Origin of the sequence: uncultured Winogradskyella sp. (genome assembly GCF_947495255.1) — a bacterium.
In the GTDB taxonomy this organism is placed as follows: Bacteria; Bacteroidota; Bacteroidia; order Flavobacteriales; family Flavobacteriaceae; genus Winogradskyella.
This window is the reverse complement of sequence record NZ_CANLYI010000012.1, coordinates 1-57,671: the sequence shown is the minus strand read 5'-3', so window position 1 is coordinate 57,671 and position 57,671 is coordinate 1. Positions and strand designations below refer to the sequence as shown.

The 57,671-nt window shown below is 32.5% G+C and carries 42 protein-coding genes, 5 tRNA genes and 1 pseudogene (1 of these 48 running past the window's edge); 41 read left to right on the top strand and 7 right to left on the bottom strand.

Going from position 1 to position 57,671, the window contains the following annotated elements:
• Window positions 1-502 carry the beginning of a hypothetical protein gene (locus tag Q0807_RS17590; protein ID WP_299112305.1) on the bottom strand. The gene continues 791 nt to the left of window position 1, outside the view, so the window shows 502 of its 1,293 coding nt (coding positions 1-502); its start codon is at window positions 500-502; its stop codon lies off the left edge, out of view.
• 118 nt (window positions 503-620) lie between these two features.
• On the opposite strand from Q0807_RS17590, the gene Q0807_RS17585 reads away from it, so the two are divergent.
• Window positions 621-1,457, top strand: a complete 837-nt coding sequence (locus Q0807_RS17585; protein WP_299112302.1) for a 2OG-Fe(II) oxygenase — start codon at window positions 621-623, stop codon at window positions 1,455-1,457.
• Here the strand turns inward: Q0807_RS17585 and Q0807_RS17580 are convergent.
• A complete protein-coding gene (locus tag Q0807_RS17580; protein ID WP_299112299.1) occupies window positions 1,454-2,137 on the bottom strand; it encodes a cell division ATP-binding protein FtsE in 684 nt (227 codons plus the stop codon). The genes Q0807_RS17585 and Q0807_RS17580 overlap by 4 nt on opposite strands.
• A gap of 64 nt (window positions 2,138-2,201) precedes the next feature.
• On the opposite strand from Q0807_RS17580, the gene Q0807_RS17575 reads away from it, so the two are divergent.
• The 5 genes from Q0807_RS17575 to Q0807_RS17555 all read left to right on the top strand — a co-directional run bounded on the left by Q0807_RS17575 (window position 2,202) and on the right by Q0807_RS17555 (window position 11,289).
• Window positions 2,202-3,833, top strand: coding sequence for a hypothetical protein (locus Q0807_RS17575; protein WP_299112297.1), 1,632 nt, complete (start codon window positions 2,202-2,204; stop codon window positions 3,831-3,833).
• A 138-nt stretch (window positions 3,834-3,971) separates the two neighbouring features.
• A complete protein-coding gene (locus tag Q0807_RS17570) occupies window positions 3,972-6,992 on the top strand; it encodes a tetratricopeptide repeat protein (RefSeq protein ID WP_299112294.1) in 3,021 nt (1,006 codons plus the stop codon).
• A gap of 61 nt (window positions 6,993-7,053) precedes the next feature.
• Window positions 7,054-8,775: a TonB-dependent receptor gene (locus Q0807_RS17565; RefSeq protein WP_299112292.1), complete on the top strand. Its 1,722-nt coding sequence runs from the start codon at window positions 7,054-7,056 to the stop codon at window positions 8,773-8,775.
• A 112-nt stretch (window positions 8,776-8,887) separates the two neighbouring features.
• Window positions 8,888-10,504, top strand: a complete 1,617-nt coding sequence (locus Q0807_RS17560) for an amidohydrolase (RefSeq protein WP_299112290.1) — start codon at window positions 8,888-8,890, stop codon at window positions 10,502-10,504.
• Between the two features lie 65 nt (window positions 10,505-10,569).
• A complete protein-coding gene (locus tag Q0807_RS17555; RefSeq protein ID WP_299112288.1) occupies window positions 10,570-11,289 on the top strand; it encodes a hypothetical protein in 720 nt (239 codons plus the stop codon).
• On the opposite strand, the gene Q0807_RS17550 is transcribed toward Q0807_RS17555, so the two are convergent.
• A complete protein-coding gene (locus tag Q0807_RS17550; protein ID WP_299112286.1) occupies window positions 11,266-11,970 on the bottom strand; it encodes a methyltransferase domain-containing protein in 705 nt (234 codons plus the stop codon). The genes Q0807_RS17555 and Q0807_RS17550 overlap by 24 nt on opposite strands.
• 70 nt (window positions 11,971-12,040) lie before the next feature.
• Here Q0807_RS17550 and Q0807_RS17545 point away from each other — a divergent pair, with 70 nt between their 5' ends.
• From Q0807_RS17545 to Q0807_RS17530, 4 genes and pseudogenes are all read left to right on the top strand, one after another.
• The gene (locus tag Q0807_RS17545) at window positions 12,041-12,535 is read left to right on the top strand and encodes a YkgJ family cysteine cluster protein (RefSeq protein WP_299112284.1); all 495 of its coding nucleotides are present in this window, start codon (window positions 12,041-12,043) and stop codon (window positions 12,533-12,535) included.
• Window positions 12,536-12,588: 53 nt separating this feature from the next.
• The gene (locus tag Q0807_RS17540) at window positions 12,589-13,491 is read left to right on the top strand and encodes a hypothetical protein (protein ID WP_299112281.1); all 903 of its coding nucleotides are present in this window, start codon (window positions 12,589-12,591) and stop codon (window positions 13,489-13,491) included.
• A pseudogene (locus tag Q0807_RS17535) lies at window positions 13,492-14,289 on the top strand (sterol desaturase family protein); the annotation flags it as partial.
• A 48-nt stretch (window positions 14,290-14,337) separates the two neighbouring features.
• The gene (locus Q0807_RS17530) at window positions 14,338-15,165 is read left to right on the top strand and encodes a glycerophosphodiester phosphodiesterase family protein (RefSeq protein WP_299112379.1); all 828 of its coding nucleotides are present in this window, start codon (window positions 14,338-14,340) and stop codon (window positions 15,163-15,165) included.
• Window positions 15,166-15,474: 309 nt separating this feature from the next.
• Here Q0807_RS17530 and Q0807_RS17525 read toward each other — a convergent pair whose 3' ends face one another.
• The gene (locus Q0807_RS17525; protein ID WP_299112278.1) at window positions 15,475-16,764 is read right to left on the bottom strand and encodes a DUF1343 domain-containing protein; all 1,290 of its coding nucleotides are present in this window, start codon (window positions 16,762-16,764) and stop codon (window positions 15,475-15,477) included.
• Between the two features lie 9 nt (window positions 16,765-16,773).
• Between Q0807_RS17525 and Q0807_RS17520 the strand changes: the two genes are divergently transcribed.
• The 3 genes from Q0807_RS17520 (at window position 16,774) to Q0807_RS17510 (ending at window position 20,410) form a co-directional block, all read left to right on the top strand.
• The gene (locus tag Q0807_RS17520; RefSeq protein WP_299112276.1) at window positions 16,774-18,006 is read left to right on the top strand and encodes an ABC transporter permease; all 1,233 of its coding nucleotides are present in this window, start codon (window positions 16,774-16,776) and stop codon (window positions 18,004-18,006) included.
• Between the two features lie 208 nt (window positions 18,007-18,214).
• On the top strand, window positions 18,215-19,195 hold the full coding sequence (locus Q0807_RS17515; protein ID WP_299112274.1) for a PLP-dependent cysteine synthase family protein: 981 nt from the start codon (window positions 18,215-18,217) through the stop codon (window positions 19,193-19,195).
• Window positions 19,196-19,342: 147 nt separating this feature from the next.
• Complete coding sequence (locus tag Q0807_RS17510; RefSeq protein ID WP_299112271.1) at window positions 19,343-20,410, top strand: methyltransferase; 1,068 nt, start codon at window positions 19,343-19,345, stop codon at window positions 20,408-20,410.
• A gap of 1 nt (window position 20,411) precedes the next feature.
• On the opposite strand, the gene Q0807_RS17505 is transcribed toward Q0807_RS17510, so the two are convergent.
• A complete protein-coding gene (locus Q0807_RS17505; protein ID WP_299112269.1) occupies window positions 20,412-21,554 on the bottom strand; it encodes an endonuclease/exonuclease/phosphatase family protein in 1,143 nt (380 codons plus the stop codon).
• 124 nt (window positions 21,555-21,678) lie between these two features.
• Here Q0807_RS17505 and Q0807_RS17500 point away from each other — a divergent pair, with 124 nt between their 5' ends.
• The 27 genes from Q0807_RS17500 (at window position 21,679) to Q0807_RS17370 (ending at window position 48,701) form a co-directional block, all read left to right on the top strand.
• Entirely contained in the window at window positions 21,679-21,870 is a 192-nt protein-coding gene (locus Q0807_RS17500; RefSeq protein ID WP_299112267.1) for a DUF2851 family protein, read from the top strand.
• A 388-nt stretch (window positions 21,871-22,258) separates the two neighbouring features.
• Window positions 22,259-23,386, top strand: coding sequence for an FIST signal transduction protein (locus Q0807_RS17495; protein WP_299112265.1), 1,128 nt, complete (start codon window positions 22,259-22,261; stop codon window positions 23,384-23,386).
• On the top strand, window positions 23,380-25,110 hold the full coding sequence (locus tag Q0807_RS17490) for a PAS domain-containing hybrid sensor histidine kinase/response regulator (protein WP_299112263.1): 1,731 nt from the start codon (window positions 23,380-23,382) through the stop codon (window positions 25,108-25,110). The genes Q0807_RS17495 and Q0807_RS17490 overlap by 7 nt, the downstream gene beginning before the upstream one ends.
• A 35-nt stretch (window positions 25,111-25,145) precedes the next feature.
• Window positions 25,146-26,417 carry a DUF2851 family protein gene (locus Q0807_RS17485; protein ID WP_299112261.1) on the top strand — a complete coding sequence of 424 codons (1,272 nt, stop codon included), beginning with the start codon at window positions 25,146-25,148 and terminating at the stop codon, window positions 26,415-26,417.
• A gap of 102 nt (window positions 26,418-26,519) precedes the next feature.
• Window positions 26,520-26,747 (top strand): PspC domain-containing protein, encoded by a 228-nt coding sequence (locus tag Q0807_RS17480; protein ID WP_299112259.1) that lies wholly within the window; start codon window positions 26,520-26,522, stop codon window positions 26,745-26,747.
• A gap of 6 nt (window positions 26,748-26,753) precedes the next feature.
• On the top strand, window positions 26,754-27,776 hold the full coding sequence (locus Q0807_RS17475; protein WP_299112257.1) for a TrkA family potassium uptake protein: 1,023 nt from the start codon (window positions 26,754-26,756) through the stop codon (window positions 27,774-27,776).
• A 95-nt stretch (window positions 27,777-27,871) separates the two neighbouring features.
• The gene (locus tag Q0807_RS17470) at window positions 27,872-29,743 is read left to right on the top strand and encodes a sodium:alanine symporter family protein (RefSeq protein ID WP_299112255.1); all 1,872 of its coding nucleotides are present in this window, start codon (window positions 27,872-27,874) and stop codon (window positions 29,741-29,743) included.
• Between the two features lie 20 nt (window positions 29,744-29,763).
• On the top strand, window positions 29,764-30,651 hold the full coding sequence (locus tag Q0807_RS17465) for a helix-hairpin-helix domain-containing protein (protein WP_299112253.1): 888 nt from the start codon (window positions 29,764-29,766) through the stop codon (window positions 30,649-30,651).
• Window positions 30,652-30,664: 13 nt separating this feature from the next.
• Window positions 30,665-31,831 (top strand): acyl-CoA dehydrogenase family protein, encoded by a 1,167-nt coding sequence (locus tag Q0807_RS17460; RefSeq protein ID WP_299112251.1) that lies wholly within the window; start codon window positions 30,665-30,667, stop codon window positions 31,829-31,831.
• Window positions 31,832-32,121: 290 nt separating this feature from the next.
• Window positions 32,122-33,501 carry an alpha-amylase gene (locus Q0807_RS17455; RefSeq protein WP_299112249.1) on the top strand — a complete coding sequence of 460 codons (1,380 nt, stop codon included), beginning with the start codon at window positions 32,122-32,124 and terminating at the stop codon, window positions 33,499-33,501.
• A gap of 111 nt (window positions 33,502-33,612) precedes the next feature.
• Window positions 33,613-34,503, top strand: coding sequence for a tyrosine-type recombinase/integrase (locus Q0807_RS17450; protein WP_299112247.1), 891 nt, complete (start codon window positions 33,613-33,615; stop codon window positions 34,501-34,503).
• Between the two features lie 81 nt (window positions 34,504-34,584).
• Entirely contained in the window at window positions 34,585-34,887 is a 303-nt protein-coding gene (gene raiA, locus Q0807_RS17445) for a ribosome-associated translation inhibitor RaiA (RefSeq protein ID WP_299112245.1), read from the top strand.
• 114 nt (window positions 34,888-35,001) lie between these two features.
• A tRNA-Thr gene (locus Q0807_RS17440) sits at window positions 35,002-35,075 on the top strand.
• Window positions 35,076-35,149: 74 nt separating this feature from the next.
• A tRNA-Tyr gene (locus tag Q0807_RS17435) sits at window positions 35,150-35,231 on the top strand.
• A gap of 135 nt (window positions 35,232-35,366) precedes the next feature.
• A tRNA-Gly gene (locus Q0807_RS17430) sits at window positions 35,367-35,439 on the top strand.
• Window positions 35,440-35,505: 66 nt separating this feature from the next.
• Window positions 35,506-35,577, top strand: a tRNA-Thr gene (locus Q0807_RS17425).
• Between the two features lie 68 nt (window positions 35,578-35,645).
• Entirely contained in the window at window positions 35,646-36,833 is a 1,188-nt protein-coding gene (gene tuf, locus Q0807_RS17420; RefSeq protein ID WP_299112243.1) for an elongation factor Tu, read from the top strand.
• Window positions 36,834-36,895: 62 nt separating this feature from the next.
• Window positions 36,896-36,968, top strand: a tRNA-Trp gene (locus Q0807_RS17415).
• A 44-nt stretch (window positions 36,969-37,012) separates the two neighbouring features.
• Window positions 37,013-37,207 carry a preprotein translocase subunit SecE gene (gene secE / locus Q0807_RS17410; protein ID WP_157364682.1) on the top strand — a complete coding sequence of 65 codons (195 nt, stop codon included), beginning with the start codon at window positions 37,013-37,015 and terminating at the stop codon, window positions 37,205-37,207.
• A 19-nt stretch (window positions 37,208-37,226) separates the two neighbouring features.
• A complete protein-coding gene (gene nusG, locus Q0807_RS17405) occupies window positions 37,227-37,772 on the top strand; it encodes a transcription termination/antitermination protein NusG (protein ID WP_299112240.1) in 546 nt (181 codons plus the stop codon).
• 66 nt (window positions 37,773-37,838) lie between these two features.
• Window positions 37,839-38,279, top strand: coding sequence for a 50S ribosomal protein L11 (rplK, locus tag Q0807_RS17400; RefSeq protein WP_299103073.1), 441 nt, complete (start codon window positions 37,839-37,841; stop codon window positions 38,277-38,279).
• Between the two features lie 11 nt (window positions 38,280-38,290).
• Window positions 38,291-38,980, top strand: a complete 690-nt coding sequence (rplA, locus tag Q0807_RS17395; protein ID WP_299112237.1) for a 50S ribosomal protein L1 — start codon at window positions 38,291-38,293, stop codon at window positions 38,978-38,980.
• 19 nt (window positions 38,981-38,999) lie between these two features.
• Complete coding sequence (gene rplJ / locus Q0807_RS17390; protein ID WP_299112235.1) at window positions 39,000-39,521, top strand: 50S ribosomal protein L10; 522 nt, start codon at window positions 39,000-39,002, stop codon at window positions 39,519-39,521.
• A gap of 58 nt (window positions 39,522-39,579) precedes the next feature.
• A complete protein-coding gene (gene rplL / locus Q0807_RS17385) occupies window positions 39,580-39,951 on the top strand; it encodes a 50S ribosomal protein L7/L12 (RefSeq protein WP_299112233.1) in 372 nt (123 codons plus the stop codon).
• A 121-nt stretch (window positions 39,952-40,072) separates the two neighbouring features.
• A complete protein-coding gene (rpoB, locus tag Q0807_RS17380) occupies window positions 40,073-43,885 on the top strand; it encodes a DNA-directed RNA polymerase subunit beta (protein WP_299112231.1) in 3,813 nt (1,270 codons plus the stop codon).
• A 73-nt stretch (window positions 43,886-43,958) separates the two neighbouring features.
• Window positions 43,959-48,260, top strand: a complete 4,302-nt coding sequence (rpoC, locus tag Q0807_RS17375; protein WP_299112229.1) for a DNA-directed RNA polymerase subunit beta' — start codon at window positions 43,959-43,961, stop codon at window positions 48,258-48,260.
• A gap of 123 nt (window positions 48,261-48,383) precedes the next feature.
• Window positions 48,384-48,701 (top strand): DUF3467 domain-containing protein, encoded by a 318-nt coding sequence (locus Q0807_RS17370; RefSeq protein ID WP_299112226.1) that lies wholly within the window; start codon window positions 48,384-48,386, stop codon window positions 48,699-48,701.
• 244 nt (window positions 48,702-48,945) lie between these two features.
• Here Q0807_RS17370 and Q0807_RS17365 read toward each other — a convergent pair whose 3' ends face one another.
• Both Q0807_RS17365 and Q0807_RS17360 read right to left on the bottom strand, forming a co-directional pair.
• Complete coding sequence (locus tag Q0807_RS17365; RefSeq protein ID WP_299112223.1) at window positions 48,946-49,176, bottom strand: (4Fe-4S)-binding protein; 231 nt, start codon at window positions 49,174-49,176, stop codon at window positions 48,946-48,948.
• A gap of 132 nt (window positions 49,177-49,308) precedes the next feature.
• Complete coding sequence (locus tag Q0807_RS17360) at window positions 49,309-50,898, bottom strand: peptide chain release factor 3 (protein WP_299112220.1); 1,590 nt, start codon at window positions 50,896-50,898, stop codon at window positions 49,309-49,311.
• 381 nt (window positions 50,899-51,279) lie between these two features.
• Between Q0807_RS17360 and Q0807_RS17355 the strand changes: the two genes are divergently transcribed.
• On the top strand, window positions 51,280-57,671 hold a 6,392-nt coding region (locus Q0807_RS17355; RefSeq protein ID WP_299112218.1), incomplete at its 3' end, for a PA14 domain-containing protein.

Below are 57,671 nucleotides of genomic sequence, written 5' to 3'. Positions count from 1 at the left end.
CATCATCAAAAAATGTGGTGTTAAAAGGACCTTGTTCTATATAGTACACTTTTATTTTTTTGCTTTTTGCTAAAGCAATTGCAATTTCTATGCACAATCTAGAGTCGCCAATGCTGATTAAATAATCTGGTTGTTCTTTTGTGAAAATAGCGTCAAAAACATCTATATATGCTAAGGTTTGTAACTGTAAAGATTTTGTAGAAGTCTTACTGCTTAATGCTGTATGAAAAACATAATACTCATTAAATTTTATGTTTTTATAAGTGTTCTGAGAGTTTATAATTTCTGAATAAAGCTTCCTTTTACGTTGTGCTAATATCCATGCTTTTACCGAAATCCAGCTACTATGTTTTAGTCGGATAAGTGTATAAAGAAAACCACTTAAATAGAGGCTGAAAACTTTTAGGCTAATATTTGTTTTACTTTTAGCTTTAAGTTCTCGCTCAATATCGAGATAAAATCTAGAAAATTTATCTAATGTACTAAGGCATATGACTTTCATGTAATACTAAACCTCTAAAATTTTAATTAGAGTACAATGTAATTAAATTATAAATGAAGCTCAAAGACTTTAGCATTAAACGAAATTAATTTATCTTGCTGTAACGTTAAATCAGTATATGTTGAATATTACTTCCGAGGAAATTATCAATCAAATTTGTGATAAAATAGAAGCTCAAAAAGCAGATATTTTATCGACCTATAATGCATCAAAATCTAATATTGGCTATTTTTATATTGATGATTTATTGTCAGTAGAAATAGTTAAAGCATGCTTTGAAGTTTTTCCAAATAAAGAAGATATGCGATGTTTAAATACAATTAGAGAATATAAGTATGTCTCTGCTCAAATGGATAGGCATAATCCGTTACTCGAAAAAGTAATTTATGCATTTCAAGACGAACGTGTTGTGACATTGATTGGTGATATATGTAAGATTGAAACATTGTATGCCGATAATTCTCTTTATGCTGGTGGTTTGTCATTAATGGCGAATCAAAATTTCTTGAATCCTCATTTAGATAATTCACATGATGCTGAACGAGAGCGTTGGAGAGTCCTTAACCTATTATATTACGTAACACCTAATTGGGAACTTAAAAATGGTGGACACCTAGAGCTATGGCCAAATGGACCTAAAAACAACCCTATCGTTGTAGAAAGTAAATTTAACCGTTTGGTGGTTATGGCTACACATGATACGTCTTGGCATTCTGTAAATAAAGTGAATTCAGAGGAGGCTTCAAGATGCTGTATTTCAAACTACTATTTTAGTCCAGATTCATTAAAGGAAACCGATAAATTTCATGTTACAAAATATAGAGGTCGACCAGAGGAAACCTTTAAAAATATAATTTTAGATGCAGATGCTAAACTTAGAATGTTAGTGCGTAAAGTATTTAAAAAAGGCGTGAGGAAAAATCCCCACATTTATAAAAAGGAACAAGAGTCTTAACTCTTTCGTTGTACCACCTCAAAAACCTTATTCTCGTCACATTTTAAAGTTTTACTCGGATATTTTAAAAGCAAAGCATAATCGTGGGTTGCCATTAAAATAGTATTGCCATTTTTATTAATGTCTTGTAATACTTCCATGACTTCAATACTTGTCTGTGGATCTAAATTTCCTGTTGGCTCATCTGCTAAGATAAGTTCTGGGTCATTTAGTAAAGCTCTTGCAATTGCAATGCGTTGTTGTTCTCCGCCAGAAAGTTCATGAGGATACTTAAAGCCTTTAGTTTTCATAGCAACTTTATCTAAAACAGCATCAATTTGGTCTTTAATTCTGTCTTTTTCTTTCCAGCCAGTTGCTTTTAAAACAAATTCTAAGTTGCCAATAATTGTTCGGTCTGGTAATAATTTAAAATCCTGAAAAACAATACCCAACTTACGTCGTAAAAACGGAATGTCTTTCTCCTTCATGGTTTTTAGATTAAAATCGACCACAGAGCCTTCGCCTTCTGTTAATTGTAAATCACCATAAAGTGTTTTCATAAACGTACTTTTACCACTTCCTGTTTTGCCTATGAGGTAAACAAAATCGCCTTTTTGCATTTCAAAATTTACATTAGAAAGCACCATACTATCACCTTGATATATTGTGGCATCTTTTAGCTCTAAAACCGTTTCAGACATATTATTGATATAAATATTTGGTAAGTGTAAATGTATTGCTTAAAATCTCAAATCCCAAATTGAAATGATATATTGGTATAGTAATTGGAATCCTTCATCCATGAAAAATCTATTCAGTTTATTAATCGTATTTATTTCGGCATTTTGTTTTGCTCAAAATGAGTTTCATGTCTTTCCAATAGATGGCAATTCTACTAAAGGAACTGCTGAAGGCAACGGAAGCATAAATAACCCATGGGATTTACAAACTGCCTTGTCACAATCTACAGAACGTATAAATGGTGGTGATATTATTTGGCTTCACCAAGGCGTTTATACAGGAAGTTATAAGAGTTCCATTCATTCTACAATTAAGAATAAGAAAATTATAGTGTCTTCATATTTAAATGAGAAGGTAATTTTAAATGGAAACATTGGTAAAAAAGCACATTCGGTTTTAGAAGTGAATGGTGGAAACGTGATTTTTAAGAATTTTGAAATCACATATTTAGGTGAATTTTCACGTTCAAAATCTGATAAAAATTTCAATGTTGCAACCGGAATCAGTCATCTCAAGGGTGAAGATTGTGAATTCAGGAATTTAGTAATTCACAATATTCCTGGTTCTGGTATTGGCTCCTGGAAAGCAACAGGAGGAACCATTATACAAGATTGTGTAATTTATAATAATGGTTACAATGACTCGAGAGGTCATGGTGTTGGTATTTATATTCAGAATCAAAGTGATAAAACACGTCTGATTAACAATAACCTTATTTTTAATAATTATTACAAAGGCATTGAGGTTTGGTCAGCATCTTCAGGCTCTAAATTTGAGTTTGTTAAAAATATAGCCCTTACTAATAATACTATTTTTAACAACGGTTCACCTTCAGCAAAATATGTAGATAACCTTATTATCGCATCAAAAGATGCAGAAGGTATCAACGTTGCAAAGCATATTAAAGTTTTAGATAATGTATTATATCATAATGTAGATTTTAATGACTCTAAAAATTATGGTCATGGAGCATCGTTAACGTTAGGCTATAGTGCAAATTCGCCAATTGAAGATGTTTTAGTAGAAAACAATCTCATTTTCGGTAAAAATAATGCGTTAAATATCTCCCAGGTTAAGTCGCTTGTATTTAAGAATAATATGGTTTATGCTGGTTACGTTCATTACAATCCAAGTGTTATTTCTGGTTTAGAATCTCGTGGAATAAACATGAATAACAATAGCTATTACACAAGAAAATTTAATGGATTCAGAATTAATAAAAAACGAGATTACAAGCTTAAAGATTGGCAAGAAACTTATAATGTTGAAACTAAAAGTGAATTAAAACAATTAAAGGATTTTAAAGAACAACCGATTATTAAGCTTCAAAAGCTTCAAGATAATTCAAGTCATTTTAATGTTTCAATTTTAAGTAAAGGAACCAATAAAGTTGAAATAGATTTTAAAGAATTTAAACTTGAAGAAAACACAACCTACAAAATCTATGATATCGAAAATAGAACCGTTGTAGCAAAATCTGGCAAACTTACAGATAATTTTAAAGTTGAATTTCCATTAGAATTAACAACATATCAAAGGCCTTTACACAATACTAAAGCAACAAAATCTTCTAATAATTTTGGCGTTTTTAGAATAGAATTTGAAACGCCAGAAAAGAAAAAGTTCTTTAAACGAATTTTTAGTTGGCTGTTTTAAACACTAAAGACACAAACTATCAACAATCAACCAAATATTAATAACTCCGTTTATAATTATAACCAAATTCTGTCGTTATAGATTTGGTATATAATTATATTTGAACTTAAATTAAATCATCAATTAAATAGATAACTAATGATGTTACTTAAAAGACAGTTAATCATCGTTTTTCTAGTTTTTACTTCTCTAGGAATGGCACAGAAATCTGCCGTTTATACTAGCGATTTACAAGACTATCAAAAAGCATTAACTTTATATAACAACAAGCAATACAAGGCTGCTCAGTCTTTGTTCGACGATGTTAAAGACGATACAAACGATATTACCATACAATCTGATTGTGCGTATTACATTGCCAATTGTGCAGTGCGTTTAAATCAGAAAAATGCAGACGATTTAATTACCAATTTTGTTGATGAATATCCAACAAGCACTAAAAGAAATACAGCTTTTTTAGATGTTGCAGACTATTATTTTAACAACGGAAAATATGCGTATGCGCGTAAATGGTACGAGCGCGTAGATGAAAGAAGCATGGCACGTGCAGAAAAGGAACGTTTCAACTTTAATTATGGCTATTCCTTGTATTCTACTAAAGACGAGAAGGAAGCAACCAAATACTTAAACAGAGTTGTAAATTCTGAAGAATATGGTTCGCAAGCTAAATATTATATTGGGTTTTTAGCATATCAAGGTGATGATTACGATACAGCTAACGAGTATTTTGACCAAGTCAGTGACAATGAAAAATACAAAGAGAAATTATCTTACTACCAAGCCGACTTAAATTTTAAATTAGGAAAGTTTGATAAAGCCATAGAATTAGCGAATGAGCAATTACCAAAAAGTAATGCAGCTGAAAAGTCTGAATTATCAAAAATTATTGGTGAGAGTTTTTTTAATCTTGGGCAATATGAAGCTGCTATACCTTATCTAAAAGACTACAAAGGCAAGGATAGAAAATGGAGTAATACAGATTATTACCAATTAGGTTATGCCTATTACAAGCAGAATGATTTTGAAAGTGCTATTTCAGAATTCAATAAAATTATTGGAGGCGATAATTCCGTAGCACAGAATGCGTATTACCATTTAGGAGAAAGCTATATCAATTTAGATAAAAAGCAAGAAGCATTAAATGCTTTTAGAAATGCGTCTCAAATGGATTATGATTTAAAAATTCAGGAAGATGCTTGGCTAAATTACGCTAAGATTAGTTATGAAATTGGAAATCCATACCAATCCATTCCGCAAGTTTTAACAGGTTACTTAAATCAATATCCTGAATCTGGATTTAAAGATGAAGTCGAAACGCTTTTAATCGATTCTTACATCACATCTAAAAACTACAAGGAAGCCTTAGAACTTTTAAAAGGTAAAAATAGTTTTGAAAACAAAGCAGCTTATCAAAAAGTAGCATTTTTTAGAGCCGTAGAATTATATAATGAAAATAAGTACAATGAAGCATTAGCTTTATTTAAGAGTTCATTAAAAGAACCAAGAGATCCAGTTTTTGTGGCGAAAGCAACCTTTTGGAAAGCTGAAACAGAATACAATTTAACCAATTATAATGATGCGCTTATTGGTTTTAAACAATTTGCAGGTTTAAGTGAAGCTTCTAGTTTAGTAGAATATGAAAACCTTAATTACAATTTAGCTTACACGTATTTTAAGTTGAAGGATTATACAAACGCATCTAGTTATTTTGAAAAATTCATCAAAACCAAGTCAAGCGATCAATTGCGTCAAAATGATGCTTATTTAAGATTAGCAGATGGTTATTTTGTTTCTAGTAATTATAACGATGCTATTTCAGCTTATAAAAAAGCGATTAAGATTAATAAGATTGAAACTGATTATGCCGCATTTCAAATTGCTATGAGCGAAGGATATTTAGGAAAAGGGTCTTCTAAAATTTCAGAATTAAAATCATTTATTAGTGATTATCCTAAATCTGCTTTGCGAGATGATGCCATGTACGAGTTAGCAAATTCTTATGTTAAAGCAAACGACACCGATAAAGCGATGCAAACGTATGATCGCCTAAATTCTGAATACAGCAGAAGCGCATTTACATCTAAAGCTTTATTAAGACAAGGTTTGGTGTATTACAATGGCAATGACAATGAACGCGCACTAAGTAAATTCAAAAAAGTAGCGACAGATTTTCCAGGTTCTGGTGAAGCAGTTCAGGCAGTTTCAACAGTGCGTTTAATTTATATCGATTTAGGTCGCGTAGATGAATATGCTACTTGGGTTAGGACTTTAGATTATGTTGAGGTTACTGATGTAGATTTAGATAACACCACTTATTTAGCAGCAGAAAAGCCGTATTTAGATAATGATACGGATAAAGCTATTCGTCAATTTAATAAATATTTAAATGAGTTTCCAAACGGTATTCACAGTTTAAAAGCCCATTTCTATGTAGCACAATTATATTATAAGAAGGACTTATTAGAAAACGCACAACCTCATTATAAAGCGGTTGTTGAGGCTCCAAAATCTGAATATACAGAACAGGCAACTGTTAAACTTTGTGAAATCTATTTAAGTAATTCTAATTGGGAGAAAGCCATACCAGTTTTAAAAGGTTTAGAGCTTGAAGCAGATTATCCTCAGAATGTAATCTACGCGCAATCTAATTTAATGAATGCGTACTACCAAACAGAAGATTTTGCAAAAGCAGAAAGTTATGCAGAGAAAGTATTGAGTAATGCTAATTTAGATAACAAAGTAAAAAGCGATGCTAAATTAACCATTGCACGTTCTGCCATTAAAATAGGAAACGAATCTAAAGCCAAAACGGCTTATGCTGAGGTTGAAAAATTAGCAACAGGAAGCGTAGCTGCAGAAGCTTTATTCTATAATGGATATTTTAAAAGCAAAGCAGGTGATTATGAAGCTTCAAACACTGTGATTCAAAAATTAGCTAAAGATTACGGAAGCTATAAATTGTTTAGTGCCAAAGGTTTGGTGGTTATGGCTAAAAACTTCTATGCTTTAGGTGATGCCTTCCAAGCGACATACATATTAGAAAGTGTGATTAGCAACTTCCCAGATTTTACAGAGGTTGTAAATGAAGCGCAACAAGAATTAAACAAAATAAAATTAGAAGAAGCAAAAACGAATTCATCAATTGAAACTGAAGACTAAAACAGTCCCTTTGAAAAAAGGGGTCTCCTAGTCAAAGCAAATTCAAATCAAAACATATAAAATGAAAATCAAGTTTTTAATTTTTATACTAACCATATCAAGTAGTCTTGCTTGTTTGGTTGCTCAAGAAAAAGATACTATAGCAGATCAAACGGTTAATGTTATTAAGCCATATAAGCCAACAATTTCAGATGCCTTTAAAATTAAGGATAATCCAAAATTGAATGACTCCAACGCAGTGAAGAAAAAGGAAATAAAATATAATATTTTCTCAATTCCCGTAGCTTCTACATTTACACCAGCAAAAGGAAAAGCGGCAACTGTAGATAAAGTTAAAGCTGTTAAGTTATACGATAATTATGCATCACTAGGTATTGGGACTTATACAACTATTTTGGGTGAAGTGTATTTAAACCATGAGTTAAGTAGAGATGAGAATGTTGGTGGTTATTTTAGTCACCATTCCTCACAAGGTGGAATTGATGATTTATTATTAGACGATAATTTTTCTAAAACAAAACTGAATGCACACTACACTAAAAACCTAAGAGACTTTACATGGAAAGTAGATGGAGGTTTTGATTTACAAACTTATAATTGGTATGGTTTGCCACAAGATTATTTTGGGCAAGCAGAAGCAGATGTTATTGACCCAAAACATAATTACACAAGTTTTAATATTGGTGGAAAAATTAATTTTAATGATGCTCTTGTTAAAGATGCTAGCATTCGTTTTAGACGTTTTGGAGATGACAGAAGTTCTGGTGAAAATCGTTTTATGGCAAATACAAATTTTGAAGTTTCTATAAGAGATGCAGATATTGATGCTGAGGTGTTTTTAGACGGAATAGCAGGAAGTTTTGATACGGATTACAACGGAATAGCAGAATTAAATTATGGTAATTTTATGTTTGGTTTAGCACCTTCGTACCAATTAAATAAGGATGATTTAACACTTAATTTAGGCGTACGATTAACGTACCTTAATGATACAGAATTGAGTAAAAGTAAATTTTATATTCATCCAAATGTTGAAGCGTCTTACCGTTTAGTGGATGAACTTTTAATTGGTTATGGTGGTTTAACGGGTGAAGTGGTTCAGAATTCATATTATGATTTCGCAAATATTAATCCGTTTGTATCGCCTACACTTTCTATAGCTCCGACCAATCAACAATTTATAGCTTTTGTTGGTGTTAAAGGAAAATTAACTAATAACGTGAGTTATAATGTAAGAGGTAATTATGGCTCAGAAAAAGATAAAGCATTATATAAATCTAATGATGCCCTTGCTACACCAACAGAAGATTACCAATACGGAAATTCATTTGGTGTCGTTTACGATAATATAACAACGTTCTCTATTTCTGGTGAATTGAATGTTGATGTCAATAGAAATTTTTCTTTAGGAATTAAAGGAGAATATTTTGCTTATGATACGAAAGATCAAGCGCAAGCATGGAACTTACCAGATTTAGAAGCATCTATATTTTTAGATTATCAAATTTCAGAACAATGGTTTGCAGGAGCTAGTGGATATTTTGTTGGTGAACGTAAAGACGAAAGAATAGTAAATACTCTGTTTTCTTTACCAATTGCAACAAGAGAAAGCTTAGACAGTTACTTCGACCTTAATGCACATGTTGGTTATAAATTAAATGACCAATTATCCTTCTTTGCAAAAGCGAATAACATTTTTAACCAAGATTATGACCGTTGGTTAAATTTCCCAGTTCAAGGTATTCAGGTATTGGCTGGAGCAACTTACCAGTTTGATTTTTAAATAGAATAGGTATTGCGAACTTAATTAGGCAACCTCTTTCTTTGTTATATATAAAAGCGTTCCAAATCCGGAACGCTTTTCTTATTTTTACAATGCTTATAAACCAATCCTTATGAAGAAATTAATATCCATTCTAACATTACTTACAATCTTCGCATGTCAAAAAGACAAACAACAAGCCGATTTAATTGTTACTAATGCAAACATTTATACAGTAGATAATGACTTTAGTAAAGCTGAATCTTTTGCTGTAAAAGATGGTAAAATAATAGCTGTTGGTTCAACTTCAGAAATTAATGATAAATATAAAGCCATTGATACGCTTAACGCTAATGGTAAAACCCTTTTACCAGGTTTTATAGATGCACATTGTCATTTCTTAGGTTTAGGATTTAATCAACAAGCAGTCGATTTGGTTGGTACAAAAAGTTTTGAGGATGTTGTAAAACGCGTTTTAGACTTTCAGAATGAAAAACATAATGAATTTATATTAGGAAGAGGATGGGATCAAAATGATTGGGAAGAAAAAGAATTTCCAAATAAAACTTTATTAGATAAATTATTTCCGAATACACCTATTGCTTTAATACGTATTGATGGCCATGCCATATTAGCAAATCAAGCTGCTTTAGATTTAGGTAAAGTCACTAAAAATTCTAAAATTGATGGTGGAGAAGTCGTTGTTGAAAACGGAAAGCTTACAGGAATTTTAATCGATAATGCAGAAGAATTGGTAATGGATTATTGGCCAAAGCCTACAAAATTAGACCAAACTAAAGCCTTATTAGAAGCACAGAAAATATGTTTTGATTTGGGTTTAACAACGGTTGATGATGCAGGATTAAGTAAAGAGTCTATAGAAATTATAGAAAATCTTCAAGAATCAGGAAAATTAAAAATGCGCATATACGCGATGGTATCTTATTCCGAAGACAACTTAGATTACTTTTTAAATAAAGGTATCACAAAAACAGACCGACTTAATGTACGTTCATTTAAGTTTTATGCAGATGGCGCACTTGGTTCTAGAGGAGCTATGCTTAAAGAACCATATTCTGATAAACCAGGTCATTTAGGCTTATTGGTTACCGATTTAGAAACCTTAAAAAAATCTGCAGAACGCATTGCAAATTCAGAGTTTCAAATGAATACGCATGCCATTGGAGATTCAGCAAACAGAGCCGTTTTAGAAACATACAATAAAGTTTTAAAAGGAAAAGACGACAGACGTTGGCGAGTAGAACATGCACAAATTGTATCTGCTCAGGATTTTGATTTGTATAAAAATGTAATGCCATCTATTCAACCAACACATGCAACAAGCGATATGTATTGGGCAGAAGATAGAGTAGGAGCAGAACGTATAAAAGGTGCGTATGCCTACAAACAATTATTAGAAGCTTACGGAAAAGTAGCATTAGGTACCGATTTTCCGGTAGAGCAAGTAAGTCCGTTTTTAACGTTTTATGCAGCCGTTGCTAGACAAGATTTAGAACAATATCCAGAAGGCGGTTTTCAAATAGAAAATGCTTTAACTAGAGAACAAGCTTTAAAAGGAATGACTATTTGGGCAGCTTATTCTAATTTTGAAGAAAACGAAAAAGGAAGTATTGAAGTTGGGAAATTTGCAGATTTCATCATCTTAGATCAAGATATTATGACAGTTGAAGCTAAAGCGATTCCTAATATTAAGGTGTTGAAGACTGTTGTAGGTGGTGAGGTGCAATAAGCAAGAGATACTATCGTTTTTAATAATGTATGAAAAACATAGTTTTAAGTATATCAATATTCTTCTTGCTAATTACATCTTGTAGAACTAATAAGGGTACAATTAAGTATTATATATTTTCTTGTGAAGAAGGAATTACCGAAGCGATTAAGGATGCTAATTCAGGTAAGTATGAGTTGATTTCGTATGGATTGATTTCTGTAATAAAGACAGATGGATTTAAAGAGTTTTATCGAGAATATTTAGTTGAAAATTATGGAATTATTCTTAGTCTTGGTGGATGTGTTGTTTTGGAAGGTTCAAAATGTTATAGGGAAAAGATTAAAGAGCTCATCTATGAGGAGTATGGGAATGATATCTTTGAGGTAGCTAAATTGGGTGCGATAGATGAATTTAGAAAAACTAAAGAATTTATAAGGGATATTAAACCTGAGATGGATTCAGGTAAAGTATATTGGTCATGGATACTTCATAAACAACCAAGATTTATAATTGAAAATAAAGAAATTGATTTTATAGAATATTTGGGTTTTGCCGATTTTGAAGTCGATCATTATAATAAAAAAAACTATTGCGAAATTTCTTTTATAATTGAAAAGAATGGAGTTATCAGTGATGTTAAATTCAAGAACGCAGAAACTAGAGAGCCAATTATTAATGATGCTTTAATGATTAAGATTAATGGAGTTCATAAATGGGAATCGGGAATTTATTTGGGAGAGGTGGTTCGGTCGTCCGTTTCATTTGATGTGCCAATACGTTTAATTGAAACATATCCTCGCTAAATAATCAAAATGCTCACCATCCATAACTTTTTCACATTGTAACCCAATAGTTAAACAAGCTGTTTTCAAAGTTTCAAAGTCGAGATATAACCATTTCATAGCATCTTCTTTTTCGCCTTTATAAGATAAGAAATAATCTAATTCTCCAGGATAACCATGGTTTAAATCTAACCATTGTCCACCATCTTCGTCCTCATACATATAAGAAATGTCAGAAGAATCAATAAGAATTTGTCCTTCGGGTTTTAATAGCGATTTTAAATGCTTCAAGTTTTGAGCAACCTGAGATAATTCTTGAAAAATTCCAGTGCCATTCATCAATAATAATATGGTATCAAAAGTTTCGGTTTCTTCTAAAAGAGGTTTTAATTGAGTATTAGTAACACCACGTTTCTTAGATACTTCAATAGCACCTTTAGAGTTATCAATGGCTTTTACATTTAAGCCTTTATCTTGTAACCACAACGAGTGACTACCAGAACCACAGCCAACATCTAAAATATTTCCTTTAGATAACTGCAAAGCTTTTTGCTCTAATTTTGGCATTTCAGCATAGTCTCTAAATAAATAAGGAAGTGGTAAAGTGTCTTCATCCGAAATATTAGTAGACGTTATAATATCTATAGAATAGTTTCCGTTCTGGTAATCTAATAATGCTTTTCCAAAAATATCCTTATTCATAGTTTTTGTGCGTTCTATTGATTTCGAGTTTTCTCGAAAATGTATCGAGAACTTTACTTAAATTTGTTTTATGCAAGACCAAATTAATAACCTTCCAAAGCTCGCCAAAGATAAGCATAAGGAGAATAAAACCTTTTTTACTAAGCTAAAAAAGAAACCACCAAAGCAGTTAGACTATATAATGCAAGAATTACACGAAGAAGAGTTTGAACGCACAGATTGCTTAGAGTGTGCTAACTGTTGTAAAACTACAGGACCTTTATTTACAGATAAAGATATTCAGCGTATTGCAAAATCTTTTAAAATGAAAGAGCAGCAATTTATTGAAACGTATTTGCACTTAGATGAAGAGAATGATTATGTATTACAGTCTGTGCCTTGCACATTTTTAGGCTCGGATAATTACTGTTCTATTTATGATGTAAGACCAAAAGCATGCAGAGAATTTCCGCATACAGATAGAAAGAAGTTTCAACAGATTTCTAATTTAACATTGAAAAATGTTGCTATTTGTCCGGCTGCATTCAATATTGTTGAAGAAATGAAAAAACGTATTCAATTCTAGTTTTTAGTATTTAGGAATAATTTTTGATGATAAACCGTTAAAAAAAATCACATATGAGAAAGCTCTTTATAAAAGCAGTATTTATTCTTTTTACAGTAAATGGTTCGTTTGCTCAGGCATGGATGACTAATTTAGAAATTGCACAAAGTTTAGCATCTGTTGAGAATAAAATGATTTTGATGGTTTGGGAGGAAACTACAGAATTTCAATATCCGGTTTTTGTAAATGACGACCAAGGCAATATTGTTTTTGTAAACAACTTATTTGAGGATGAAACAGTAAGTCCTGTTATTTGGAAAAATTTTATACCAGTTATTGTTAGTGAGTATCAATACGCAGATTTATATGAGAAAATTAAGGGTAAAAGAAGTCAGCGCTATATAGACAAGTTTAATGACGATTCTATTAAAATATTAGATGTAAATGGTAACATTTTAAATGTAAATGACACATCTGAAGATTTAGAAAACATTTCTGTAATGATACAGAAGTATGCTCTAAATACAGAATTTATAGCACTAGAGTTAAATGGTTACCGTCAAGAACAAGACTTTTATTCGGCCTATTATTTAGCTTCAAAATACTTAGATTTTTCAATGTATATGAAAGATAATGTGAGAGTTGATATCATTAGGTTGTCAAATATTTATTTAGATGAAACTCAAGCATTTTTAGAATCAGATTCAGAAGAAAATCATTTAGCATTAAAACAACGTGTAGAGCTTTTAAAGATTCAGCAAAGTTTAATTACCAAGCGTCCTAAAAAAGTGCTGAGACAATTAAAACGTATGGATGCTGAGACTGTAGAAACAACCAATCAGTCATTTGTGGCATTTTTGTATTTCACTGCTTATAAGATCTTAGAGGATGAAACTAATGCTGCAGTATGGGAATCTAAGATTTCTTCAGTAAATTTGAAGAAAGCACAAAAGATTATTAACCTAAATATAAACTGATTGGAAAACATCATTAATTACTTCGAAACCATTCCGTCTCTACATAGAAGTCTCAGTTTGGTCGGTGGACTTACTTTTTTTTGGTTGTTAGAAGCTGGTTTTCCTTTATTTAAATTCGATTATAAAAAATGGAAACATGCATGGCCAAATCTGTTTTTTACATTAACAACAATCATTATAAATTTTACGTTAGCATTTTTACTTTTAGGTTCTGCAGATTGGGTAAAAGCAAACGATTTTGGTATTATTAATTGGCTGCCACAGATGCCTTTATGGTTGTATGCTTTGTTAGGTGTTTTTTTACTCGACTTTTTTGGTGCGTATTTGGCGCATTGTGTGGAGCATAAGGTAAAACCACTTTGGATGGTTCATTTAGTTCACCACACAGATCATAAAGTAGATACTACAACAGCCAATAGACATCATCCTGTAGAAAGCTTAATAAGATTTGCTTTTACATTATTAGGCGTTTTTGTTGTTGGCACACCAATCGCTTTAGTAATGTTATACCAAGCAATGTCCTTGGTGTTTACTCAATTTACACATGCTAATATAAAATTACCAAAAGGTTTAGATAAAGCTTTGAGTTATTTTATTATTTCTCCAGATATGCACAAAACGCATCATCATTATAGATTGCCATATACAGATTCTAATTACGGGAACATTTTTAGTGTTTGGGATCGTGTGTTTGGTACTTATATGTACTTGGATCGCGATAAATTGGTTTATGGTGTAGATGTGTTTCCAGATGAAGTAAAAAACAGCGATATTAAACATTTGCTCAAACAACCCTTTCTGCCAATATTGAACATTAATACAATTTGGTTTTTAATACTTTTATGTATGAGCTGTAACAATGAGGTAAAGAAAATTGATATTCAAGGTCATAGAGGTTGTAGAGGTTTATTGCCTGAAAATTCCTTGCCAGCTTTTGAGAAAGCAATAGATTTAGGCGTTAACACTTTGGAGTTAGATATTGTTATATCTAAAGATTACAAGGTGGTCGTTTCTCATGAGCCTTTTATGAATCCGGTGATATGTTTAGATGTCAAAGGAAGTGTTATTCCAGATTCATTACAAACACATTATAATTTATACAAAATGAATTATAATGAAATTAAGCAATTTGATTGTGGTTCTAAAATTCATCCAACGTATCCAAATCAAGAAAAGATAAAAACATACAAACCTTTACTGTCTGAAGTTTTCGACTTGGTTAAGGCAAAGAATTCTGACGTTTTATTTAATATTGAAATAAAATCTGAACGTGAATATTACAATATTTTTACGCCTTTACCTAAAGCGTATGTGGCTTTAGTTTTAGATGAATTAAAGAAGAATGACATGATGAGTCGTGTAAATCTTCAATCTTTTGATTTAGCTATTCTCGAAGAAATAAAAAAGCAAGCGCCAAATATGGAAGTCGCTTTATTGGTTGAAGATAATGAGGATATAGAGGAAAAATTACTAGCATTGTCTTACCAACCAGAAATTATCAGTCCTTATTTTAAATTATTAAATGAAACTTCTGTAAAACAATATCAAGAAGAGGGTTACAAAATTATTCCTTGGACGGTTAATGAAGTTAAAGATATGGATGAGGTAAAATCATGGAATGTCGATGGAATTATTACTGATTATCCTAATCGATTAATTGAAATATTAAAATAGTCGGATTACTCTAAACCGGAAAAAACCTACAGTTCTTCTTGTTTTTATGTAGTTTGTAGAATTTTTAACTGGTAAACCAATAATTCAACTTAAGTTTAAACTGAGGGAAAACTATTTTATTGAATTAACACACGCACATTTACTGTGTCTTTTATTATCATGTATAAAAATATAATCCGCATTTTCCTCGTCGCAATACTAACGTACTTATTAGGATACACATTACATCATCACCAAAATTCTAAGTTAGAAAAAGACACTAACAATACTAAAGAAGAATTAATTGTTGAGACAAATGCTAATAATCTTTCAATTATAGATTAAATACTTACTTCTTACTACTTTAAACGCGTTCAAACCTTCTTGCCAAGTTGCTTTTATGTCACTTTCAGAGAGTCCTGCTTCAATTTGTTGTTGTAATTTCTTTGTGCCAGCATGTGCTGTGAAATTAGAAGTATTAAAAAACTTAGGTTTATCAATGCTATGCTTATAAGCATCCATAATATAATTTAAAGTAAAATGTCTTTCTACTTTTACTTCGGATAAATCGGCTCCATAGCAAATTTCATTTTTGTGCTTAGGATATTTTGCACCAAAATTGGCAATAGGAGTATAACTAAAGATATAGTAATTTTTATCTAAAAATGGCGCACCATAACGTTGAAATTGAAACTCAGTACCTCTTCCAGCATTAATATTTGTGCCTTCAAACAAGCCTAAACTAGGATACAACGTTATTGATTGGTCATTTGGTAAGTTAGGAGAAGGTCTTATAGGTAGGCTATACATAGATTCGTGCGAATAATTATCTACCTCTATAATTGTAATTTTACATACGGTACCGTTATTAAGCCATGCTTCACCGTTTATCATTTTTGCATATTCTCCTAACGTCATACCATGGATTAAAGGAATAGGATGCATACCTAAAAAGTTACTATGTTCTTGTTCTAAAACAGGACCGTCAATATAATTACCGTTAGGATTTGGTCGGTCTAAAATTATTAGAGGAATATTTTGTTCAGCACAAGCTTCCATAACGTAATGTAAAGTTGAAATGTAAGTGTAAAACCGAACACCAACATCTTGAATATCAAAAATCACGATATCTACATCTTCTAACTGTGCTTTTGTAGGTTTTTTATGTTTACCATGTAGCGAATAGATTGGTAAACCTGTTTTGGTATCTACACCATCTTTTACTAATTCGCCAGCATCTGCAGTTCCTCTAAAGCCATGTTCAGGTGCAAACACTTTCTTCACATTAATATTTAAGTGTATTAATGAGTCTACTATATGAGTGTAACTATCACCTTTAAAAATTACTGAAGTCTGATTTGCAACGACAGCTACACGTTTATTTTTTAATAGTGGTAAATAAAGTTGTGTTCTATTAGCGCCAATAATAATCTGTTTTTTTGTTTCTTTTATTGGGTTTTCAATATCAGAAATACCACTTGAAGCAGCTTCTTCATTTAAGTCCTGATATGTTGTTGCGCTAGTTTCTGACTTCACCTTATTTCCACAAGAAATTGTAATGAAGAAAATCCCAATAATTATCGAGAATAAAACTGTATTTTTGACAACCTTTAAAAGCATATATTAAGTTTGAATTTCGAGTTATTTATAGCTAAACGCATAATAGGCAATAAAACGTATAAAAGTAGTGTTTCGGCACCAATTATTAAAATTGGTATCGCAGCAATTGCTATTGGTATCATTGTAATGCTTATTGCTATAGCAACTGGCTTAGGTTTACAGCAAAAAATTAGAGATAAAGTTGTGGCTTTTAATGGCCATATAGATATTACTAATTATGATTCTAATGCTTCAGACGAGTCGCAAGTTCCAATATCTACAGAACAAGATTTTTATCCTAATTTTACTAGTGTACAAGGTATAAAGCATATACAAGGTGTAGCAACAAAATTCGCAATTATTAGAACCGAAACTGATTTTGAAGGTGTGGTTGTAAAAGGTGTTGGTGCAGATTATAATTGGGAATACTTTAAAGAGTTTTTAGTTGAAGGTCAATTACCAGATTATACACAAAAGCGAAATGAAGAAGTTTTAGTTTCAAGTTATTTGGCTAATCGTTTAGGATTTAAAGTAGATGATAAGTTTCAGACTGTTTTTGGAGAGCAATTAGATAAGTTGCCTAGAATTATGAATTTCGAAATTGTAGGAATCTATAATTCAGGTTTTCAAGAGCTCGATGAGAAATTTCTTATCGCTGATTTAAGGCATATACAACGACTTAATAAATGGAAGACTGATCAAGTTGGAAATTTTGAGGTATTTATTGATGATTTTTCTGAAATTGATGAGAAGTCTATAGAGGTTTATAAAGCTATTCCTTCAGATTTAAATGCAACTTCTATCACCAGAAAATATTATACAATTTTTGAGTGGATTAAAATTTTTGATAATAATACCTACGGAATTATTGCCATTATGATTATTGTAGCTGGTATTAACATGATTACCGCTTTATTAGTTTTAATCTTAGAGCGTACAAGTATGATTGGGATTCTAAAAGCACTAGGAAGTTCTAATTGGACGATAAGAAAAGTATTTCTTTATAATGCGTCTTACCTTATTGGATTAGGATTACTTTGGGGAAATCTTATTGGATTGGGATTACTCTTCGCTCAGAAATACTTCAGCCTATTTCCATTAAATCCTGATACCTATTATGTGAGTACAGCACCTGTTTATATCAGCTTAGATTATATTTTACTTCTTAACATTGGGACATTTATTGCTTGTTTATTGATGTTACTAATTCCTTCGGTAATTATATCTAAAATTTCGCCAGTTAAAGCTATTCGGTTTGATTAATAATTAGCTGTGAGCTAATATTCGCTTTACTAAAGGTTAAAGGCAGAAAACATAATAACGTACTTTTAACTTTATTCATTTAACTTTTCACTTATTTTTGCACTTTCGAAAAAACAATTATGAAATGAACCTATGAAAAAGGTTCAATAATTTTAAGGTTATATTAAAGGCGAATGCATTTTACCTTTATAAACAATAATAAATAGAAATGGATTACGCAGAAAATATATTAGGTACAATAGGAAATACACCATTGGTAAAAATGAATAAGCTAGTGGAAGACTTACCTTGTTTGGTACTTGCTAAATACGAAACTTTTAACCCAGGAAATTCAGTAAAAGATCGCATGGCTTTGCAGATGATTGAAGATGCAGAAGCTGACGGAAGATTAAAACCGGGAGGAACTATCATTGAAGGTACATCTGGAAATACCGGAATGGGACTAGCATTAGCAGCCATAGTAAAAGGCTACAAATGTATTTTTGTTATGGCAGATAAACAATCTAAAGAAAAGGTTGATATTATGCGTGCTGTAGGTGCAGAAGTTATTGTTTGCCCAACAGCTGTAGAGCCAACTGACCCAAGAAGTTATTATTCTGTTTCAAAACGTTTAGGTGAAGAAACTCCAAATTCTTGGTACGTTAATCAATACGATAATCCAAGCAATACAAAAGCACATTACGAAAGTACAGGTCCAGAAATCTGGAAACAAACCGATGGTAAAATCACGCATTTTGTAGTAGGTGTTGGTACAGGAGGAACTATTTCTGGCGTTGGAAAGTATTTAAAAGAACAAAATCCAAATATTAAAATTTGGGGAGTGGATACGTATGGTTCTGTATTTAAAAAATATCACGAAACAGGCATTTTTGATGAAGACGAAATCTATCCTTATGTTACAGAAGGTATAGGTGAAGATATTCTTCCTAAAAATGTAGATTTCGATATTATAGATGGGTTTACTAAAGTTACAGATAAAGATGCTTGCGTTTACACACAACGCTTAGCAAAAGAAGAAGGTATGTTTTTAGGAAACTCTGCAGGTTCTGCTATAAAAGGCGTCTTACAATTAAAAGAACATTTTAAGCCAGAGGATGTGGTCGTAGTTTTATTTCATGATCATGGAAGTCGTTATGTAGGTAAAATGTTTAATGATGATTGGATGCGTGAGATGGGTTATATAAATTAATATAATTGTGTTCACTAAGAGTAGTTTAAGTATTCATAAAAACTAAATAAAAAAATCCTGATTTAAATTCAGGATTTTTTTTATTACTTCAAACATATACAAGATCAACAACCAATAGCTTACCTTCGCCAAAAGCAATATAATTCTATGAGTACGGATTTAAAAGTTAATAAACCAGAGCCAATTTTAGTTTCAGAAGAGCTAGTAACATATAGTCGTGGTGCAGATATTAAAGCAACCATAAAAACATTAGAGGCTGGTGATGTTGTATTAATTACAGAGTTTTATAATAACGGTTCTGTACTTTTAAAGGAATTACAGCTGTATCTTAATAAAAAATTGCCTAATAAATCGTTTAAGGAACAGCGAGAATTTAGATCAGTTTATCAAAAATTGTCTAATCTTATTTTAATTGAAATTGAAAATCATCAATTGTTGGTGAAAAAATCACCTTCTATTGGTTGGTTTTCAAAATTATATCCAGATAGTAAAGATTTCCTACTGACTTTACCGCAAGTACAAGGTTTAAATAGTGCTTGGCAATGGTATGAAAACGGAATTATTATCCCAACATTACGTAATAAGATTCATCCTTATTATGGTGTGTATTTCCCAACACGTTTTGAGCATTTAGAATTATTTGATAATTGGTTAAAACGCTATACAGGTCCAAAAAAATCAGCGATTGATGTTGGTATTGGTAGTGGAATCTTAGCATTACAATTGGTGAAACACGGATTTCAAAAAGTGTTTGGAACTGACACAAATCCTAATGCTATTGTAGGTTTAAAAGAATCTATGGGAACAACCAAAATCTCTCGAAAGATTGAATTAGATTTTGGATCGCTTTTTGGTAAGTGGAACAAACCAGCTGAACTTATTGTTTTTAATCCACCTTGGTTACCAGAAACTCGTCAAGCTGAAAACTTAGATGAAGCCATTTATTACAATAAAACGTTGTTTAATGATTTTTTTGAAGCTGCAAAAGAACGCTTGTTGCCAGATGGAAAATTGGTACTTATCTTCTCAAATTTAGCACAAATTACAGGTTTAGCAAATTCGCACCCAATAGAACAAGAAATAGCTAAAGGTGGACGTTTTCAGTTAGAACGTTGTTTTAAGAAAAATGTAAAAAGAGCTTCCGAAAAAACAACACGCGATCTTCATTGGAGACAGACTGAAGAAGTTGAACTTTGGGTACTTGTGCATGTTTAATCTACTCATTCTTAATCTTTTCCAAATAACTTAGGCTAAAGTTAATTTTTAATTCTGTCCACATCGGTAAATGGTCACTGAGTTGAAACGTACGCCATTCTGTTTTGTAATACTCTTTTTGCTCTTTTTCGCTGGCGATTATTGCTTTAAATTTTGCAATAGACTTATTAATAGTTGCTTTCTTTTTAGCATCACTTGTTTTTGCTGCTTTTTCTTGTTGTTTAGTGAGTTTGTTGTTTAGGTTTTCTATCACTACAGATTGGTAATCTTTAAACTGACGTGTGCTAAACACACGATTATAATAGTTGTAGGCACCTGCACTATTGTCTTGATCACCAAAAATAACTTCACCTTTTTTCTCCATAAAAGCAATTTGATCATAATGCTTAGTTTGATACATATTTGATGGACTGTCTTCAATACCTTTAGGAATTATATAACCATGCTTTTTTAAGGCTTTCATTGTTTTGTGCTCAGGACTAAAGATGTTGAAATCACCCAAAAGAATTAGATTTTCGTCATAGCGTTTCGCTCGTTTTTTTATGTTACTAGCAATAGCATCAATTTCTTCAATACGTTGTTTTAATTTTTCGCCAGAGTCGGCACCAAAATAGATATGAGCAGTACATAATTTAAATTTAAACCATCCCGATTGAAAAGCGACTAAATAAGGTGTTCTAGCAAATTGTTTTTCTTCACCAATTAGTTTACTAGGCGTTAAAACTATTTCACCAGCTACCTTTTGAAAAGAAACTCGTTTAGTATCATAAATATAGGCCATACGCTCACCGTTTCCAGAAGTACCTTCCGTAACATCTGTCATTATATAATCCCAATTCTCACCCATTACATACATTAAACGATTGAAGGCATATAGATTTTCATTAACTTCTTGTATGGCAACCAAATCGAAACTCGAAATAATTTCAGACATATAAAAAAAGGCTTCTTTAGTACGTGGTCCATAACCGTATTGGTTAGAATCGAAATCTCTAATATTCCAAGTTGCAATTAAGACATTCTTATTAAATATTTTTTCAGGTATTCTGTTGTCTAAATCTTCTTTTAGACTTGTTAACCGCTTTATAACGCGTGCACGTTCTTTTAGTTCAGGGAAATCGTTTTTAAGAGCAAAGTATCGCATCGTATATTCTTATTTATGGTTGCGTTTACAAGTTAATCATAATATGAATGCGTTGATATACGTAGAACTACGTAAATTTTATGAAAAATCGTAAAAATATAATAGTAATTCTCTGTTTTACAACATGCAAGAGGATTTTCTTCATTACATCTGGAAACATAAAGCCTTCGATTCATATCTGTTAAAAACGACAAAAGGTGAGACAGTTAGTATTATTAATTTAGGGCGGTACGATTATAATGCTAATCACTCTTTTTTTGAGGCTGCAAAACAACGATTATTACCAAAACGAAAGTTGGTGTTTTTTGGTCACTGAGCGAAGTCGAAGTGCTAATCATATAAAATCAAAATCCTAAATAGTATTCAGGATTTTTTTTGTTTTAAAGTTGAGTTATTAAACGAATAAGTTCTAATATGTACTATCTGACTTCTTATACAGCAACGAAATCGAAGCTCCAAATAATTTTAATCATATTGAAAAAAGCTTTTATTATTATCTATTTATAGGCCTACATTTCTTCTTTACTGAATTAGAGTTTTACATTTTATTTCTTAATTAAAAACTAGTTTTCAGTTATTTAACGTTATTGGTTTATTAAAAATAATTTGGAGAATGTAATAATTTTGATATATATTCGTCAAAACGTATTTTTTTAACGATTAAGTGCGTTTTCCAAACCTAAGTAAACTTAAACCAAACGTCTATGAAAGTAGAACAGTTATCCCTAACTGGCGAAACTTGGAGTGGTGACATGGATAGTATTGAGATAAAACCAAATCTCATATTATTATTTGTTTCACTTTTATTTAAACCTAAGAGAGAATTAATATCTGAATTATATAAGCGTTTTCCAGATGCAACTTTAATTGGTTGTTCTACATCTGGAGAAATTTCGGGTAGTAAAGTATCAGATAATACCGTCTCTTTATCTGCAATAGAATTAGAAAAAGTTACTTGTAAATTAGCAACTGTTGATATTATTGACATCGACAAAAGTTATGGCGCAGGTAGTATATTAGCAAAACAATTAGAAGGAGAAGATCTTAAGCATGCTATTGTGTTTAGTGACGGTTCTAACATTAACGGAGCAGATTTAGTTTCTGGTTTAAAGAGCGTTTTCCACAATACAAGTATAACGGGTGGACTATCTGGTTATAATATAGATTCAAAAGAAGCTTTTATAATAGCTAATACAGCAATAGAAAGTAAAAAAATTGTGGGTTTAGGATTTTATGGAAAGGAGCTCAATGTTAGTTATGGCTCTAATGGTGGATGGAATAGTTTTGGTGCAGATCGTTTGGTAAGTAAGTCGAAAAAAAATATTGTATTTGAGTTGGACGGATTGCCAGCGCTAGAGGTTTATAAAAAATTTTTAGGTGATAAAGCCTATGATTTGCCAACCTCTGCTTTATCCTTTCCTTTTAGTATGCGTGTTAATGAATTTGATATACCTGTTGTAAGAACGGTTCGTGCGATAAATGAAGAAAATCAAAGTTTAATTTTTGCGGCCAATGTGCCTAAAGGTTCTTATTTACGTTTAATGAAATCTAACGTAGATAGATTAATAAAAGGAGCTGAAGATTCTGCTAAGAAAGCTGTTGAAGCTATTAATCAAAAACCAGATTTAACTATTTTAGTGAGTTGCATAGGTCGTCGCTTATTATTAAAACAATTAGTAGAAGAAGAAGTAGAAGCTGTTGAAGAAGTACTAGGTATTAACTCAAAAATTACCGGTTTTTATTCTTTTGGAGAAATAGCGCCTTTTGGTGAGTCTTCGCCTTGCGAGCTTCATAACCAGACAATGACTGTCACAACTTTATCAGAATGTTAGAAACTAAAAAACATAGGTTGTTAAGACGTCAAATTCGTAATGCTGGATTTACTGATGCTGAACTAGAAAAATTTCAAGGTTTTTTTAATGTTGTTAATCAGGCATATGAAGATTTTGATGAAGATATAAAACACGTAGAGAATATTCTCGAAAAAAGTTCTAACGAACTTTATAAGGCAAATAAAGCTTTAAAGTCTGAGATTGTTAATGTAGAATCTAAACTAAACACTATTGTAAATAATATAGAAGGTGTCATTTTTAAAACAGACTTTAATGGTGATTTTAAATATCTTAATCATGCGTTCGAAGAGATGTTTGGACTTTCTATAAAAGATTCATTAAATAAAAATTACAAGGACTTTTTTAAAGGCATTAATAAATATCAAGAACAAAAAATAACTAAGGTTTTACATGAAAGTAAACATGACTTCAATACTATATTCGAATTTGTTAAACCTACAGGTGAAAAAATTTGGGTAGAATTAAGGTTAGTACCAACGTATTGTATACAAGGTATGGCAGATGGTGCAATTGGTACTTTAATGGATATAACCAAGCTTAAAGAAACGGAAATTGAGTTAAAACAAGCAAATAAAACTAAGGATGAGTTTTTATCGACAATGTCTCACGAGATAAGAACGCCTTTAAATGCTGTTATTGGGATGTCAGATATTCTGTTAATGGAAGATTTTTTACCATCTCAGTTAGAGAATCTAGAAGTTTTAAAGTATTCTAGCGAACATTTATTAGGCTTAATAAATGATTTACTAAACCTTAATAAATACAAATCTGAAGAAATAGAGATAAAAGAAAAGGACTTTAATTTTATAGAGTTAATTCAGAATATTAAACATCATTTTAAACAAACAACGTTAAGTAAAAATCTAAGTTTTAATGTTGAAATTGAGAGTGCTATACCAGTAATGCTTATAGGTGATCAACTAAAATTATCTCAAGTTTTAAAAAACTTACTTAGTAATGCAATTAAGTTTACGCATAAAGGTGGAATTGTATTTAGAATAGAAAAGGTGAAATCATTAAACGATACTACAGTAGTTAGATTTAATATAATCGATACAGGTATTGGTGTGTCTTATGATAAACAAAAGGATATTTTTAAAAGTTTTGTACAGGCAAACGAAAATACTACTGCTTTGTACGGAGGATCTGGTCTTGGTTTATATATAAGTAAACAATTATTAAAAATTCAGAATAGCGAATTACAGTTAGAGAGTAAAATAGGTGCTGGTTCTAAGTTTTGGTTCGAAATTGAATTTAGACATTCTAAAATGCTAACTACAGAAATAGCGCATAGTAGTGCTAAAACACAACCTATAAATTTAAGAGTACTCTTGGCAGAAGATAATACAATTAATATTTTAGTAATGACTAAACTATTGAGACGATGGAAAGTTGAATACGAAATAGCCAAAAATGGGCAAGAGGTCTTAGATATATATGCTAAAAAAGATTTTGATATTATTTTAATGGATTTGCAAATGCCAGTTTTAGATGGTTATGATACAGCTAAAATTATTAGAAAAATGGATGACACAAGTAAATCTACAATTCCGATTGTGCCATTAACAGCTTTCTCTGAAGTAGAAGTTAGAGAAAAAACCGAACGCTATAAAATGAATGGTTATTTGAGTAAGCCATTTGATGTTAATGAATTACATGAGCTTTTAAAATTCTATAGTCACAAGAGTCAATATGCTATTTGATTTTTTATCAGTAAAATTTTTATTATTTTCGATAAATGCAAGAAGATTTTCTTCACTACATCTGGAAACATAAAGCCTTTAATTCAGCATTGTTAAAAACAACTAAAGCAGACGTTGTTTCTATTTCTCAACTCGGTCAGCACAATCATAATGCTGGTCCAGATTTTTTTAACGCACAGTTACATATTGGCGACCAACTTTGGGCTGGTAATGTAGAGATTCATATAAAATCTTCGGATTGGTATGTGCATAATCACGAAACAGACAAGGCCTATGATAATGTAATTCTACATGTGGTTTGGGAGCATGATACAGAAATTTTTAGACAAGATAATTCTGAAATTCCAACCGTAGAGTTAAAGCATTACGTAGATTTAAACTTAATCCACAATTATCAAAAACTACTACAATCTAAATCTTGGATTAATTGTGAATCTAGTTTTGCAGAAGTTGATGATTTCTTAATAAGTAACTGGCTAGAACGTTTGTATATAGAACGTTTAGAGCGTAAATCGGAAACTATTCAACATTTATTAATAGAATCAAATAACGATTGGGAAGCTGTTCTTTTTAAAATGTTATTGAAAAATTTTGGTTTAAAAGTTAATGGAGAATCATTTGCTAGTTTATCAAATTCTATTGATTTTTCAATTGTAAGAAAACTTCAAAATGATGTTTTAGATTTGGAAGCATTGCTTTTTGGACAAGCTAATTTATTGTTTGATAAAACTATTGAAGATGCTTATTGTATAGATTTAAATCATCGCTACGGATTTTTAAAACAAAAATTTAAACTTAGTAATCAAGGTGTTGTGCCTTTACAGTTTTTTAGGTTGAGACCACCAAATTTTCCAACTATTAGATTGTCGCAATTTGCTAATTTATATAGTTTAGAACAGAATTTGTTTTCCAAGGTGATGCAATTCAATACAAAAGATGAATTTTATAAATTCTTTAATTTAGGAGTTACGAGTTATTGGTCTACGCATTATACGTTTTCAAAATCGTCTAAAGCTTTTAAAAAACTATTAACAAAATCCTTTATAGATTTACTGATTATTAACACACTTATTCCTTTAAAATTCAGTTATGCTAAAGCTCAGGGAAAATCAAGTGAAGATGATTTATTTCAATTAATAAAAGAAATTAAAATTGAGAATAATAGTATTGTATCTAAATTTTTAGATTTAAAACCTTTAGATAAAAATGCTCTAAACTCACAAGCGTTATTGCAATTAAAAAAAGAATATTGTGATAAAAATAAATGCTTGCAATGTGCAGTTGGCAATAGCTTAATTGTGAAGTAATTTAATTAACTTGCGGTATAAAACGAGCGTGTTAAAAGATTTATCGCCTAAGGTGTGATAAATAGCGAACAACATGTGACAAAAAAAGAATCAAAAACAAACATGAATAAGTCTCACAACTTACTATTATATTTTCAAAAGCGTGGGTATTATGTTTGTCAACGTATTGCGGACCGTTTAGGGATTAGAGCAAAAATAGTAAGAACTTCATTTATGTATCTCACCTTTGTAACATTAGGTTTTGGTTTTGCACTCTATGTTTTTCTGGCATTTTGGATGCGAATTAAAGATATAGTCTATACTAAACGTTCTTCGGTTTTCGACTTATAATAAACAATGGATAATCCGCTTTTAAGACTTTATAGATCTAAGATTTACACAGCAATAATGATGCTTGTGTTTTTAATGGCTATCGGTATTTTGGGATATAGATTTATTTCTGGTTACGAATGGCTAGATGCCATCTATATGACAGTTATTACAATTACAACTGTTGGCTTTGCAGAAGTTAATCCTTTAGATACACAATCTAAAATTTTCACAATATTCCTAATTTTAGCCAGTGTAGTTATTGTAGGTTATGCTATATCTATTATTACTGAATACATTCTAAGTAGAAATAATTTTGAAGACATAAAACAACGTAAAATGCAGAAGAAAATTGATGCCATGACCAATCATATTATTATATGCGGTTATGGTCGTAACGGTAAGCAAGCTGCTAAGAAGTTATTAGCTTATGACAAACCCTTTGTTATTGTTGAACGAGACAAAGAGGTGATTGAAAAATTTCAAGATGATAATATTCCTTTCATTTTTGGTAATGCCAATGAAGATGAAATATTAATAGAAGCAGGTATACAAAAGGCGACGACATTAATTAGTGCTTTACCAAGTGATGCAGATAATTTATTTGTGGTGCTTTCTGCACGTCAAATAAATAAGGAGATGTGTATTATAAGTAGAGCATCTCAAGAAACTTCTTATAATAAATTAAAATTGGCTGGTGCAAATAATGTTATTCTACCTGATAGAATTGGTGGTGATCACATGGCTTCTTTAGTGGTAATACCAGATTTAATAGAGTTTATAGATAATCTAGGAATCGTTGGCGAACGCAATATTAATATTGAAGAAGTCAAAGTAGAGCAACTTTATAATTTAAAAGAATTAAAGACAATTAGTCAACTCGACTTACGAAGAAAAACAGGATGTACAGTCATTGGTTTTAAGGATGATAAAGGTGATTATATTGTTAATCCTGAGGCTGATACTATTTTGATTCCTGGTTCTAAAATTATTGTTTTAGGTAGACCAGAACAAATAAGAAAACTTAATTTAGAATACAATATTGGTTAATTGAAGAAACCATTTTAACGTCTTAGACTTTAAAAACTCAATATTTTTTAGCATCTTGTCAACTTTAACTAAAAACTAACTAACAAATACTACTCATGAAGAAATATCTTCTATCATTTTTTGCGCTTATACTACCCTTATTAAACTTTGCTCAAGAGGCTCAAGAAATTGGCATTGATCAAAAAATAGACAATGCTTTTGGGAATGCTACAGGATGGTTTGTTGAGGGGATATTTTATCAAATCCCTTTTGGAGAAGTAGAAAATAAGATAAAAGTTGATTTAGATGTAAGCAACAAATTCGTCACTAATTCAGATGGTGATAACGTTTTTGAATCAGAAAAAGGCATTTCTTATATGCTTAAAAATGATTCAATATTTATTAATAAAGTTTCCATGCCCAAAGGGCGAGTTGCTGAAAATATTGAAGTAATCACAAAAGGTATTTCAGCTACTATTGTTGATGGGACGTTTGCTATTTCTAGCAATGATATAAAAAATGTATCCTCATTAGAGATTAAAGCTTTCGCTCCTTTCACTAAAGTATTTTGGGTGTTATTTCCATTAATATTAGGAGCATTATACTTTACCTTATATTTTAAATTCATAAATTTTAAAGGATTTTTTACCTCAGTAAATATTGTAAGAGGAAAATACGATGAATTAGATCATCATGAATCTTTAGTTGGTGCAGGTGATTCTACGCCAGGAGGAGATAATATAGAAACTATTGCTGTAGAAGATCATGAAGGCGAAGTTTCACATTTTCAGGCATTAACTGCAGCCTTATCGGCAACTGTAGGATTAGGAAATATTGCTGGTGTTGCTATTGCAGTATCAGTTGGTGGCGCAGGTGCAACGTTCTGGATGATTGTAGCAGGTTTTCTTGGTATGGCTTCTAAGTTTGTAGAATGTACACTTGGTGTAAAATATAGAGATATTGATGAAGATGGTACCGTTTATGGTGGTCCAATGTATTATTTAACAAAAGGTCTTAAATCCAAAGGGCTTGGTGGTTTAGGCAAAGTATTAGCAGGAATTTTTGCTGTGTTTGTTATTGGTGGTTCTTTTGGAGGAGGTAACATGTTTCAAGTTAACCAAGCAGCTCAGTTATTTGAGCATATGACAGGTGGTGAAGAATCGTTTATGAACGGATACCGTTGGGTATTTGGTTTAGTCATGGCAATTTTAGTAGGTATTGTAATTATAGGTGGTATTAAGAAGATAGCGAAAGTTACAGATAAAATTGTACCATTTATGGTCGTAATATATGTTGCTGCTTCATTATTTGTAATCTTTGCTAACTTTAATATGGTAGGTGATGCTTTTGTACAAATATTCAATGGAGCTTTTAGTCCAGAAGGTGTTGCAGGTGGAGCAATTGGTGTATTAGTGCAAGGGTTTAGAAGAGCAGCTTTTTCAAATGAAGCAGGTGTAGGTTCTGCATCTATTGCACATTCAGCAGTAAAAACAAAATATGCAGCTTCAGAAGGTTTAGTAGCTTTATTAGAGCCTTTTATAGATACGGTTGTCGTTTGTACTATGACAGCTTTAGTTTTAGTAATTACAGGAAATGTAACTTCTGCAAACGCTGGTTTAAATGATGCAGATGCTATTTTATTAACCTCTGGTGCTTTTGAATCTGTAATTTCATGGTTCCCTTATGTATTAACAGTTGCAGTTGTGTTATTCGCGTTTAGTACAATGATTTCTTGGTCTTACTATGGTTACCAAGGTTGGGCTTATTTATTCGGAAGAACAAAAAAGACAGAGTATGTTTATAAAGTATTGTTTTGTTTATTTGTAATAGTAGGTGCTTCAATTAGCTTAGGTTCTGTAATTGGATTCTCAGATGCAATGATTTTTGCGATGATGGTTCCAAACATGGTTGGTTTAGTTATTCTTGCCCCTAAAGTAAAAGCAGAGCTTAATAAATATATGAAGGCGATAAAAGCTAAAAAAGCATAAATCATTTTAATAAGTATTATATGAAATCCCATTTCCAGTTTTCTAATCAACAACGGAATGGGATTTTTTTATTGTTGGCACTTATTGTAATTGTACAATGTTTCTATTGGTTTGTGCCAAATATTTTCTCAATTGCTGCTCAAGAAATTCCTGAAAAAACTAATAAAATTGAAACTTTTAAGAAAGAAGTTGATTCTTTACGCTTAGTTGAAATAGAAAAGAGGAAACCAAAAATATATCCCTTCAATCCAAATTACATTACAGATTATAAAGGTTACACTTTAGGAATGACAAATGAAGAAATAAATAGACTTCATGCTTTTAGAGAAAATAACAAGTGGGTGAATTCAGCCAAAGATTTTCAAAATGTTACTAAAGTATCAGATTCATTTCTAGAAACCATTTCACCATATTTTAAATTTCCGGAATGGGTAACAAATCCAAAACCAAAATATCAAGGGTATAGTAATTCTTATTCAAACTCTAACACACCAAAAACTTTCAAACAAAAGATTGACTTAAACCTAGCATCAACATCTCAATTACAAAAAGTGTATGGCGTAGGAAAAAAACTCTCTGAGCGAATAATTAAATACCGAAGTAAATTTAATGGCGGCTTTATTTCAGATATTCAGCTTAGTGAAGTTTATGGATTATCTCCAGAAGTTATTGAACGTATTAAAAACGACTTCACGGTTAAAACGCCAAGAGTTATTAAAACCTTTAATTTAAATTCCGCAACTAGAGACGAATTAGTGACTATACAATATATTGATTACGAAATTGCCCATCATATTATTGAAGAACGTACACTCAGAGAAGGCTTTAAATCTCTTGATGATTTATTAAAAGTTGAAGATTTTCCTATCAAAAAATTCGATATAATTAAGCTATATTTGTACCTATAACAAACAACAATTTATGTCTAATTTATATTTTACTGAAGAGCACAATTTATTTAGAGAAAGCCTTAGAGGCTTTTTAAAAAAGGAAGTTGTGCCGCATATTGATAAATGGGAAGAAACGGGTCATATAGAACGTTTCATCTGGAAAAAAATTGGAGATATGGGTTATTTTGGCTTGGCAACACCAGAAGCTTATGGAGGATTAGATTTAGATTTATTTTATACTGTAATTTTTCTTGAAGAAATGCAACGCATTAATTCCGGTGGTTTTGCTGCGGCAATGTGGGCACATGCATATTTAGCAATGACGCACCTTAACAAAGAAGGAAACCATGAGCAAAAAGAAAAATATTTAACACCTAGTGCATTAGGTGATGCCATAGGTTGTCTTTGTATCACTGAACCTTTTGGTGGTAGTGATGTTGCAGGTATGCGAACAACAGCAGTTAAAAAAGGTGATACTTATGTAATTAACGGTTCAAAAACTTTTATTACTAATGGTGTTTATAGCGATTATTTAGTAGTTGCTGCTAAAACAAGTCCAGAATTAGGGAATAAAGGTATTAGTATTTTTGTAATGGATAGAGATACACCTGGTATTTCAGCTACAAAATTAGATAAGTTAGGGTGGAGAGCATCAGATACAGGAGAAATTGCTTTTGATAATGTGGTGATTCCTGCTTCAAATATAATGGGCGAAGAAGGTCAAGGTTTCCCTTATATAATGCAGCATTTTGCATTAGAAAGATTAATTATGGGAGTTAATTCTCATGCTAGAGCCGAGTTCGCTTTAGAATATGCAAAACAATACATGTCAGAAAGAACTGCATTTGGTAGAACTATTGATAAATTTCAGGCATTAAGACATACGTATGCAGATTGTGAAACGCAGATGGAAATTTGTAAACAATTTAATTACTATGTTGCAAAACGTTTAGATATGGGCGACTATGTTGTAAAAGAAGCAACAATGTCTAAATTACAATCAACTAAGATGGCGGACGATGTTATTTATCAATGTCTTCAATTTTTAGGTGGTTATGGCTATATGGAAGAATATCCATTGGCACGTATGGCTAGAGATAGTCGTTTAGGTCCAATTGGAGGTGGAACATCTGAAATCTTAAAAGAGATTATCGCTAAAATGGTAATTGACAACAAAGATTATAAACCTGCAACGTAATTCAACGATATAATTATCTTTTAGCGAAAATTATTTTTCGATTTCGCTAAAATGGTAATTGACAACAAAGATTATAAACCTGCAACTTAGATTTTTAATCAGATTATATTTTATAAGTTAAATCATACAAAATTAAAAACCTATCAATTTTTTGGTAGGTTTTTTGCGTTTTATCGATTATTTTATGTGAAAATCTATGATTTATTAACACGAAATCGTTTTCGTAATGTTTTGAGTTTTGTTCAAACTTTATATTCCTTTAGTTTTAGATATAATCAACAATAAATATTATGATAAACTTAAAACGTATTGGAATAGCATTCATAGTGTTATTCTTGTTTAATTGTAGTCAAGAAGAAATAACTTCAGAAGAACAATTAAATCAGCCAACCAAACCAAATATTTCTAACGCAAAAAATGTAGGGCTAAAACCAATTGGTTCTGGCGTAATGATGCAAGCTTTTTATTGGGATGTTCCTGCAGGCGGAACTTGGTGGAATACAGTAAACTCTAAAGTTGCAGATTGGAGTAACGCAGGTATTGATGCTATTTGGGTTCCACCAGCTTCAAAAGCTCAAAACGGACCTTTTTCTATGGGTTACGATCCTTTCGATTATTATGATTTTGGAGAATATAACCAAATGGGAAGTGTTGAAACACGTTTTGGTTCTAGAGCAGAGTTAATTAATATGATAAATACTGCACATCAAAATCAACTGAGTGTTATTGCAGATATAGTAATTAACCATAATAGTGGAGGGGCAAGTGAAGCTAATCCTTATGCAGGTGGAAATACTTGGACAGACTTTAATCCTTTATCAGGAAATTTTTACCGTTCAGCAACTGATTTTCATTCTAATAATGTTCACTCTAACGATAGTGGTGCATTTGGAGGCTTTCCAGATTTATGTCATGATCAAACTTATGTTCAAGATTGGTTATGGAAAAATTCAAATAGTGTTGCAAAATACTATAGAGATGTTATTGGTTTTGATGGTTGGCGTTTTGATTACGTTAAAGGTTTTGAACCATGGGTTGTAAAAGCTTGGAAAGATGAGGTTGGTGGTTTTTCAGTTGGTGAATTATGGGATAGTAATGTTTCTTTATTAGATTCATGGACAAGCTCTGCTGAAGCCAGTGCATTTGATTTTGCTTGTTACTATAAAATGAAAGATGCTTTTATGGGTAATGATTTAAGTGCTCTTAATGATAATATGTTATGGAAGCAAAATGCTTCTAGAGCGGTAACATTTGTAACAAATCATGATACGGACGAAATAACAAACAATAAAATTTTAGCGTATGCTTATATATTAACACACGAAGGTTATCCAACTATTTTTTATAAAGATTATGAAGAATGGTTAAATAAAGATAGTATGAATAACCTTATTTGGATACATAATAACTTAGCTGGAGGTTCTACAGATATTTTACATGCAGATACAGATGAGTATGTTGCAAGACGAAATGGCTATAACAATTCAGGACTTGTAGTTTATATAAATAATTCAAATTCGTGGCAAGAACGATGGATTGAGACTAATTGGTCAAACACCGTAATAAAAGATTATACAGGTCATTCTAATTGGGAGCCAAGAACCCAATCTGGTAAATGGGTAAAAATACAAGCACCTCCAAAGAGTTATTCTGTTTGGTCTGTAAAATAATTCGAGATTTAGAGTAATATAAAAATCCTGCCTTTGTGCAGGATTTTTTTGTTCAAAATTCAATATTTAAACGAACTAATAGTTATATTTAAAGTTCACCAAAAATAATTAATGAGTTTTAAAGCCTTTTCTGATTATCTGTTATTAGAGAAAAAATACTCTAAGCATACAGTGTTAGCATATACAAGAGATATTGAGAATTTTCAAAAGTTTTTAAGTCAGCATCATGAAAATGAGAATTTAGTAGAAGTTGGTTATTCAGAAATAAGACAATGGATTGTACAATTAGTTGATAGCAATATTTCTAACCGAACTATAAATAGAAAGGTATCATCATTAAATACGTATTATAAATTTCTGCTTAAAACTGATGATTTAAAAGTAAATCCATTAAAAAAACACAAAGCTTTAAAAGTAGGTAAGAAGGTTCAATTGCCTTTTTCTCAACAAGAATTGAAAACAGTATTGGAAACTTCTATTGAAGTTAATGATTTTGAAAGCGCCAGAAATCATTTTATAATCGAATTGTTTTATGCTACTGGTATCAGACGCATAGAGCTGGTGAATCTGAAATTAATAGATGTAGATAAAGGTAATAATCAAATAAAGGTTTTAGGAAAACGAAATAAGGAAAGATATATTCCTCTCATAGAATCTCTATCAAAGTCTTTAAATAGTTATTTAGAGTATCGAAGGCATTTGCCTGCAATAGAAGATAAGCAGAATCTTTTTTTAACAAAAAATGGTCTTAAAATTTATGAAAAGCTTGTTTACAGAATAATAAATAAGTATTTTAGTGAGGCATCAACGAAAGCAAAATGTAGCCCTCATGTATTAAGGCATTCGTTTGCAACGCACTTACTAAATGAAGGCGCTGATTTAAATACAGTTAAAGAACTTCTTGGACATACAAGTTTAGCAGCTACGCAAGTTTATACACATAATAGTATAAGTGAATTAAAAAAAGTACATGCAAAAGCCCATCCAAGAAACCAACGTTAAGCTATTGCTTAAAACAAGAAATTAATAAATCGTTGAGTTAAATATATATTTAACTCAAATGTTTAACTTAAAATAAGATATATGAAAGTAAACACTCAATCCGTCAATTTTACAGCAGATAATTCGCTTATTGAATTCATACAGAAGCGAATGGATAAATTAGATATGTATTATGATAAAATAATTCAATCCGATGTTTATTTAAAAGTTGAGAATACTAGCGATAAAGAAAATAAAATTTTTGAAGTAAAATTAAGTGTTCCTGGAGATAGTTTTGTTGTAAAAAAGCAATGTAAATCCTTTGAAGAAGGCGCAGATGCTGCGATTGCGTCTCTTGGAAGACAGATTAAAAAACGAAAAGAAAAATTAAGAGCACATAGTTAGATAAATTTTTTTCAAAAAATGTTTTGAATAATTAAATATTGTCTTACATTTGCAGTCCGTTAGAAATAGCGGGCTTTTTTTAAGTCAAATTTTGACCATAAAAAAGTAATAAAAGCCGATGTAGCTCAGCTGGCTAGAGCAGCTGATTTGTAATCAGCAGGTCGTGGGTTCGAGTCCCTCCATCGGCTCTTTAAAAGTTTATTTTTTTTTGTTTGAAAAGAGATAAATTTTTATAAATTTGAAATCTTGAATTTTGATTTTTGGGGAGATACTCAAGCGGCCAACGAGGGCAGACTGTAAATCTGCTGACTACGTCTTCGCAGGTTCGAATCCTGCTCTCCCCACAAATATTTTTCAGTAGTAGTTTTAAAATGCGTACTTTTGCAAAACTATTTAGGAAAATAAAAATATAGATTTATTTGTGGTCTATATTAATTGAAATATTGAAAACCTTTCAGAACGTAAAAGTTTTGATGAATGCGAGAGTAGCTCAGTTGGTAGAGCGTCAGCCTTCCAAGCTGAATGTCGCCGGTTCGAACCCGGTCTCTCGCTCTAAAGTTTACGAGTTAAGATTTAGACTCTTATATCATAATTCGAATCGGCTATCGTAAATGAAAAGCCGGTGTAGCTCAGGGGTAGAGCGTTTCCTTGGTAAGGAAGAGGTCACGAGTTCAATTCTCGTCATTGGCTCTTTTTCTAAGCTCAAATTAGAACAAAACAATTGAACACTAATATTAAAAGAATAAAATAAATTAAACATGGCAAAGGCAACTTTCGATCGTTCAAAACCACACTTAAACATTGGTACTATTGGACACGTAGATCACGGTAAAACAACTTTAACTGCTGCTATTACTAAAGTATTAGCTGATGCAGGTTTATCTGAAGCAAGATCATTTGATCAAATTGATAATGCACCAGAAGAAAAAGAAAGAGGTATAACAATTAATACTTCTCACGTAGAATATGCAACTGCTAATCGTCACTACGCTCACGTTGACTGTCCAGGTCACGCGGATTACGTAAAGAACATGGTTACAGGTGCTGCTCAAATGGATGGTGCTATTTTAGTTGTTGCTGCAACTGATGGTCCTATGCCACAAACACGTGAGCACATCTTACTTGGTCGCCAGGTAGGAATTCCTCGTATCGTTGTATTCATGAATAAAGTGGATATGGTTGATGATGAAGAGTTATTAGAATTAGTTGAAATGGAAATCAGAGATTTATTATCATTCTACGAATATGATGGTGATAATGGTCCTGTAGTAGCAGGTTCTGCTTTAGGTGCACTTAACGGTGAGCAAAAGTGGGTTGATACTGTAATGGAATTAATGAATCAAGTTGATGCATGGATTGAAGAGCCAGTTCGTGATATGGACAAGCCTTTCTTAATGCCAATTGAAGATGTATTCTCAATTACAGGTCGTGGTACTGTTGCAACTGGTCGTATTGAGACTGGTGTAGCTAACACGGGTGACCCTGTTGAAATCATCGGTATGGGTGCTGAGAAATTAACATCTACTATTACTGGTATTGAAATGTTCCGTCAGATCTTGGATAGAGGTGAAGCCGGTGATAACGCTGGTATCTTATTAAGAGGTATTGAGAAATCTCAAATTTCTAGAGGTATGGTTATTACTAAGCCAGGTTCTGTAACTCCTCACTCTAAATTCAAAGCTGAGGTTTATATCCTTAAAAAAGAAGAAGGTGGACGTCATACTCCATTCCATAATAACTACCGCCCACAGTTTTACGTTCGTACAACTGATGTAACTGGAAACATTATGCTTCCTGATGGTGTTGAAATGGTAATGCCAGGTGATAACTTGACAATTACTGTAGATTTGATTAACACAATTGCAATGAACGTAGGTTTACGTTTCGCTATCCGTGAAGGTGGTAGAACAGTTGGTGCTGGTCAGGTTACTGAAATTTTAGACTAAACAAAATAGTTAAATAATTAATTAAGGTGTCTCGATATTTCGGGACGCCTTGATTATTGTTTACGGGTTTAGCTCAGTTGGTAGAGCACTGGTCTCCAAAACCAGGTGTCGGGAGTTCGAGTCTCTCAACCCGTGCATATAGAAATAGGTTATTAATAACCTCAATAAATATAAATCAAATGGCAGGATTAGTAACATATATAAAAGAATCGTTTGAAGAGTTGAAAAACAATGTGTCTTGGACACCTTGGCCAGAAGCTCAGAAACTAACGGTGATTGTAGCTGTGTTTTCAATTATTTTTTCACTAGCTATTTGGGGAGTAGATACTGTTTTTAGTAAAGCGGTAAAAGCTTATTTTGATTTGATACACTAAACAATTATACAAGAAGAAGATGTCTGAAAAAAAATGGTATGTTGTTAGAGCTGTAAGTGGTCAAGAAAATAAAATTAAATCTTACATTGAGAATGAAATTTCAAGATTAGGTTTAAGTGATTTTGTGGATCAGGTTTTAGTCCCAACTGAAAAAGTAATTCAAATTCGTAACGGAAAGAAAATACAAAAGGAAAAGGTTTATTTTCCTGGTTACATAATGGTTCAAGCCAATTTAAGTGGTGAAATACCTCATATTATTAAATCAATAACTAACGTTATTGGTTTTCTTGGTGAAACAAAAGGTGGTGATCCAGTGCCGTTAAGACAATCTGAAGTTAATAGAATGTTAGGTAAAGTAGATGAATTATCTATAGAGGCAGACGCTAATGTAGCTATTCCGTTTACTAAAGGAGAAACTGTTAAAGTAATTGATGGTCCATTCAATGGTTTTGATGGAACAATCGAAAAAATTAATGAAGAAAAGCGTAAGCTAGAGGTAATGGTGAAGATATTTGGAAGAAAAACACCATTAGAGTTAAGCTATATGCAAGTTGAAAAAGTTTAATAATTGTTACAATAAAGAGCGTTATATCTATGCTTCCTAAATAGATAAGCGTATAAACATTAAGAAATGGCAAAAGAAATAGACAAAGTAGTTAAGCTACAAGTTCGGGGAGGTGCTGCGAATCCATCGCCACCGGTAGGACCCGCTTTAGGTGCCGCTGGAGTTAATATCATGGAGTTCTGTAAGCAGTTTAATGCTAGAACCCAAGATAAGGCAGGTAAAGTTTTACCTGTTGTGATCTCGGTTTACAAAGACAAATCATTTGAATTTGTAATCAAGACACCACCAGCAGCAGTACAATTATTAGAAGCGGCCAAAGTAAAGAAAGGATCAGGAGAACCAAACCGACGTAAAGTAGCAAAAGTAACTTGGGATCAAGTAAAAGCAATTGCTGAAGACAAGATGGTAGATTTAAATGCCTTTGAAATCGGATCAGCTATGAAAATGGTTGCCGGTACAGCAAGATCGATGGGTATCACTGTTAAAGGAGGAGAAGCTCCAAACTAAATTTTTTAGAAATGGCAAGATTAACAAAGAAGAAAAAAGAAGCGCAAGCAAAGGTAGATGGTAATAAAATTTACTCTTTAGAAGAAGCTTCAGCATTACTAAAAGAGATTACATACACAAAGTTTGATGCTTCTATCGATTTAGCAATCAGATTAGGTGTTGATCCTCGTAAAGCGAATCAAATGGTTCGTGGTGTAGTTTCATTACCACACGGTACGGGTAAAGACATGAAGGTTCTTGCTCTTGTAACTCCAGATAAAGAAGCAGAAGCTAAAGAAGCTGGTGCGGATTACGTTGGGTTAGATGAATACTTACAGAAAATTAAAGAAGGTTGGACAGATGTTGACGTTATCGTTACTATGCCAAGTATCATGGGTAAGTTAGGACCATTAGGTAGAGTATTGGGACCAAGAGGTCTTATGCCTAACCCTAAGACAGGAACAGTAACTATGGATGTAGCTAAAGCAGTTGCAGAAGTAAAAGCTGGTAAAATTGATTTTAAAGTAGATAAGACAGGTATTGTACATGCTCCAATTGGTAAAGTATCATTTAGTACTGATAAAATTATTGGGAATGCTCAAGAATTATTATCTACAATCATGAAGTTAAAACCAACGTCGTCAAAAGGTACGTATGTAAAGAGTATTTACATGTCTAGTACTATGAGTCCAAGTATCTCAATTGACACAAAAATAGGATAGTAGTTAAACTTAGAATATTATGACAAGAGAAGAAAAATCCCAAGTAATTGAAGAGTTGACTGCTCAGTTAGCAGATAATACAAATATCTATTTAACAGATATTTCAGGATTAGATGCAGCAACAACTTCAAATTTAAGAAGAGCCTGTTTTAAAGCTAACATAAAATTAGCAGTTGTAAAGAATACACTTTTAGAGAAAGCAATGGAAGCATCGGATAGAGAATTCGGTGATTTACCAACGACTTTAAAAGGAAATACGTCAGTAATGTATTCTGAAACAGGAAATGGTCCAGCTAAAGTAATTAAAGAATTCCGTAAGAAATCAGAGAAGCCTTTATTAAAAGGAGCTTTCATTGAGGAATCTATTTACATTGGTGACGATTTATTAGATGCTTTAGTTGATATTAAGTCAAGAGAAGAACTTATTGGCGAAATTGTAGGTTTACTACAGTCTCCTGCTAAAAACGTTATTTCTGCACTTAAATCTAGTGGTGGAACTATCGCAGGCATCGTTAAAACATTATCTGAAAGAGAAGGATAATATTAGTATTACACAATAGAAAATTAAATTATAACACACATTATTAAACATTAGAAAAATGGCAGATTTAAAAGATTTCGCAGAACAATTAGTTAACTTAACAGTAAAAGAAGTTAACGAATTAGCAACTATATTAAAAGATGAGTACGGTATTGAGCCTGCAGCAGCAGCTGTAGTAGCTGGACCTGCTGGACCTGGAGCTGAAGCTGCAGAAGAGCAAACTGAATTTGATGTTATCTTAAAAGCAGCAGGTGGTTCTAAACTAGCTGTAGTAAAATTAGTTAAAGAATTAACTGGTTTAGGTTTAAAAGAAGCAAAAGGTTTAGTTGATGATGCACCTAGTGCTATCAAAGAAGGTGTAGCAAAAGACGAAGCTGAGGCATTAAAATCTCAGTTAGAAGAGGCTGGCGCTGAAGTTGAGCTTAAGTAAGCTTTTCTTATCTATAATACAAGGTTTAGGTCTAGAGTACTACTCTAAGACCTAAACCATTTTGTGTATATAAACGTTATATACATTTTTTAGTTTTTATTTAATAAAATCTCGTTCATCAATGTTAGCAAAAAAGGCTGAAAGAATTAATTTCTCTTCTATTGTAAATAGGACAGATTACCCAGACTTTTTGGATATCCAAATTAAATCCTTCCAGGATTTTTTCCAATTAGAAACAAAGTCAGAAGAAAGAGGTACTGAAGGTTTGTACAACACCTTCATGGAGAACTTCCCAATAACAGACACGCGTAATCAATTCGTACTTGAATTTTTAGATTACTTTATTGATCCACCTAGATATTCTATAGAAGAATGTATCGAAAGAGGATTAACTTACAGTGTGCCTTTAAAAGCAAGATTGAAGTTGTATTGTACTGATCCAGAACACGAAGATTTTGAGACAATTGTTCAGGATGTATATTTAGGTACTATTCCTTACATGACGCCAAGTGGAACATTTTGTATCAATGGAGCAGAACGTGTAGTAGTATCTCAATTACACAGATCACCAGGCGTTTTCTTCAGTCAATCTTTCCACGCAAATGGAACAAAATTATATTCAGCAAGAGTTATTCCTTTTAAAGGATCTTGGATAGAATTTGCAACAGATATCAATCAAGTAATGTATGCTTATATTGATAGAAAGAAAAAGTTACCTGTTACAACTTTATTCAGAGCTATAGGTTTTGAACGTGATAAAGATATTTTAGAGATTTTTGACCTTGCAGAAGAAGTAAAGGTTTCAAAATCTGGATTAAAGAAGGTACTAGGTCGTAAGTTAGCGGCTCGTGTACTTAATACATGGCACGAAGATTTCGTTGATGAAGATACTGGTGAAGTAGTATCTATTGAACGTAACGAAATTGTTTTAGATCGTGACACAATTATAGATAAAGATAATATTGAAGAAATTCTTGAAGCAGATGTAAAAACTATTCTTTTACATAAAGAAAGTGCTCAACAAGGAGATTACGCAATTATTCATAATACATTACAGAAGGATCCAACAAACTCTGAAAAAGAAGCTGTTGAACATATCTACCGTCAATTACGTAATGCTGAGCCGCCAGATGAGGAAACAGCACGTGGTATTATTGACAAATTATTCTTCTCTGATCAACGTTACTCTTTAGGTGAAGTAGGTCGTTACAGAATGAACAAAAAATTACAGTTAGATATTGGTATGGACAAACAAGTTTTGACCAAATTAGATATCATAACTATCATAAAATATTTAATTGAACTTATCAACTCTAAAGCAGAGATTGATGATATTGACCACTTATCTAATCGTCGTGTACGTACAGTAGGTGAGCAATTATCTTCTCAGTTTGGTGTTGGTTTAGCACGTATGGCTCGTACTATTCGTGAGCGAATGAATGTTCGTGATAACGAGGTATTTACACCTATTGATTTAATTAACGCTAAGACTTTGTCTTCAGTTATTAATTCTTTCTTTGGTACTAACCAGTTATCTCAATTTATGGATCAAACGAATCCTCTTGCAGAGATTACGCACAAGCGTCGTCTTTCAGCATTAGGACCAGGTGGTTTATCTAGAGAAAGAGCAGGTTTCGAAGTACGTGATGTTCACTATACACATTATGGACGTTTATGTCCAATTGAAACACCAGAAGGACCAAACATTGGTTTAATTTCTTCTTTATCAGTATTTGCGAAAGTGAATCCTATGGGATTCATTGAAACACCTTACCGTAAAGTAGAAGATGGTGTTGTTGATATTAAAAATGCACCAATATATCTTAGTGCTGAAGAGGAAGAAGATATGTTAATCGCTCAAGCAACAATTAAAGTTGATGGCGATGGTAAAATTTTAGAGGATAAAATCATTTCTCGTCAAGAAGGTGATTTCCCAGTAATTGATCCATCACAAGTAGATTATACAGATGTAGCACCAAATCAGATTACATCTATTTCTGCATCTTTAATACCATTCTTAGAACATGATGATGCTAACCGTGCATTAATGGGATCTAACATGATGCGTCAGGCAGTACCATTATTACGTCCTGAAGCACCTATCGTTGGAACTGGTTTAGAACGTCAAGTAGCATCAGATTCTAGAGTATTAATTAATGCCGAAGGAGCTGGTACTGTTGAGTATGTTGATGCTGAAAAAGTTACCATAAGGTACGAACGTACTGAAGAAGAAGCAATGGTTAGTTTTGAAAGTGATACTAAAACTTATCCTTTAGTTAAATTTAGAAAAACAAACCAAGGAACGTCTATTAACTTAAAACCAATTGTAGAGAAAGGTGATAAGGTAGCAAAAGGACAAGTACTTTGTCAAGGTTATGCAACTGAAAATGGTGAATTAGCACTTGGTAGAAATATGAAAGTAGCATTTATGCCTTGGAAAGGGTATAACTTTGAGGATGCGATTGTAATTTCTGAAAAAGTAGTTAGAGAAGATGTATTTACATCTATTCATATTGATGAATACTCATTAGAGGTTAGAGATACTAAATTAGGTAATGAAGAATTAACTAATGATATTCCTAATGTTTCTGAAGAAGCTACTAAAGATTTGGATGAAAATGGTATGATTCGTATTGGTGCGGAAATCAAACCAGGAGATATCTTAATAGGTAAAATTACGCCTAAAGGTGAATCTGATCCAACTCCAGAAGAAAAACTACTTAGAGCTATCTTTGGTGATAAAGCAGGTGATGTAAAAGATGCATCTTTAAAAGCATCTCCATCTCTTAATGGCGTTGTAATCAATAAGAAATTATTTGCTAGAGCTGTAAAAGATAAACGTAAGAGAGCACAAGACAAAGAAGATATTGAAGCATTAGAGAATGCTTACGATAACAGATTTGATGAGCTTAAGAACATTCTTGTTGAAAAATTATTCAATATAGTAAATGGTAAAACGGCTCAAGGAATCTATAATGATTTAGGAGAAGAAATTATTCCAAAAGGTAAGAAATATACCTTAAAAATGTTAAATGCTGTAGATGATTATACACATTTAACGTCAGGAAAATGGACAACTGATGAGCATACAAATGAATTAGTTGCAGATTTAATCCATAATTATAAGATTAAGGAAAATGATCTTCAAGGTTCATTAAGACGTGAGAAGTTTACAGTTTCTGTGGGAGATGAATTACCAGCAGGTATCATTAAATTAGCTAAAGTTTATATCGCTAAAAAGCGTAAACTAAAAGTTGGTGATAAAATGGCAGGTCGTCACGGTAATAAGGGTATTGTGGCTCGTATCGTTCGTCAAGAAGATATGCCTTTCTTAGAAGACGGAACTCCAGTTGATATTGTATTAAATCCACTTGGTGTACCTTCTCGTATGAATATTGGTCAGATTTATGAAACTGTTTTAGGATGGGCTGGTCAAGATCTAGGAAAAACATATGCAACTCCAATTTTTGATGGAGCTACTTTAGATCAAATTAATGAATATACAGATGAAGCTGGTATTCCAAGATTCGGTCATACATATCTATATGATGGTGGAACAGGAGATCGTTTTGATCAACCAGCAACAGTTGGTGTAATCTATATGATTAAACTTGGTCACATGATTGATGATAAAATGCACGCTCGTTCTATTGGACCGTACTCATTAATTACGCAGCAACCATTAGGTGGTAAAGCGCAATTTGGTGGACAACGTTTTGGTGAAATGGAAGTTTGGGCACTTGAGGCTTATGGAGCATCAAGTACTTTACGTGAGATCTTAACTGTAAAATCAGATGATGTTATTGGTAGAGCAAAAACTTACGAAGCTATCGTTAAGGGTGAGCCAATGCCAGAACCAGGACTACCAGAATCGTTCAACGTACTTATGCACGAATTGAAAGGTTTAGGATTAGATATTAGATTAGAGGAATAAAAAATAGTAGGCAGTCGTCAGTATGCAGTGAACACTGTGTGCTGAAGACTGAAGACTGAATACTATAAAGAACATGGCAAGAAAACAAGATAAGAATACAGTACAGAAATTTAATAAAATTTCTATTGGTTTAGCATCTCCTGAGTCTGTTTTAGCAGCATCTCGTGGAGAGGTATTAAAGCCAGAAACTATTAATTATCGAACTCACAAACCAGAAAGAGATGGTTTGTTCTGTGAGCGTATTTTTGGTCCTGTAAAGGATTTTGAATGTGCTTGTGGTAAATATAAAAGAATACGTTACAAGGGTATTGTTTGTGACCGTTGTGGTGTAGAAGTAACAGAAAAGAAAGTACGTAGAGATAGAGTAGGGCACATCAATTTAGTTGTACCTGTTGCTCATATTTGGTATTTTCGATCGTTACCAAACAAAATAGGTTACCTTCTTGGATTACCATCTAAGAAATTGGATATGATCATTTATTATGAGCGTTACGTGGTTATTCAACCAGGTATTGCAATGAATGCAGAAGGTGAACCAATTCAAAAAATGGATTTCTTAACAGAAGAAGAGTATCTAACTATTTTAGACTCTATTCCTCAAGAAAACCAATATTTAGATGATACAGACCCTAACAAATTTATCGCTAAGATGGGTGCTGAGTGTCTTATTGATTTATTGGCACGTATTGATTTAGATCAATTATCTTATGATTTAAGACATAAAGCTAATAATGAAACTTCTAAGCAACGTAAAACTGAAGCATTAAAACGTTTACAAGTTGTAGAAGCGTTTAGAGATTCAAATTTAGTTAGAGAGAATAGACCTGAGTGGATGATCATGAAGGCTGTACCTGTAATTCCACCAGAATTAAGACCTTTAGTGCCTTTAGATGGTGGTCGTTTTGCGACTTCAGATTTAAATGATTTATACCGTCGTGTAATTATCCGTAACAACCGTCTTAAGAGATTAGTTGAGATAAAAGCACCAGAAGTTATTTTACGTAATGAAAAGCGTATGTTACAGGAATCAGTAGATTCATTATTTGATAACACACGTAAATCATCTGCAGTAAAAACTGATTCTAATAGACCATTAAAATCTTTATCAGATTCACTTAAGGGTAAGCAAGGGCGTTTCCGTCAAAACTTACTTGGTAAGCGTGTTGATTATTCTGCACGTTCTGTAATTGTTGTTGGACCAGAATTAAGATTATTTGAATGTGGATTGCCAAAAGGAATGGCAGCAGAACTTTACAAGCCTTTTATTATTAGAAAATTAATAGAAAGAGGAATTGTAAAAACTGTAAAATCTGCAAAGAAAATTATAGATAGAAAAGAGCCTGTAGTTTGGGATATTTTAGAGAATGTTTTAAAAGGACATCCAGTTCTTTTAAACCGTGCTCCTACATTACACAGACTTGGTATTCAAGCATTCCAACCTAAGCTTATCGAAGGTAAAGCGATTCAGTTACACCCATTAGTGTGTACTGCATTTAATGCCGATTTTGATGGTGACCAGATGGCTGTGCATTTACCATTAGGACCAGAAGCAATTTTAGAATGTCAACTTTTAATGTTGGCTTCACATAATATTTTGAACCCAGCAAATGGTTCTCCAGTTACTGTACCTTCTCAGGATATGGTACTTGGTTTATATTATATGACTAAGCTTCGTAAATCAACACCCGAAGTTCCTGTTAAAGGAGAAGGTCTAACTTTTTATTCACCACAAGAGGTAACAATTGCATACAATGAAAAGCAAGTTGACTTAAATGCTGGTATTAAAGTAAGAACTTTCGATTTTAATGAAGAAGGTGAATTAACTAAGCAAATTATAGAGACTACAGTTGGTCGTGTACTTTTCAACGAAAAGGTACCAGCAGCTGCAGGTTATATTAATGAGGTTTTAACTAAAAAGTCTTTAAGAGAAATTATTCATGGTATTCTTAAGAAGACTAGTGTGCCTGAAACAGCTGATTTCTTAGATGAGATTAAAACTCAAGGTTATAAGTTTGCATTTCAAGGTGGATTATCATTTAGTTTAGGTGATATTATTATTCCTCAAGAAAAGCACACTATGATTGCTGCTGCTAACAAGCAGGTTGATGGTATTATGGGTAACTATAACATGGGACTTATTACTAACAACGAACGTTATAACCAAGTTATTGATATTTGGACTTCTACAAATGCTGAATTGACTGAATTGTCTATGAAGCGTATTCGTGAAGATCAACAAGGATTTAACTCTGTGTTTATGATGCTTGATTCTGGTGCAAGGGGTTCTAAAGAACAGATTCGTCAGTTAACAGGTATGCGTGGATTAATGGCTAAACCTAAGAAATCTAATGCAGGTGGTGGAGAAATTATTGAAAATCCGATTCTTTCTAATTTTAAAGAGGGACTTTCAATTTTAGAATACTTTATCTCTACTCACGGTGCACGTAAAGGACTTGCAGATACCGCTCTTAAAACTGCCGATGCTGGTTACTTAACACGTCGTTTAGTTGATGTTTCTCAAGATGTTATTGTATATGAAGAGGACTGTGGTACATTAAGAGGTATTGATGTTGCTGCACTTAAGAAAAATGAAGAAATAGTTGAAACTTTAGAAGCTAGAATCGTAGGTAGAACATCACTTAATGATGTATACGATCCATTAACTGAAGATTTACTAGTGGAAGCTGGTGGTCATATTGATGATATTATCGCTAAGAAAATTGGAGATTCTCCATTAGATTCTATCGAAGTACGTTCACCATTATCTTGTGAAGCTAAAAAAGGTATTTGCGTTAAATGTTACGGTCGTAACCTAGCTACTGGTAAAATGGTACAACGAGGTGAAGCTGTTGGTGTAGTTGCTGCTCAATCTATTGGAGAGCCAGGTACACAGTTAACATTACGTACATTCCACGTAGGTGGTATTGCAGGTAACATTTCAGAGGATAACAAATTAACTGTTAAGTTTGATGGTATTGCTGAAATTGAAGATCTTAAAACTGTAAAATCTAAAGATAACGAAGGAAACGAAGTAGATGTTGTTATCTCTAGAACGTCAGAATTGAAGTTAATGGATGCTAAAACAGGAATTGTTTTAAGTACAAATAATATTCAATACGGTTCTCATATTTTTGTTAAACCAGGTGATAAGTTGAAGAAAGGTGATGTTGTATCACAATGGGATCCTTATAATGGTGTAATTATTTCAGAATTTGCTGGTAAAGTAAGATATGAAAACATTGAACAGGGTATTACTTATCAAGTAGAGATTGATGAACAAACAGGTTTCCAAGAGAAAGTAATTTCTGAATCTAGAAATAAGAAATTAATACCAACGTTATTAATTGAAGATTCTAAAGGAGAAACTATCCGTTCTTATAACTTACCTGTTGGAGCTCACATTATGATTGATGATGGTGATAAAATTGAAATCGGTAAGATTTTAGTTAAGATACCTCGTAAATCAGCTAAGGCTGGTGATATTACTGGTGGTCTTCCTCGTGTAACTGAATTATTTGAAGCACGTAACCCTTCTAATCCAGCTGTTGTAAGTGCGATTGATGGTGTGGTTTCATTTGGTAAAATTAAACGTGGTAACCGTGAAATTATTATCGAATCTAAGCAAGGTGATATTAGAAAATACTTAGTTAAATTATCTAATCAGATTCTTGTACAAGAGAATGATTACGTTAAGGCTGGTATGCCATTATCTGATGGTTCAATTACACCTAATGATATCCTTAATATAAAAGGCCCTTCAGCGGTACAACAATACTTAGTGAACGAAGTTCAAGAAGTATATCGTTTACAAGGTGTAAAAATTAATGATAAGCACTTCGAAGTTGTAGTAAGACAAATGATGCGTAAAGTTAGAATCATTGATTCTGGTGATACAATATTCTTAGAAAATCAATTAGTTCATAAATCAGATTTCATTGAAGAAAACGATAAGATTTTCGGAATGAAAGTGGTAGAAGATGCTGGTGATTCTCAGAATTTAAAATCAGGTCAAATTGTAACGGTTAGAGATTTAAGAGACGAAAACTCTAGTTTACGAAGAGAAGATAAGAATCTTGTAACGGCAAGAGATGCTAGTCCTGCGACTGCAACTCCAATATTACAAGGTATTACTAGAGCATCATTACAAACTAAGTCGTTTATTTCTGCAGCTTCCTTCCAGGAAACTACAAAGGTACTTAACGAAGCGGCTGTAAATGGAAAAGTAGATTCTCTTGAAGGACTTAAAGAAAATGTAATTGTTGGTCATAGAATACCAGCAGGAACAGGTGTTAGAGAGTACGAAAACATCATAGTAGGTTCTAAACAAGAATTTAACGAAATGATGAAGGCTAAAGAAGAGATGAATTTTAATTAATTCTATTTTCTTTAATAAATTAAAGTAGTAAAAGCCTTCTTGTATTTATACATGAAGGCTTTTTTAATTCATATATTTATTGCGATTTCCAACTAATGGGACGTGATATTAAAACAATTAATAATGGTAGACGAAAAAAATAATCCAAAGAAAGGTCAAATTAATATAGAGTTAGACGAAAAAGTGGCAGAAGGTATTTATTCTAATTTAGCAATCATTAATCATTCTGTTTCAGAGTTTGTAGTTGATTTTGTTAGTATAATGCCAGGAACGCCTAAAAGCAAAGTAAAGTCTAGAATTATTTTAACGCCTCAGCATGCTAAACGTTTATTAAAAGCATTAGCAGATAATGTTTCTCGTTTTGAAAAAGCACATGGTGAAATTAAAGATTATGAACAGCCTCCAATTCCTTTAAATTTTGGACCAACTGGTCAAGCTTAATAAATATTTATTAATAATTAAAATCAATAGATATGTTTATTTTTATTGATTTTTTATATTAAAAATGAATCATTTAAATATGTGTTTAAGGATGATTTAAATTAATTCCTACAAAGAGTATGGTTTTAGATTTATTTGTTCTTAAAAGTTATTAAAATTAATATTTTTGTTTTTTAAGTCTTTATGGTATAAAAAAACCTTTGAATATATATTCAAAGGTTTTTTTATTTAGTCAATTAATATATTAAGCAACTTCTTTTTGATTTTGATGATATTGTAATGCACCTGAAGGACATTTTTTAATCTGGTTAATAATATCATCAGTTTGTGCTCCTTCTAAATCAATCCAAGGAATTACCGAACTTCTAAATACGCTTGAAAGTTGTCTAGCACATAATTGTGCATTTACACAACATCTTGGTTTGTAAGTAACCGTGATTTCAGCATTGCTGAAAACGTTTTCGTTTGTTTCCATAATAAGTAGATTAGTTTGGGGTTAATCTTATTCTTAATTTGATAATTAACAGTTAACAATATATCGATTAAATACCAAATATACCGTTTACGTGTTCTTTTTTTATGTCTTTTTCGATGAAATGCAACTTTTTTATTCGAATTCTGAAGTCATATGGAAAGTTATGCTTGGGTATTTTTGTTGCGACATTTGTAATGAAAACATAGAATCTGCTAAAAACACCAATTGATTTTGCTTATCTCTAGCTAAATAACGTTGTTTTACTCTCACAAATTCTTTATATTCTTCGCTTTTTTCATTGTCTGTTTTTATCCAACAAGCTTTATGAACATTTAGATTTTCGTATGTACATTTTGCACCATATTCATGTTCTAATCTATATTGAATAACTTCATATTGTAAGGCTCCAACGGTTCCAATTACTTTTCGTCCATTATAATCTAATGTAAATAACTGCGCAACACCTTCATCCATTAATTGATCAATTCCTTTATAAAGTTGCTTCGCTTTCATTGGGTCAGCGTTGTTAATATATCTAAAATGTTCTGGAGAAAAACTCGGAACACCTTTGTAATTAAGAATTTCACCCTCAGTTAAGGTGTCACCAATTTTAAAGCTTCCAGTATCTTGTAACCCCACTATATCGCCTGGATATGATATATCTACAATTTCTTTTTTTTCTGCAAAAAAGGCATTCGGACTAGAAAATTTTAGTTTTTTCTTATTTCTAACATGAAGATAAGCTGTATTACGTTTAAATTCACCAGAAACTATTTTAACAAAAGCTAGGCGGTTGCGATGATTAGGGTCCATGTTAGCATGAATTTTAAATACAAAACCACTAAATTGATTTTCATCGGGTTTTACTAGACGTTCTTCACTTTGTTTAGGTCTTGGTTTTGGTGCAATATCTACAAAACAATCTAATAATTCTCTAACACCAAAGTTGTTTAATGCAGAACCAAAAAACACAGGTTGTTGGTGCCCATTTAAATAGTTTTCTTTATTAAATTCAGGATATATACCTTGAACTAATTCAATCTCTTCTCTAAGGGTATCTGCTGCTTTTGCACCTACAAGTTTATTTAATTCAGGTGATGATAAATCAGATACTTTAATGGTCTCTTCAATATCCTTCCTGCTGTCTCCAGAGAATAGGTTGATGTTTTTCTCCCAAATATTATAGATACCTTTAAAATCGTATCCCATACCAATTGGGAAACTTAAAGGCACAACTTTTAAACCTAATTTTTGTTCAATTTCATCCAAAAGGTCAAAAGCATCTTTACCTTCTCTATCCATTTTATTAATAAAAACGATTATAGGTATATTTCGCATTCTACAAACTTCAACCAATTTCTCAGTTTGTTCCTCTACACCTTTAGCTACATCTATAACAACAATAACGCTATCTACTGCTGTTAATGTTCTAAATGTATCTTCTGCGAAATCTTTATGACCTGGCGTATCAAGAATGTTAATTTTAATGCCATTATACTCAAAAGCTAAAACAGAAGTTGCGACAGAGATACCACGTTGTCGTTCTATTTCCATAAAGTCACTAGTAGCTCCTTTCTTTATTTTGTTACTTTTTACAGCACCAGCTTCTTGTATTGCACCACCAAATAGAAGTAGTTTCTCTGTAAGTGTAGTCTTACCAGCATCGGGATGCGAGATAATTCCGAAGGTACGTCGTCTGTTTATTTCTTTTAAAAAGCTCATTGTTTTTTATTAAATAGGAGTGCAAATATAATTGTATTAATGTATTTATTTATAGAATGAAATACCAAATGAATGTTTAATTATATATTGATGTAAAAGGTGTTAGTATTTTTGTTAATTTTACGCTCGCAAAATTGTGAGATTTTTTTTTGAAGTTGATTAATAGTAAATCCCTTCGCATAAAGTTAACTTATTATGTATTAAGTGTGACTTATAGACATCCTAACGTGTCTTAACTATAATTATATGTTATAAAAACGTATAGAAATATCTTACAATAATTTTTTGTTTTCATTTGATCCAATATATTTGCCGCTTTTAGCGGTGACGTTAGTACATTTTATTTAAATACATTGAATTATACATCAACTATATAAAAATATGAAAATTTCTACTCGATTCTTTAATCTCCATATGTTACTTGGACTAACTTTCATTTTTTTTAGTATTAAATCATTCGGGCAACCTGGCAAAGATGGAAATCTGGTCGTTACTACGGCAAATACAGTTTTAAATTCTTACAGCGGTGTTGTTACTGATATAAATGCCGGTGATGATACTATTGCAGTATTTAATGTTGCTTCTGATTTTGGAAGCTTAGTGGCTGGTGATCTTATCATGATTTATCAGGCTCAAGGTGCATCAATTAATACTACCAATACTATCAGTTATGGAGAAATTATTTCTTATAACAGTGCGGGTTTATATGAATTTGCTTATGTAACTAGTGTAAGCGGAAATATGATTAACTTAGGCTGTGGGGTAACGCATTCATATACGGTAGCTGGCAGAACTCAGGTTGTTAAAATACCTCAGTATAATAATTTAACAATTAATGCTGGAGGTTCGGTGACGGCATCACCTTGGGAAGATTATGCAGGAGGAAGAAGAGGTGGATTAGTAATTATTGATGCAGTTAATGTTACAGTTGAAGGTGCTATTGATGCATCTGGATTAGGATTTAGAGGAGGTTTAAGAGAAAATTCTACATCAGGTGCTAGCACGACGATTTACAATGATTTTGTGACTGTATCAGCAAATTTAAGTGCTGAAAAAGGAGAAAGTATTGCTGGTTATGGTAACGAATATGATGGATTAGGAGGTCGTTATGGTAGAGGTGCTCCTGCCAATGGTGGTGGTGGTGGTAATGCCCACAATTCTGGAGGAGGAGGAGGAGCCAATGGTAATAATGGTGTTGTTTGGTTAAATGGTAATGGAAACATGTGTTCTACATGTACAGGTGCAGGCGCATGGACATTAGATCCAGATTATATAACAAATGGTAATGCTTTAACAGAGTCATCAGGCGGAGGACGAGGCGGATATTCATATAGTTCAAGTAATCAAGATGCCTTGACAGTTCCACCTAGTGATAATGCATGGGCTGGTGACAGAAGAGATAATGTAGGAGGTCTTGGTGGACGTTCTTTAGTTGCAAATGAAGCAAATAGAATCTTTTTTGGTGGAGGAGGTGGTGCTGGTGATAGTAATAATAGCGCGAATCAAAATGCTGCTAACGGTGCAGGTATTATCCTAATACGTTCTAATCAAATTAATGGAACTGGTAATATTATTGCTAATGGGCAAGATGGTTCTAATACAATAGCAGGTCATAACGACGCACCAAGTGGTGCCGGTGCAGGAGGTAGTATTATCTTAAAATCAGTAGTAATTGCAAATACAATTACTCTAAATGCAAATGGTGGTATTGGTGGTAATCAGCTAATTACTGGTAACGAAGCTGAAGGTCCTGGTGGTGGAGGTTCTGGTGGTTTTGTTGCAATTACAGCTGGATCGCCATCAATCAGTATAAATGGAGGAACAAGTGGTATAACAGGAAGTGCTTCTTTAACTGAATTCCCAGTTAATGGTGCTACAGATGGGGCTCCTGGAGAAGTTTTTACTTCAGCAACGAATCCATCTATAGTGTGTATAGATGCAGTTGATAATGATTTTAGCTTAGCTGCCATTGATAATACTACTGGTGGGAATACGGCAACAGTTTATAACAATGATACTTTATTTGGTGTACCATTTGCAGATGGAGATGTAACTCCATCTATAATTGATAATGATGGTATAGTTGGTTTAGTAATAAATAGTGATGGAACATTAACTGTACCAGCAAGTACTCCTACCGGGACTTATACGGTAGAATATCAGATATGTGAGACTGCTGATCTTTCAAATTGTGATACTGCTTTTGTAACTATAGTAGTTAATTCGGGAAATATTGATGCAGTAGATAACGATTTTTCAGCAACTACAATTAGCGATTCTACTGGTGGTAATACAGCTTCCGTATATCCTAATGATACATTAAATAGTGCAGCATTTGCTAATACGGATGTTATACCAGGTATAACTGATGATGATGGTTTAATAGGTGTTACCATAAATTCAGATGGAACACTTACGGTTCCGGCAAATACTCCGAATGGGACTTATGATGTTGAGTATGAGATTTGTGAAGCAGCAGCTCCTACAAATTGTGATGTGGCAATTGCTACAATAGTGGTATTTGATTCATTAATCTCTAACGATGACGATTTTAGCGCCACAACAATTAATGATTTTACAGGTGGTACTACAACTACAGTCTATGTTAACGATACTTTAAATGGTGTTACAGTTACAGCTTCAGATGTAACTCCAGCTATTGACAACGATGGTGGACTTACAGGTGTAACTATAAATGCAGATGGTACAATTGATGTGCCTGCAGGTTCAACATCTGGAACATATACAGTTACTTACGAAATATGTGAAACTGCTAATCTTTTAAATTGTACAACTTCTGATGTAATAATAGTTGTAGCAGATTCTATTATAGCTAATGATGATGATTTCTCATCTAATACTTCAGCTGCTGGTACTGTGACTTCAGATAGTGTTTATGATAATGATACTTTAAATGGAGCAACAGTTGCGACAGGTGATGTAGATGTTTCGATAACAGCTGATGGCGGTTTAACAGGAGTAACTATTAATGCAGATGGAACTTTAAATATTCCATCCGGTGCCACACCAGGAACATACACACTTACATATGAAATTTGTCAATCAGGAATATCTAATTGTGATACAGCAAATGTTATTATTGTTGTTGAAGTAGACACAGATGGTGATGGTGTAGTAGATAGTGCAGATTTAGATGATGACAATGATGGTATTTCGGATATAGATGAAGAAGCGTTATGTGCGGGTTCTGTTCAATACGAATTCTATGATTCAGCGCCTTCAGGAAGTACTGTTGATAATATTCCAACGGATACAAGCTTGGCGTTGTCGACAGGAATTATCTCTGATTTTGATACTGTTGCTTTACAAAATATATTAGATTCGGGTGATACAACTAATTATAGTATAAGATTCACAGGAAATATAAATGTAACGACAGCTGGATTATATACGTTCTATACAAGTTCAGATGATGGTTCAAAATTATTTATTGATGGTACTGAAATTGTTGATAATGATGGTGGTCATGGAACACAAACAAGAACTGGAACAACTACTTTAGCAGTAGGTTTGCACCAAATTATTATAGAATATTTCCAAGGCGGTGGTGGTAGAAGTTTTACTACTGAATATCAGGGACCAGGAGTCGCAAGGCAATTCATACCTTTTGCAAGTTTATCTTGTCAACTAGATACAGATGGTGATGGTATTCCAAATCAATTAGATTTGGATTCAGATAATGATGGTATTTATGATGTAGTAGAAAGTGGAGGTACCGAAAGCGCTTCTAATATAGGACAAGCAGATGGTGCTGTAGGATCTACGACAACGACTAATGGTATACCCTCTTCGGCAGGAATAGGTAATGGAGCAATAGAAACTACATTAGGTACTCCAGATTATTTAAATTTAGATAGTGATGGAGATGGTTGTAGCGATGCAAACGAAGCTTATGATGCTGTGGTTGATGGCAATGATGGTGGTCAATTTGGAATGACAGATCCTTCAACAGTAGATATGTCAAATGGTTTAGTGACCGAAACAGGTGTAGATTATTCTTTAGGTACAAATGGATTTGTAACTGATGGTAATTTTAATCTAAGTGTATGTTATGTTGATCCGTGTGATGCCTTGGCATCAGGTAATACAGATGCGGATGGCGATAATGTCAGCGATTCTTGTGATTTAGATGATGACAATGATGGTATTTTAGATTCTTTTGAATGTCCAGCTACAGATAGTGGATTAGATGGTTCAATCTCAGGTCTAACATTTGATGTTACGACAAATAATCAAAATTCTAATACTGAAGCACATGTTTTAAATAGTATTACAATTTCTGGGATAGAATATTCCGATTTTGTTGTGCCTAGTAGATATTCAAATACTTTTTCTGGCGTAACAGATGCAGGTATGATATATATTACTGAAAATAATGTTGGGCAAGAGGCTAATTTATTTTCTGATACCAATACTGTTTTTAATGCGGCGGCATTATCCGCTTTTCAAGATAGAAATCTAAATCATTTTCAAGTATTAGATAATAAGGATTATAGATTAGACGCATATAGTTTAAATTACAGCACTCCTGTTTTAGCGACTGATGGAATGTTTATTGCTATAACTGAAAGAAATGGAAATAACCAAATTGATTTAGAGGCATTTGATAGTGCTGGTAATTCACTAGGAACCATTTTTGTAGATATTTCAGATTATATAGATACAGGTTATAATCAACTAACTACACCTAATCAAAATGTAAATATTGCTGTTTTTCCTTTAGATGATTTAGCAATTGTTGGTTCAGAAATAATAACATTGAGAGTGTCTTTTCCAGGAGGTGCAAGTGATGGGCCAGATGGAAAAGTTTTTATTTTTGGTAATGTCAATTCTGCTTGTGATAGTGATAGAGATGGTGTGCCAAATCAATATGATTTGGATTCTGATAACGATGGTATATACGATGTAGATGAGGCAGGTAATGGTGGTTTAGATTCTGATAATAATGGAATTATAGATGTCAATGATACTGGGTTTAATGATAGTAATGGAAATGGTACGGATGATACAGCAGAAGGAACTACTCCAATCGATACATTAAATGATTCAATTTATGACTTTTTAAATACCGATAGTGATGGTGATTCTTGCCCTGATGCTAATGAGGCGTATTCTAGTAATACAGCGGCAGGATCTGATAACGGACAATTTGGAGAGCCAGATGGGGCTACTATAAATCCACTTAACGGCTTAGTTATTGAGGTTGGTGTTGACTATAGTTTAGGAACTAATGCATTTGTAGTTGATGAAGATTATACATTGAGTGTTTGTTATGTAAATCCTTGTAATGCTTTAGATTCGGGTAATACTGATAGTGATGGCGATGGAATAACAAATCTTTGTGATGCTGATGATGATAATGACGGTATTTTAGATATCGTAGAATGTCCTGCTACAGATAGTGGCGTTGATGGTGCAATAGCGACGTTGGCCTATGATATAACAACGAACAATCAAAATTCGCCTACAGAAGCGCATGTATTAAATAGTATTACAATATCTGGAGTAGAGTATTCAGATTTTGTAATACCAGATAGTTTTAACCATAATTTTTATGGAGTTACTTCCGCTAGTCAAGTTTATATATCTGAAAATAATATTGGTGAAACAGCTAATTTAAATTCTGATTTTGATGCTGTTTACAATACGGCTGCTTTAAGTGCTTTTCAAGACAGAAACTTAAATCATTCTCAGTTTTTAAATAATAAAAATTTCAATTCTGATTTTTATGATATCGGGTATAATACGCCTATAATCTCAACAGATGGTATGTTTATAGCATTAACAGAGAGAGCAGGTAATAATTCTTTAGAGGTTGAAGCTTTTGATATTAATGGTAATTCTTTAGGTGTAATTTTTGTGCCAATAGCAGATTACGTAGATACAGGTTATGTACAATTAACATCTCCTACTCAAAATGTAAATATCGCAGTCTATCCTTTGGATGATTTGGCACCAGTAGGATCTGAAATAGTAAAATTAAGAATCTCATTAGATGCGGGTAATACAAGTGATGGGCCAGATGGAAAAGTGTTTATTTTTGGAAATGTTAACTCAGCTTGTGATAGTGATGGAGACGGTGTACCTAATCAATTGGATTTAGATTCTGATAACGATGGAATTTATGATGTAGATGAAGCTGGTAATGGTAATTTAGATTCAGATAACGATGGTGATATAGATAATGATGATGTAGGATTTAATGATGGTGATGGTAATGGTGCTGATGATACGGCTGAAGCAACCACACCAATTGACACATTAAATGATGGTAGTTATGATTATCAAAATACTGATAGTGATGGTGACGGGTGTAGTGATGCTAACGAAGCGTATAGCAATGCAAATGCTGATGGAGGTGATGGAGGTCAATTCGGTGCTGTCGATCCTGCAACAGTAAATCTAGCAAATGGTTTAGTAATAGAAACAGGTGTAGATTATAGTTTAGGTACAAACTCAGCTGTAGTAGATGAAAATGATGCATCCTCGTGTTCTATTGAATTAACAGTTACTAAAACTACAGATGGAGTTATTACACCTGCAGGAGTAACAGGTTTATTAGGTGATACTATAGATTATACGATTACAGTAAGTAATACAGGAAATACAATTATTAGTAACATTGAAGTTACTGATGCAGATGTAACATTCTTATCTGGGACTAATCCAATAACTAGTTTAGCACCAGGAGTAAGTGTAACAGTCACGGTAGAGCAGACGATAAGTCAATCAGATTTAGATGCCGGCTTTAT

Bases quoted from the DNA above. Each gene is read 5' to 3' on its own strand.
- Q0807_RS17585 (WP_299112302.1), top strand. From the start codon at position 621: ATGTTGAATATTACTTCCGAGGAAATTATCAATCAAATTTGTGATAAA.
- Q0807_RS17580 (WP_299112299.1), bottom strand. From the start codon at position 2,137: ATGTCTGAAACGGTTTTAGAGCTAAAAGATGCCACAATATATCAAGGT.
- Q0807_RS17575 (WP_299112297.1), top strand. From the start codon at position 2,202: ATGATATATTGGTATAGTAATTGGAATCCTTCATCCATGAAAAATCTA.
- Q0807_RS17570 (WP_299112294.1), top strand. From the start codon at position 3,972: ATGATGTTACTTAAAAGACAGTTAATCATCGTTTTTCTAGTTTTTACT.
- Q0807_RS17565 (WP_299112292.1), top strand. From the start codon at position 7,054: ATGAAAATCAAGTTTTTAATTTTTATACTAACCATATCAAGTAGTCTT.
- Q0807_RS17560 (WP_299112290.1), top strand. From the start codon at position 8,888: ATGAAGAAATTAATATCCATTCTAACATTACTTACAATCTTCGCATGT.
- Q0807_RS17550 (WP_299112286.1), bottom strand. From the start codon at position 11,970: ATGAATAAGGATATTTTTGGAAAAGCATTATTAGATTACCAGAACGGA.
- Q0807_RS17545 (WP_299112284.1), top strand. From the start codon at position 12,041: ATGCAAGACCAAATTAATAACCTTCCAAAGCTCGCCAAAGATAAGCAT.
- Q0807_RS17540 (WP_299112281.1), top strand. From the start codon at position 12,589: ATGAGAAAGCTCTTTATAAAAGCAGTATTTATTCTTTTTACAGTAAAT.
- Q0807_RS17530 (WP_299112379.1), top strand. From the start codon at position 14,338: ATGAGCTGTAACAATGAGGTAAAGAAAATTGATATTCAAGGTCATAGA.
- Q0807_RS17525 (WP_299112278.1), bottom strand. From the start codon at position 16,764: ATGCTTTTAAAGGTTGTCAAAAATACAGTTTTATTCTCGATAATTATT.
- Q0807_RS17515 (WP_299112274.1), top strand. From the start codon at position 18,215: ATGGATTACGCAGAAAATATATTAGGTACAATAGGAAATACACCATTG.
- Q0807_RS17510 (WP_299112271.1), top strand. From the start codon at position 19,343: ATGAGTACGGATTTAAAAGTTAATAAACCAGAGCCAATTTTAGTTTCA.
- Q0807_RS17505 (WP_299112269.1), bottom strand. From the start codon at position 21,554: ATGCGATACTTTGCTCTTAAAAACGATTTCCCTGAACTAAAAGAACGT.
- Q0807_RS17500 (WP_299112267.1), top strand. From the start codon at position 21,679: ATGCAAGAGGATTTTCTTCATTACATCTGGAAACATAAAGCCTTCGAT.
- Q0807_RS17495 (WP_299112265.1), top strand. From the start codon at position 22,259: ATGAAAGTAGAACAGTTATCCCTAACTGGCGAAACTTGGAGTGGTGAC.
- Q0807_RS17490 (WP_299112263.1), top strand. From the start codon at position 23,380: ATGTTAGAAACTAAAAAACATAGGTTGTTAAGACGTCAAATTCGTAAT.
- Q0807_RS17485 (WP_299112261.1), top strand. From the start codon at position 25,146: ATGCAAGAAGATTTTCTTCACTACATCTGGAAACATAAAGCCTTTAAT.
- Q0807_RS17480 (WP_299112259.1), top strand. From the start codon at position 26,520: ATGAATAAGTCTCACAACTTACTATTATATTTTCAAAAGCGTGGGTAT.
- Q0807_RS17475 (WP_299112257.1), top strand. From the start codon at position 26,754: ATGGATAATCCGCTTTTAAGACTTTATAGATCTAAGATTTACACAGCA.
- Q0807_RS17470 (WP_299112255.1), top strand. From the start codon at position 27,872: ATGAAGAAATATCTTCTATCATTTTTTGCGCTTATACTACCCTTATTA.
- Q0807_RS17465 (WP_299112253.1), top strand. From the start codon at position 29,764: ATGAAATCCCATTTCCAGTTTTCTAATCAACAACGGAATGGGATTTTT.
- Q0807_RS17460 (WP_299112251.1), top strand. From the start codon at position 30,665: ATGTCTAATTTATATTTTACTGAAGAGCACAATTTATTTAGAGAAAGC.
- Q0807_RS17455 (WP_299112249.1), top strand. From the start codon at position 32,122: ATGATAAACTTAAAACGTATTGGAATAGCATTCATAGTGTTATTCTTG.
- Q0807_RS17450 (WP_299112247.1), top strand. From the start codon at position 33,613: ATGAGTTTTAAAGCCTTTTCTGATTATCTGTTATTAGAGAAAAAATAC.
- raiA (WP_299112245.1), top strand. From the start codon at position 34,585: ATGAAAGTAAACACTCAATCCGTCAATTTTACAGCAGATAATTCGCTT.
- tuf (WP_299112243.1), top strand. From the start codon at position 35,646: ATGGCAAAGGCAACTTTCGATCGTTCAAAACCACACTTAAACATTGGT.
- secE (WP_157364682.1), top strand. From the start codon at position 37,013: ATGGCAGGATTAGTAACATATATAAAAGAATCGTTTGAAGAGTTGAAA.
- nusG (WP_299112240.1), top strand. From the start codon at position 37,227: ATGTCTGAAAAAAAATGGTATGTTGTTAGAGCTGTAAGTGGTCAAGAA.
- rplK (WP_299103073.1), top strand. From the start codon at position 37,839: ATGGCAAAAGAAATAGACAAAGTAGTTAAGCTACAAGTTCGGGGAGGT.
- rplA (WP_299112237.1), top strand. From the start codon at position 38,291: ATGGCAAGATTAACAAAGAAGAAAAAAGAAGCGCAAGCAAAGGTAGAT.
- rplJ (WP_299112235.1), top strand. From the start codon at position 39,000: ATGACAAGAGAAGAAAAATCCCAAGTAATTGAAGAGTTGACTGCTCAG.
- rplL (WP_299112233.1), top strand. From the start codon at position 39,580: ATGGCAGATTTAAAAGATTTCGCAGAACAATTAGTTAACTTAACAGTA.
- rpoB (WP_299112231.1), top strand. From the start codon at position 40,073: ATGTTAGCAAAAAAGGCTGAAAGAATTAATTTCTCTTCTATTGTAAAT.
- rpoC (WP_299112229.1), top strand. From the start codon at position 43,959: ATGGCAAGAAAACAAGATAAGAATACAGTACAGAAATTTAATAAAATT.
- Q0807_RS17370 (WP_299112226.1), top strand. From the start codon at position 48,384: ATGGTAGACGAAAAAAATAATCCAAAGAAAGGTCAAATTAATATAGAG.
- Q0807_RS17365 (WP_299112223.1), bottom strand. From the start codon at position 49,176: ATGGAAACAAACGAAAACGTTTTCAGCAATGCTGAAATCACGGTTACT.
- Q0807_RS17360 (WP_299112220.1), bottom strand. From the start codon at position 50,898: ATGAGCTTTTTAAAAGAAATAAACAGACGACGTACCTTCGGAATTATC.